Annotated in this window: 53 protein-coding genes and 1 other RNA gene (1 of these 54 running past the window's edge); 26 read left to right on the top strand and 28 right to left on the bottom strand. The window is 34.3% G+C overall.

Translation table 11 applies throughout. The annotated features are described in order from the left end of the window. A partial coding sequence (locus ACGLWY_RS05305; protein WP_396618637.1) for a PKD domain-containing protein occupies positions 1-1420 on the bottom strand: 1420 nt, incomplete at its 3' end. Positions 1421-1885: 465 nt separating this feature from the next. On the opposite strand from ACGLWY_RS05305, the gene ACGLWY_RS05310 reads away from it, so the two are divergent. The 4 genes from ACGLWY_RS05310 (at position 1886) to ACGLWY_RS05325 (ending at position 6428) form a co-directional block, all read left to right on the top strand. Beyond that, the gene (locus ACGLWY_RS05310) at positions 1886-2374 is read left to right on the top strand and encodes a SixA phosphatase family protein (RefSeq protein WP_396618638.1); all 489 of its coding nucleotides are present in this window, start codon (positions 1886-1888) and stop codon (positions 2372-2374) included. Between the two features lie 359 nt (positions 2375-2733). Next, positions 2734-4797, top strand: a complete 2064-nt coding sequence (gene ppk1 / locus ACGLWY_RS05315; protein ID WP_396618639.1) for a polyphosphate kinase 1 — start codon at positions 2734-2736, stop codon at positions 4795-4797. Between the two features lies 1 nt (position 4798). After that, positions 4799-5704 carry a Ppx/GppA phosphatase family protein gene (locus ACGLWY_RS05320; protein WP_396618640.1) on the top strand — a complete coding sequence of 302 codons (906 nt, stop codon included), beginning with the start codon at positions 4799-4801 and terminating at the stop codon, positions 5702-5704. A gap of 199 nt (positions 5705-5903) precedes the next feature. Continuing rightward, on the top strand, positions 5904-6428 hold the full coding sequence (locus ACGLWY_RS05325) for a porin family protein (RefSeq protein WP_396618641.1): 525 nt from the start codon (positions 5904-5906) through the stop codon (positions 6426-6428). On the opposite strand, the gene ACGLWY_RS05330 is transcribed toward ACGLWY_RS05325, so the two are convergent. From ACGLWY_RS05330 to dnaX, 4 genes are all read right to left on the bottom strand, one after another. Further along, positions 6425-7006, bottom strand: a complete 582-nt coding sequence (locus ACGLWY_RS05330) for a tRNA-(ms[2]io[6]A)-hydroxylase (RefSeq protein WP_396618642.1) — start codon at positions 7004-7006, stop codon at positions 6425-6427. The genes ACGLWY_RS05325 and ACGLWY_RS05330 overlap by 4 nt on opposite strands. Positions 7007-7012: 6 nt before the next feature. After that, entirely contained in the window at positions 7013-7585 is a 573-nt protein-coding gene (locus ACGLWY_RS05335) for a hypothetical protein (protein WP_396618643.1), read from the bottom strand. A gap of 70 nt (positions 7586-7655) precedes the next feature. Then, complete coding sequence (locus tag ACGLWY_RS05340) at positions 7656-7955, bottom strand: GIY-YIG nuclease family protein (protein ID WP_396618644.1); 300 nt, start codon at positions 7953-7955, stop codon at positions 7656-7658. Positions 7956-8004: 49 nt separating this feature from the next. Further along, positions 8005-9750, bottom strand: coding sequence for a DNA polymerase III subunit gamma/tau (gene dnaX, locus ACGLWY_RS05345; RefSeq protein ID WP_396618645.1), 1746 nt, complete (start codon positions 9748-9750; stop codon positions 8005-8007). 1152 nt (positions 9751-10902) lie between these two features. On the opposite strand from dnaX, the gene ACGLWY_RS05350 reads away from it, so the two are divergent. From ACGLWY_RS05350 to rnpB, 4 genes are all read left to right on the top strand, one after another. Further along, positions 10903-11313, top strand: a complete 411-nt coding sequence (locus ACGLWY_RS05350) for a carboxymuconolactone decarboxylase family protein (RefSeq protein ID WP_396618646.1) — start codon at positions 10903-10905, stop codon at positions 11311-11313. Beyond that, positions 11303-11503 (top strand): hypothetical protein, encoded by a 201-nt coding sequence (locus ACGLWY_RS05355; protein ID WP_396618647.1) that lies wholly within the window; start codon positions 11303-11305, stop codon positions 11501-11503. Before ACGLWY_RS05350 ends, ACGLWY_RS05355 begins: the two co-directional genes overlap by 11 nt. A 164-nt stretch (positions 11504-11667) precedes the next feature. Then, on the top strand, positions 11668-11859 hold the full coding sequence (locus ACGLWY_RS05360) for a hypothetical protein (protein ID WP_396618648.1): 192 nt from the start codon (positions 11668-11670) through the stop codon (positions 11857-11859). 361 nt (positions 11860-12220) lie between these two features. Then, an RNA gene (gene rnpB / locus ACGLWY_RS05365) (RNase P RNA component class A) lies at positions 12221-12562 on the top strand. 58 nt (positions 12563-12620) lie between these two features. Here the strand turns inward: rnpB and ACGLWY_RS05370 are convergent. From ACGLWY_RS05370 to ACGLWY_RS05390, 5 genes are all read right to left on the bottom strand, one after another. Next, on the bottom strand, positions 12621-13367 hold the full coding sequence (locus ACGLWY_RS05370) for a hypothetical protein (RefSeq protein ID WP_396618649.1): 747 nt from the start codon (positions 13365-13367) through the stop codon (positions 12621-12623). A gap of 29 nt (positions 13368-13396) precedes the next feature. Then, entirely contained in the window at positions 13397-13915 is a 519-nt protein-coding gene (locus ACGLWY_RS05375; protein WP_396618650.1) for a nuclear transport factor 2 family protein, read from the bottom strand. A 147-nt stretch (positions 13916-14062) separates the two neighbouring features. After that, entirely contained in the window at positions 14063-14611 is a 549-nt protein-coding gene (rsmD, locus tag ACGLWY_RS05380; RefSeq protein WP_396618651.1) for a 16S rRNA (guanine(966)-N(2))-methyltransferase RsmD, read from the bottom strand. Then, positions 14611-15468 carry a DUF3822 family protein gene (locus ACGLWY_RS05385; RefSeq protein ID WP_396618652.1) on the bottom strand — a complete coding sequence of 286 codons (858 nt, stop codon included), beginning with the start codon at positions 15466-15468 and terminating at the stop codon, positions 14611-14613. Before ACGLWY_RS05385 ends, rsmD begins: the two co-directional genes overlap by 1 nt. Continuing rightward, a complete protein-coding gene (locus tag ACGLWY_RS05390; protein WP_396618653.1) occupies positions 15416-16153 on the bottom strand; it encodes a hypothetical protein in 738 nt (245 codons plus the stop codon). The genes ACGLWY_RS05385 and ACGLWY_RS05390 overlap by 53 nt, the downstream gene beginning before the upstream one ends. A gap of 128 nt (positions 16154-16281) precedes the next feature. On the opposite strand from ACGLWY_RS05390, the gene ACGLWY_RS05395 reads away from it, so the two are divergent. From ACGLWY_RS05395 to ACGLWY_RS05410, 4 genes are all read left to right on the top strand, one after another. Next, positions 16282-17709: an ATP-dependent RecD-like DNA helicase gene (locus ACGLWY_RS05395; protein ID WP_396618654.1), complete on the top strand. Its 1428-nt coding sequence runs from the start codon at positions 16282-16284 to the stop codon at positions 17707-17709. 487 nt (positions 17710-18196) lie between these two features. Further along, a complete protein-coding gene (gene kdsB, locus ACGLWY_RS05400) occupies positions 18197-18925 on the top strand; it encodes a 3-deoxy-manno-octulosonate cytidylyltransferase (protein WP_396618655.1) in 729 nt (242 codons plus the stop codon). Next, a complete protein-coding gene (locus ACGLWY_RS05405; protein WP_396618656.1) occupies positions 18916-19620 on the top strand; it encodes an HAD family hydrolase in 705 nt (234 codons plus the stop codon). Before kdsB ends, ACGLWY_RS05405 begins: the two co-directional genes overlap by 10 nt. 57 nt (positions 19621-19677) lie before the next feature. Beyond that, entirely contained in the window at positions 19678-20760 is a 1083-nt protein-coding gene (locus tag ACGLWY_RS05410; protein ID WP_396618657.1) for an iron-containing alcohol dehydrogenase family protein, read from the top strand. A 266-nt stretch (positions 20761-21026) separates the two neighbouring features. Here the strand turns inward: ACGLWY_RS05410 and ACGLWY_RS05415 are convergent, their stop codons facing one another. The 10 genes from ACGLWY_RS05415 to thrA form a co-directional block, all read right to left on the bottom strand. After that, a complete protein-coding gene (locus ACGLWY_RS05415; RefSeq protein WP_396618658.1) occupies positions 21027-23621 on the bottom strand; it encodes a zinc-dependent metalloprotease in 2595 nt (864 codons plus the stop codon). A gap of 169 nt (positions 23622-23790) precedes the next feature. Further along, positions 23791-24774, bottom strand: a complete 984-nt coding sequence (locus ACGLWY_RS05420; protein WP_396618659.1) for a Gfo/Idh/MocA family protein — start codon at positions 24772-24774, stop codon at positions 23791-23793. Positions 24775-24832: 58 nt separating this feature from the next. After that, on the bottom strand, positions 24833-25552 hold the full coding sequence (locus ACGLWY_RS05425; RefSeq protein WP_117177639.1) for a YebC/PmpR family DNA-binding transcriptional regulator: 720 nt from the start codon (positions 25550-25552) through the stop codon (positions 24833-24835). Between the two features lie 186 nt (positions 25553-25738). Next, complete coding sequence (locus ACGLWY_RS05430) at positions 25739-26035, bottom strand: 4a-hydroxytetrahydrobiopterin dehydratase (RefSeq protein WP_396618660.1); 297 nt, start codon at positions 26033-26035, stop codon at positions 25739-25741. A gap of 208 nt (positions 26036-26243) precedes the next feature. Beyond that, complete coding sequence (locus ACGLWY_RS05435) at positions 26244-27080, bottom strand: sugar nucleotide-binding protein (RefSeq protein ID WP_396618661.1); 837 nt, start codon at positions 27078-27080, stop codon at positions 26244-26246. 9 nt (positions 27081-27089) lie between these two features. Beyond that, a complete protein-coding gene (gene gcvT, locus ACGLWY_RS05440; protein ID WP_396618662.1) occupies positions 27090-28178 on the bottom strand; it encodes a glycine cleavage system aminomethyltransferase GcvT in 1089 nt (362 codons plus the stop codon). Between the two features lie 302 nt (positions 28179-28480). Beyond that, the gene (gene thrC, locus ACGLWY_RS05445) at positions 28481-29773 is read right to left on the bottom strand and encodes a threonine synthase (RefSeq protein WP_396618663.1); all 1293 of its coding nucleotides are present in this window, start codon (positions 29771-29773) and stop codon (positions 28481-28483) included. Positions 29774-30181: 408 nt separating this feature from the next. Continuing rightward, on the bottom strand, positions 30182-30535 hold the full coding sequence (locus tag ACGLWY_RS05450) for a four helix bundle protein (RefSeq protein WP_396618664.1): 354 nt from the start codon (positions 30533-30535) through the stop codon (positions 30182-30184). A 91-nt stretch (positions 30536-30626) separates the two neighbouring features. Further along, on the bottom strand, positions 30627-31547 hold the full coding sequence (locus ACGLWY_RS05455) for a homoserine kinase (protein ID WP_396618665.1): 921 nt from the start codon (positions 31545-31547) through the stop codon (positions 30627-30629). Between the two features lie 37 nt (positions 31548-31584). Next, positions 31585-34029, bottom strand: coding sequence for a bifunctional aspartate kinase/homoserine dehydrogenase I (thrA, locus tag ACGLWY_RS05460; protein ID WP_396618666.1), 2445 nt, complete (start codon positions 34027-34029; stop codon positions 31585-31587). 905 nt (positions 34030-34934) lie between these two features. Between thrA and ACGLWY_RS05465 the strand changes: the two genes are divergently transcribed. Then, a complete protein-coding gene (locus tag ACGLWY_RS05465) occupies positions 34935-35594 on the top strand; it encodes a T9SS type A sorting domain-containing protein (protein WP_396618667.1) in 660 nt (219 codons plus the stop codon). Between the two features lie 432 nt (positions 35595-36026). Further along, positions 36027-37583: an NAD(P)H-hydrate dehydratase gene (locus ACGLWY_RS05470; protein ID WP_396618668.1), complete on the top strand. Its 1557-nt coding sequence runs from the start codon at positions 36027-36029 to the stop codon at positions 37581-37583. A 71-nt stretch (positions 37584-37654) separates the two neighbouring features. Here the strand turns inward: ACGLWY_RS05470 and ACGLWY_RS05475 are convergent, their stop codons facing one another. The 6 genes from ACGLWY_RS05475 to ACGLWY_RS05500 all read right to left on the bottom strand — a co-directional run bounded on the left by ACGLWY_RS05475 (position 37655) and on the right by ACGLWY_RS05500 (position 42775). Then, complete coding sequence (locus ACGLWY_RS05475; RefSeq protein ID WP_396618669.1) at positions 37655-38686, bottom strand: TlpA family protein disulfide reductase; 1032 nt, start codon at positions 38684-38686, stop codon at positions 37655-37657. Positions 38687-38767: 81 nt separating this feature from the next. Then, positions 38768-39622 carry a substrate-binding domain-containing protein gene (locus ACGLWY_RS05480; protein WP_396618670.1) on the bottom strand — a complete coding sequence of 285 codons (855 nt, stop codon included), beginning with the start codon at positions 39620-39622 and terminating at the stop codon, positions 38768-38770. A 15-nt stretch (positions 39623-39637) separates the two neighbouring features. After that, positions 39638-40504, bottom strand: a complete 867-nt coding sequence (locus ACGLWY_RS05485; protein WP_396618671.1) for a nucleoside phosphorylase — start codon at positions 40502-40504, stop codon at positions 39638-39640. Then, the gene (locus tag ACGLWY_RS05490; protein WP_396618672.1) at positions 40494-41438 is read right to left on the bottom strand and encodes a DUF1835 domain-containing protein; all 945 of its coding nucleotides are present in this window, start codon (positions 41436-41438) and stop codon (positions 40494-40496) included. The genes ACGLWY_RS05485 and ACGLWY_RS05490 overlap by 11 nt, the downstream gene beginning before the upstream one ends. A gap of 3 nt (positions 41439-41441) precedes the next feature. Beyond that, positions 41442-41771 carry a translation initiation factor gene (locus ACGLWY_RS05495; protein ID WP_396618673.1) on the bottom strand — a complete coding sequence of 110 codons (330 nt, stop codon included), beginning with the start codon at positions 41769-41771 and terminating at the stop codon, positions 41442-41444. A 53-nt stretch (positions 41772-41824) separates the two neighbouring features. Next, positions 41825-42775 (bottom strand): isopenicillin N synthase family dioxygenase, encoded by a 951-nt coding sequence (locus ACGLWY_RS05500; RefSeq protein ID WP_396618674.1) that lies wholly within the window; start codon positions 42773-42775, stop codon positions 41825-41827. A gap of 348 nt (positions 42776-43123) precedes the next feature. On the opposite strand from ACGLWY_RS05500, the gene ACGLWY_RS05505 reads away from it, so the two are divergent. The 3 genes from ACGLWY_RS05505 to ACGLWY_RS05515 all read left to right on the top strand — a co-directional run bounded on the left by ACGLWY_RS05505 (position 43124) and on the right by ACGLWY_RS05515 (position 46280). Continuing rightward, complete coding sequence (locus tag ACGLWY_RS05505; RefSeq protein WP_396619262.1) at positions 43124-45127, top strand: thiamine pyrophosphate-dependent enzyme; 2004 nt, start codon at positions 43124-43126, stop codon at positions 45125-45127. A 144-nt stretch (positions 45128-45271) separates the two neighbouring features. Next, positions 45272-45751, top strand: a complete 480-nt coding sequence (locus ACGLWY_RS05510) for an Hsp20/alpha crystallin family protein (RefSeq protein WP_396618675.1) — start codon at positions 45272-45274, stop codon at positions 45749-45751. An 85-nt stretch (positions 45752-45836) separates the two neighbouring features. Further along, the gene (locus tag ACGLWY_RS05515) at positions 45837-46280 is read left to right on the top strand and encodes a 3D domain-containing protein (RefSeq protein WP_396618676.1); all 444 of its coding nucleotides are present in this window, start codon (positions 45837-45839) and stop codon (positions 46278-46280) included. A gap of 331 nt (positions 46281-46611) precedes the next feature. On the opposite strand, the gene ACGLWY_RS05520 is transcribed toward ACGLWY_RS05515, so the two are convergent. Beyond that, positions 46612-47169 carry an ExbD/TolR family protein gene (locus ACGLWY_RS05520; protein WP_396618677.1) on the bottom strand — a complete coding sequence of 186 codons (558 nt, stop codon included), beginning with the start codon at positions 47167-47169 and terminating at the stop codon, positions 46612-46614. 357 nt (positions 47170-47526) lie between these two features. Here ACGLWY_RS05520 and ACGLWY_RS05525 point away from each other — a divergent pair, with 357 nt between their 5' ends. After that, complete coding sequence (locus ACGLWY_RS05525; RefSeq protein WP_396618678.1) at positions 47527-48201, top strand: hypothetical protein; 675 nt, start codon at positions 47527-47529, stop codon at positions 48199-48201. A 4-nt stretch (positions 48202-48205) separates the two neighbouring features. On the opposite strand, the gene mgrA is transcribed toward ACGLWY_RS05525, so the two are convergent. Further along, the gene (gene mgrA / locus ACGLWY_RS05530) at positions 48206-49219 is read right to left on the bottom strand and encodes an L-glyceraldehyde 3-phosphate reductase (protein WP_396618679.1); all 1014 of its coding nucleotides are present in this window, start codon (positions 49217-49219) and stop codon (positions 48206-48208) included. A 182-nt stretch (positions 49220-49401) separates the two neighbouring features. On the opposite strand from mgrA, the gene ACGLWY_RS05535 reads away from it, so the two are divergent. The 8 genes from ACGLWY_RS05535 to ACGLWY_RS05570 form a co-directional block, all read left to right on the top strand. Next, a complete protein-coding gene (locus ACGLWY_RS05535) occupies positions 49402-50955 on the top strand; it encodes a DEAD/DEAH box helicase (RefSeq protein WP_396618680.1) in 1554 nt (517 codons plus the stop codon). 499 nt (positions 50956-51454) lie between these two features. Continuing rightward, on the top strand, positions 51455-52573 hold the full coding sequence (locus ACGLWY_RS05540; RefSeq protein WP_396618681.1) for a DEAD/DEAH box helicase: 1119 nt from the start codon (positions 51455-51457) through the stop codon (positions 52571-52573). A gap of 26 nt (positions 52574-52599) precedes the next feature. Beyond that, entirely contained in the window at positions 52600-53052 is a 453-nt protein-coding gene (locus ACGLWY_RS05545; protein WP_117177581.1) for a cold-shock protein, read from the top strand. 36 nt (positions 53053-53088) lie between these two features. After that, positions 53089-54003: a DMT family transporter gene (locus tag ACGLWY_RS05550; RefSeq protein ID WP_396618682.1), complete on the top strand. Its 915-nt coding sequence runs from the start codon at positions 53089-53091 to the stop codon at positions 54001-54003. Then, entirely contained in the window at positions 53993-54838 is an 846-nt protein-coding gene (locus ACGLWY_RS05555) for a DMT family transporter (protein WP_396618683.1), read from the top strand. The genes ACGLWY_RS05550 and ACGLWY_RS05555 overlap by 11 nt, the downstream gene beginning before the upstream one ends. A gap of 432 nt (positions 54839-55270) precedes the next feature. Next, on the top strand, positions 55271-56275 hold the full coding sequence (locus ACGLWY_RS05560) for a glycosyltransferase family 9 protein (protein WP_396618684.1): 1005 nt from the start codon (positions 55271-55273) through the stop codon (positions 56273-56275). Between the two features lie 476 nt (positions 56276-56751). Beyond that, positions 56752-57297 carry a DUF4251 domain-containing protein gene (locus ACGLWY_RS05565; protein ID WP_396618685.1) on the top strand — a complete coding sequence of 182 codons (546 nt, stop codon included), beginning with the start codon at positions 56752-56754 and terminating at the stop codon, positions 57295-57297. 119 nt (positions 57298-57416) lie between these two features. Then, positions 57417-57671, top strand: the 5' portion of a protein-coding gene (locus tag ACGLWY_RS05570) for a hypothetical protein (RefSeq protein ID WP_396618686.1). Its footprint extends 375 nt past the window's final position; 255 of the gene's 630 nt are visible here — the first part of the coding sequence; its start codon is at positions 57417-57419; the stop codon falls past the right edge of the window.

A 57671-nucleotide genomic window follows, 5' to 3' on the forward strand; every position in this document is an offset into this window, starting at 1 on the left:
TAGGAGCAGTGGCAATTAAGTCTGGGGCAGTAATATTAATTATTTGCACTGCCGTTGCGGTATTCTCACAACCATCTGTAATAGTAAATGTTCTTGTCACTTGTGGACATCCATTAGCGGCAGATGTTAAAACATCAGTATAAGCAATACTGGTAATCGTTCCATCATCAGTGGCTGTATACCCAGTCGTTATATAAGAGTCTTTTATATCATTTGATCCGTCTGAATCATAAGGAAATCGTGCTGTATCCACTGTAATTGCAGACACATCACAACCTACTATATTTATGGGGGAAGGGGCTGTTATGGTTGGATTATTATCAGTAATAGTAACTTCTTTGTTTACAACTACGACATTACAAGGTGAAAGACCATCTGGGTCAGTAACCGTTAATGATACATTATATGTGCCACTTGAAGCATATGTATGGGATGGGTTTTGTAAAGAACTAGTAGCACTACCATCATCAAAGTCCCATTCATAAGATAGATTAGCACCTCCATTAGTTGTTGAAGCTGTGAAATCAACATTTAAATTACAGGTACTACCAGCTCCAGGGGTTATTACCATGGTAGTTGCACTTAAACCTTCTAAAAAAACAATCTCTATATCTGCATTAACAGTCACAAAAGTATCGGTACATTCATCACTTAATGACACTGTAACTTCAATGTTAAAAATGTAAGTGCCTGGTTCAGAAACAGTAACAGTTGGGTCTTCTACTGTATTATTTGGGTTAAAAGTAACTGTTGCCCCTGTTGGAGCCGATTTAACTGTCCATAAATATGTCGGGTTTCCTTCTACAAATCCATTTAATTGAACATCAATTAAAGTAGGTACAAAACAAACTTGATTATCGGTTCCAGAAATAACTGCAAAGTTTGGATCTATTTGAATGGTACCACCAGCAGCAATAACCTCACTAAAAATAATACAAACATTACCGCCACCTGTACAGGCTGAATATTCAATACCACCAATATTGATTCTTTTATTATTATTACAATTTGGTCCACCAGAGGTTAAAGCTCCAGTTCCAGATTGAGTGTCTGTGTCAGTAGTATTTTCAATTACTATAGCAGTGTTGGGAGCAAGGAATAATGTCCCATTATTAACCCATATAATTTGCCCGCCATCTTCAATAATTATTCTGTCAATTACTGATGGAATCGTTACATCTCCTGTAATGTTTATATCTACACCACTAGTAATAGTGATAGTACCAGTACAATTATTAGTATTTATATAGTCCACTAATTCTGCACCTGTCATTACATTGTCACCACCAGTTGCTGCGGTATCGATAGTACAGTCTGCATTGACTTGTAAAAGTCCTATAAATAGAAAAACAAAGGCAAACAAATAATGCTTTATTTGTAAACTTGTTTTTGATAACAGATTTGAGGTAATTGTTTTCATAGGCCAAAAAATTAAGTAGCAAATGTTACTTTAGTTTTAATTATTGAGATGATTATAGAATTACAGTATTACAAATTTTATTGCAATCTAATTTAATTCCTGTAAAGTAGTGAGGGAAGAGTATCTGGTTAATCGATACTAAAACTTAATAGAGAAATTAGATTTGGGGTCATAATTTTTATTATTTATAAACAAAAGAACGTACACATATTAGTCTTTTCAAAAAAAAATGTTAAAAACCTTAAAAAAACGACAAAGGGAATAGTGCAAACACTTAATCGGTTTTAAATGATTATTCAACGATGAACAAATTTTTTAAATTGGTTATTATTCATTAATTTAGGTTAATAGCTTTGTTAAAAATTAAGTTAACACCTATTTTTAATTATATTTAAGAGCAAATAAAATGAATTACACCGACAAAAACAACTTTTTATCGATAATATTTACATTTAATCGAATATTATGAAAAACTTAATTTTAGTTAGACATGCAAAATCTTCATGGGAACATCATGTTATTGACCATAAAAGACCTTTAAACGAAAAGGGCATTAATGATGCAAATAATATATCCATTTGTTTGAATTCTAATGATTTACATATTGATGCTGTTTTTTCTAGTGATTCAGTAAGAACTAAAACAACTGCCAATATTTTTTTTGAAAATCTTAAAATTGATAGGACAATACTGCAATTAAATCATAATTTATACGATTTTTCAGGAAGCAATCTTATTCGTGTCATTAAAGAGTGTCCTAATGATATACATACTTTAATGGTTTTTGGTCATAATCATGCCATAACTGCTTTTGTAAATACCTATGGTGATGTTTATATTGATAACGTTCCTACCTGTGGCGTGGTTCAAATAGAATTTGACATTACAAGTTGGAAAGATTTAAACAAAGGAAAAACTGTAAGTACTTTATTTCCAAGAGATTTAAGAAAGTGATTTTTTTATTAAATACTTTTTTGAATCGATGCATAGCAAATAGATATGTTATTAATGCGTAAATGTCTGCTTAATCATTAGCTTTAAAGCAAATTATTTAACCTAAATAGAATATATTTGTGAAAGCATTTTTTAGTACGTGACAAAATTCAGATATATTAAGATGTCAGCCTGAGCCTTTCGGCTTCGCTCAAGACAAACTAAAGTCGAAGACATTGGAAATATCGTTTTTAATAGCATTTCGCAAGCTTTGCTTTTATCTTCAAATAAGAATATATTTTTATTTTCGATAATGCTCAATGTGACACGCTTCATTTCTGTCATGTACTAAAGAAAGCATTACATCATTATTACCAAGCATGACAAAACCAGAAATCCATTCAAATAGTTATATAAATAGAGAAATAAGTTGGTTGCAATTTAATGCAAGGGTTTTGCAAGAAGCTTCAGATGAACGTGTACCATTAATTGAAAGATTACGGTTTTTGGGCATATTTTCTAATAATCTAGACGAATTTTTTAAGGTTAGGTATGCTACCGTAAAGCGAATCGTTGATGCAGGAAAAGGAGGGAAAAGTGAACTAGGAGGTATTAAAGCCAATGAATTACTTGAAATTATTACTCAAATAGTAATAAAGCAACAAAGCGAAAGCTTGGAAGTTTTAGATGCTATCCATAAACGCCTAGAGGATGAAAACATCTATATCATTGATGAGAACCAAATAGATAGCTCCCAACATGATTTCATAAAAAGATATTTTATAAGAAAAGTAAGTCCAGCATTGGTTACCATTATTTTAAATGACCTAGTAGTACTACCTAATTTAAAAGATAGTGCAGCATATTTGGCTGTAAGAATGGTAATGACGGACAATAAAAAGCAATTTGCTCTTATTGAAATACCAAAAACCATTAATCGTTTTGTTGAATTACCGAAGCAAGGTGATAAAAGTTTTATAATAATGATTGACGATTTATTGCGTCATTGTTTAGGGTATATATTCAATATTTTTGACTATAAAACAGTTTCTGCCCACATGATTAAAATTACACGTGATGGTGAGCTGGATTTTGAAAGTGATTTAAGTAAAAGTTTTATTGAAAAAATCTCCGATAGCGTAAAACACCGACAAATTGGTGACCCTGTTCGTTTTGTTTACGATAAAACCATCGATAAAGAAACTTTAGAATTTTTAATGTCTAAAATGGGCATTGATAATACCGATAGTATCATTCCAGGAGGTCGTTATCATAACAGACGTGATTATATGAATTTTCCAAGCTTGGGAAGAACAGATTTACTTTACACTAAAATAGAGGCATTGCCAATAAAGCATCTTAGTTTAGAATCCAGTATTTTTAAAGCCATAGAGCAGAAAGATTATTTGCTTCACGCACCTTACCAAACATTTTCATATATCGTTAAGTTTTTAAGAGAAGCTGCTTTAGATCCTAAAGTAAAAACGCTAAGAATCACTATCTACCGTTTAGCACAAATTTCGCATATTGCCAGTTCCCTTATTAATGCCGCTATTAATGGGAAATCTGTAACGGTGTCTATAGAGCTTCAAGCGCGGTTTGATGAGCAAGCCAACATAGATTATGCTCAACAAATGGAAGATGAAGGTATCAACTTGGTTTTTGGTGTAAAAGGATTGAAAGTGCATAGCAAAATGTGTGTTATTGAGCGAGAAGAAGGTAAAAAACTAAAACGTTATGGTTTTATAAGTACGGGGAACTTTAATGAGTCAACAGCAAAAATATATACAGATTATACCCTTTTTACTGCAGATCAGCGTATTTTGAAAGATGTTGTTAAAATTTTCAATTTTTTTGAAACCAACTATAAAATTTTCAGATATAAACACTTAATAACATCGCCCCATTATACCAAAAAAGCCATATTCAAATTGATTGATACAGAAATTCAGAATGTAAAAAATGGTGGGGAAGGCCTTATTAGATTAAAAATGAATAGTATTTCTAGCTATGATATGGTCGATAAGCTTTATGAAGCTAGCAATGCAGGAGTTAAAATTCAGATGATTGTTCGAGGTATTTGCTGTTTAATACCTGGCATTCCAGGCATGAGTGAAAATATTGAAGTGATCAGTGTTATAGATAAGTTCTTAGAACATTCCCGAATCTATTATTTTGAAAATGATGGACATCCTAAGGTTTATATTTCATCGGCGGATTGGATGACCAGAAATATTGATAATAGGGTAGAAGTAAGTTGCCCTATTTATGATGAAGAGATAAAACAGGAAATTATAGATACTTTTAATATTTGTTGGAGTGATAATGTAAAGGCACGTGTATTAAATGCTTCACAAGATAACGAGTATAAAATAGATAATAAAGAAGAAGTAAGATCTCAGTTTGCCACGTATGATTATTATTTAAAAAAATTAGAAAATTAATATGCTTTCAATAAAAAAATATGCAGCAATCGATATTGGTTCTAATGCCGTTAGGTTGCTTATTTCAAATATTATAGAACAAAAAGGAAAACCTGTTCAATTTAAAAAGAACTCATTGGTTCGTGTGCCTATTCGTTTGGGATCGGATGTTTTCATTCATAATAAAATTTCAAAGGAAAACACGCAGCGTATTTTAGATACCATGCTGGCATTTAAGTTATTAATGAAATCACATAAAGTGGTAAAATATAAAGCTTGTGCAACGTCTGCTATGCGAGAATCTACCAATGGTAAACAAGTCGTTGATTTGGTTTTAAAAAATTCAGATATAAGTATTGATATTATTGAAGGTGAAGAAGAAGCAGCCATCATTGCTGCCACCGATTTAAATTCTTATATAGATAAAAGCAAAACATATTTATATGTAGATGTTGGTGGTGGTAGTACTGAGTTTACCGTTATTCATGAAGGTATTCCAGCAGCATCAAGATCGTTTAAAATAGGCACGGTACGATTACTTAATGATATGGTTTCTAAAGAAGCATGGCAGGAATTGGAGCAATGGATAAAATCGCATACAAGCGATTATGATAAAATATCTGTTTTAGGCTCTGGAGGAAACATTAATAAAATATTCAAAATATCGGGAAAAGCTTTAGGTAAACCACTAACATATTTCTATTTAACATCCTATTATCAACTGCTTCAAAGCTATTCCTATGAAGAACGAATAACCGAACTGGACTTAAATCAAGATAGGGCGGACGTTATTATTCCCGCTATGCGTATTTACCTATCTTCCATGAAATGGAGTGGTGCTAAAAACATATATGTGCCAAAAATTGGATTGGCAGATGGGATTATAAAAAGTATCTATTATCAGACCGTTTCAAGCAATACACAGTAAAATTTTGCACTTTACCTTTTAAAATTGCAGCATTGTATTTTTATAACATATATTCGTACATGATAGATTACTGAAATTGAAGTCATTTATAACCCGAACCTATTAACTTATGAAATGAGTTTAACTAAGATTTAATTTTTCTATTGATTTTAGAATGCAAATTGCATATGACTTATTAAAAACAAATAATTATCTACTTATGAAAAAAACAGTATTAATAATACTCCTTGGTTTTTCATTTTATGGATTTTCTCAAGAGGTAAAGTATGGTGTAAGAGGTGGTTACACTATTTCGAATTTAGATTTTGAAGGGACACCTACCATGGATAACAAACATCGAAACAGTATTTATATTGGTTTTTTTGGAGATATCCGCTTTTCTAAAACAGTCTCTTTAGTACCTGAATTGCAGTTTTCTGCTGAAGGTGCCAAAGTAGAAGCCTATCATTTAGACTATATTCAGGCGCCTGTTTTATTTAAATTTAGATTAAGCGAAAAAATCCGTTTTGCACTTGGTCCGCAAGTTGGATTGAAAGTGAACAAAGTGGATGATGCCGCTAAAAACATGGGGTATTCGGGTGTTGCCGGCATCGAATATAAATTATCACACATGCTGTTTGCAGATTTAAGATACACGTACGGCATTACAAATGTGTTTGACGATTACTTGCCATTTGAAGCTAAAAACACGAATATACAAATTGGTATTGGTTATAAGTTTTAACCGTGTACCGTTTCCTTTTTTCCTAAATTAGACATTATTTTAGCTTCATATTCAAGAAGTTGTTGCCATTTGGCATCTACTTCTTTTTTTTCGCCATATTGTCTGGCAAAGCCTAAAAACATGGTGTAATGGTTGGCTTCACTTACCATAAGGTTTTTATAAAAAGTGGCTAATTCCTTATCTTTTAATGTTTCCGATAGTAATCTAAAGCGTTCACAACTGCGTGCTTCAATTAAGGCTGCGTATAATAATCTATGCACCAACTGTGTGGTTCTACTACCGCCTTTTGGGAAAAACTTAAGCAATTCTATAACATAATCATCGCGTCTGTCACGTCCTAATACCCAACCGCGTTCAATAATTTTATCGTGCACCATTTTAAAATGGCTGATTTCTTCTTTTACCAAAGCAGTCATCTCTTGTACCAATTCGGTATATTCAGGAAAGCTTACAATCAAAGAAATAGCTGTACTGGTTGCTTTTTGCTCACAAAACGCATGATCTGTTAATATTTCTTCTATGTTTTTTTCAACAATATTAACCCATCGTGGGTCTGTTGGTAATTTAAGACCTAACATAATTAATTATATTTTGTTATATTCAAATTCTTTGACTTGATAATTACCTTTCATATCAATAGTAATTTCAAACATTAGGCAATCATCACTTTCTGGTTTACAAATGCTAACTATAAAAACAACATGATCATATATTGTTGAATTAAGTTCTGAAAACCAAATAGAGTAAAAAGCTGATTCATTGTAGAATTCTTTATTAAATTCAAAAGCAGCATCATGTTCAATAATAAAATTTTTATCTACTAAGAGTTTAAGTATTTCGTTTCCATCTTTATTAATAGTAACTTGAGATGCAAGCTCTCGATAATAATGTTTATATACAATAGTATCTTGTTTAAATATATTTAAAACACTATGTTTCATATCAGTAAATGTTTTAACCTTCACCTTAAAGCCGTTGCTTAGTATCGTGTCTGTTACGGTTTCTGAATATGTTTCTGGAATATATTTTTCAATTTCAAGCGTTCCTAAGGAATCTTTAAATTTCTCAACGGAAGTTTTTAAAGTATCTTTTTTTGTTTTCCCATTGCAACTTACAAATGCTAAAACTATCACTAAAATGTAAATTAATTTATTCATATATCTAAATTTTGTCTCATTTCGACATGATAACGTTTTTCTTTTTTAGTCATTTCGACGAAAGGAGAAATCACATTATTTGAGTATTTAAATTTTCCCATTTTGGGTTGAAACTTGAAATAAGATTATTTTTCTTTTCCCTTCTCCATTTTTTAATAATCTTTTCACGTAAGATGGCTTCTTTTGGATATTCAAACCCTTCATAATACATTAGATAGATACAGTTATATTTGCCTGCAAAAGACTTCTTCATATTCACACTGTCAAAATAATGCTGAGATATACGTTTTTGAATATTATTTGTTACTCCTATATAAAGAGTGGTTCTATACTGATTGGCCATTATGTAAACAAAGTAATTATAAAACATGGGTTCTAGATTATGTGATTTCTCCTAGCGTCGAAATGACACAAACTCATTATATATCTAAATCGAAAGTTTTTCTTAAAATATCTATGTTGGGATTTTTTGCTTTAAGCTTTTCAAACTTTTCAAAAGGGGTATAGGCATATTGCTTTTCCATTTCTTCATTGACACTAATGGATAAATTAATATCAAAGTTGTTTAAAGCCTTTCTTACATACATTAGAAGTTCGTATTGATTACGTTCTAATTCTACTTTATTGGTGGCGTTGGGAAACTCTAAATAAACAATTGTATCTTTTACTTTTGGTGTGTCTATAGATAAAATAGACGCTAGATTGTGTTTGCCATCATTTTGAAGTAACGCAACATAATCTTTCCAGGTTTGTATTAAAGCCGCTTCGGTAAATGGTTCTTTTGGTAGGTTTTCTTCGTCTACTACAACATCCATTTGTTTAATGAGATGCTCCTTTTTAACCTTTAAACTTTTTAAAGACAATCCGGAAGCGCGCTTTAAATCTTGCTTTAATTCAATTTTTTCAGGTTGGTTCACCTGAAATTTATTTACAGCATTAGATGTAGTATTTAAAGGTGTTTCCTCATTCTTGGTTTCAGTCGTTTTTTGTTCAACTGGTATTGGGTCACTTTTTTCTTTATTTGGAATGGTAACCGAAATGGGTTTGATACCTTTTTTCTCGAAGAATGAAGGTGGAATTATGAAATGTCTAGAATTTTTTTTTTCTCCATCAAAAGTGATAGAGGCAAGCTGCATAAGGCATAACTCGATGAGTAGACGTTGGTTTTTACTGCTTTTGTATTTGAGGTCGCAATCGTTAGCGAGATTGATACCTTGAAGCAAAAACGCTTGTGAAGCTTTTTGTGATTGTTCTAAATATTTCTTTTTGGTTTCATCGCCAACTTCGAGAAGTTCTATGGTTTGCGGCGTTTTACTCACCAGTAAATCTCTAAAATGTGACGCTAAACCAGCAATGTAATGATGTCCATCGAAGCCTTTGGAAAGTGTATTGTTAAATTGAAGTAATAACTCAGGAATTTTGTTTTCTAAAATAAGGTCTGTACTTTCAAAATAGGTTTCGTAATCAAGTACATTTAAGTTTTCGGTAACGGCTTGTCTGGTTAAATTTTTCCCAGAAAAGCTAACCACACGGTCGAAAATAGACAAAGCATCACGCATGGCGCCATCTGCTTTTTGAGCGATGATATGCAACGCATCGTCTTCTGCTTTGATGTCTTGTTCTTCGGCTATATATTTTAAATACTCTTTGGCGTCTTTTACCGTAATACGTTTAAAATCGAATATTTGACAACGCGATAAAATAGTTGGGATTATTTTATGCTTTTCGGTTGTTGCAAGAATAAAAATACAGTGTTTTGGCGGTTCTTCCAATGTTTTTAAAAAAGCATTAAAAGCGGCTTGCGACAGCATGTGAACCTCATCAATAATATACACTTTATACTTACCAACCTGAGGAGGGATTCGCACTTGGTCGGTTAAACTTCTTATATCATCAACCGAGTTGTTTGAAGCCGCATCGAGCTCGAAAATATTGAATGCAAAATCTTCATCACCAGTTTCAGTGCCGTCACTGTTAATCATTTTAGCCAAAATACGTGCGCAAGTTGTTTTACCAACGCCACGTGGCCCCGTAAATAACAGGGCTTGTGCTAGATGATTGTTTTCAATGGCATTTAATAGCGTATTAGTAATGGCCTGCTGACCCACAACGTCTTTAAACGTTTGGGGTCTGTATTTCCTAGCCGATACTATAAAGTGCTCCATCGAAATTCTTAAAGTAACAAAGTTAAAAATTCAATTCAGAATTATGAATTATGAATTGAGAATTTAAAATGAGTTATTAACAAAAAGCAAACTTTATAAAATGATAGGCTTTGATGATTTTGTATAAAAAATCGATCTGATAATTAGAAAAATATTATGAATAAATGTTTGGTACATGACAAAAAAACAAAACTGTGTGTAAAGTGTTAGGATGGGACTTCGACAGGCTACCATTGACGTATTTTATAAACATCTGTTTTACAGATAATTAAATTTTAAAAAAACCACGTCATCGCATTCGCTAGTTAAAAACTTTAACAAAGGTCTCAGTCTGACATCGGGAATGGTATTAAATATGCCTGTTAAGCTGAGCTTGTCGAAGCTATATGAAGGGAAAAATGATGAAAAGACTTCGACAAGCTCCATGTGACACGCTTTCATTTTTGTCATGTACTAGTTATTTGCTAATTTGCCAAGTTGTAGAATAACCACAATATGTATAAATAATAGCTAGGGAAGTGGTGGTTCAAGTGGTTTTAGCCAGATTAGAGAAGTACCTATCGGACGGCTACGATATATACATACAATTACCCAACGTTTGAAAATTTGAACCAGAATTCAATAGCTTAACGCAACAAATCAATACTTTAGATTTGTTGTATAAACTCAAAAAAATATAAGCGATTAACACTCAAAGAAGAAGTCGTTTTATTTACTGATTAAAAAATTTACAAATACAATGGCTTATCGCTTGATATGGACATTCAAATAGCTATTCATTTGTTAATAAAATGAATAGCTATTTTTTGTGTTACTCGCTAATTTTCATTAACTTATGTCCACTTTTTAAGTAAAAATCAATACCAAAATACTATTCTATATATTTTGACTTTTACATCCTATTTTTAAAATGCATAGAACATTTTTTGGTGTTATAACTCTGTAAATAAAGTTCGATTTTACTTCGACACTTATAAAACAATTAGTATCGATAAATAAGTGATATGGCGTTTTTAGTTTAGAGATTCTTATCGATTATTAGAAATAGAATTCTTAAAGAATATTTTTGAAAAATAATTTACCTCAGTAAGATAACGTCCTCTCTTTCTGTGGTTAATATAAATAAGCAGGACTAATTTAATACCACTTACAATGATTACTACAAGAAAACGTAACCAAGTAGAGACTGAAATTAAAGAAACATTGGGTTTAGTGCCTAGTTTCTTTAAAAGCATTCCAGAACAATATCTCGATTACGAATGGCAATTATTCAAGTTGCTTGAATTGGGAGAAACATTAATTCCAAACAAGTATAAAGAATTAATGGGTGTTGCGCTGCATTCTGAAACTAAATGTCGATACTGCTTGTTGTTTCATGCAGAAGCTGCAAAATTATTTGGAGCAACTGAAGAAGAGGTACAAGAAGCTGTTCACTATGCTAAAATGAGTGTGGGATGGAGTGTTTACATTAACGGCATGAGAACTGATTATGACCAATTTGAGCAAGAATTTTCTAAAATTGGCGCTCATCTTAAAACTAAACAATTGTCACATGCAAATTGAAAAAAAGCAAAGAAGTATTTTCCAAATTACTTTAACGGGATATGAATTAGCAACATTAATCTCGTCCGCTAGATGGATTGTTGATGGAGCAAAAGGCGAATTGACTTCAGAAGCTATGGAAAATTTAAAAGAATTACTGATAAACTATGACATAGCAACTGAAAAATTGCATAGCAAACCTCCTTCGTAGAAGAAATGAATTTAAAAGTGGCGTACATTTTTTAACAACTCGTTCAGCGGCTAAAAGTAGAAGAGAAAATTTCAAGGCTCAAAACTTAAGAAGGTGTCAATAATATTTTTGGCACCTTATTTTTTAAATGAGTTCTATTCCAAAATGTTTACTGAAGTAAATATATGACTTTACAATCAATGAGATGTGAATTTGGTTTAGATGATAACTCTTTTTCTGACCAAAATACAGAACACATTATTCACGCAGCAATGCTTGGGATTTTGTTTTGCTTTACTGCAAAAACAGAAAGGTCAACACTAGGAGGAATTTTAATGTTAGCAGGGATGGTTTATTTCTATCAAAAAAGAAAATAAAAACGTTGCCTAATAACTAACGGTTATTTGGTATGTAAGGCTAAACAAGAACGTCGTGTTGACTGAACCGGATCATAAAACAAGATTTTATATCGTTAAATCACAGATTTTTTTTTATATTATAGCATTCCATTTAGATTATTAGACTGATCTGATTTTGAACTTAAACGTTGTTTTTAGACATAGCTATGCCAATAGATGCTTAGAGACTGTTTTTAAGTTTTATCCACCTAAATAGCGTCCAACTATTATTTATTTTTTATTAATTGGAAATTGCCTATTAAGTGTTGTACTTTTGCAGTAAGTAAATCGCCTTATCGCTAAATACCTAATTTGATTGGGGTCTTCAGTTGTAAATCGAAAGGTTTATAAACGAGATTCCCGTTTTTACGAGGATTTAGAGGAAAGTCCGAACACCGTAGTGCAATATAGTGGTTAATGGCCACCAGCCGTGAGGCTAGGACAAGTGCAACAGAAAGTATGTACAGGTTATGCTGTAGTGAAACCAGGTAAACTCTATATGGTGCAATGCTATGTAAACCAGCGTTTGAAGGCTGCACGCTTGATGCTGGAGGGTAAGCAGCTAAAGTGTATTGGTAACAATGCACTCAGATAAATGATAAGGGTGTTTTGAATTTTGTTTAGAGTTTACTGTAAATGAGTTTAAGACATACAGAATTCGGCTTATAGATTTACTTGAATACACATAGGCCCTTCTTTATAATTTAAAGAAGGGCCTATTCTTTATAAAATAAATTGGTTTATTTAGGAGCATACGCTAAATCTGGTCTCATTTCTCCTGAATATTCTTCAAATCTGCTGGCATAATTCATAACCTTGCTAAAGGTATCCCAACGGTCTGGACCTAAAACAGCTTCATTTTCTTTAGATCTGGTGGCACCATCTATTTCATCTTTTGCAGAAACTGCCACCAAATAAAAATCTTCTGACGTACCAAAACCGTTTCTGTAAATACGATAAAATTCTTTAGAGCCCTTGGCTGTATAAAGATCTTTTACTGCTTTCATGCCTTCACGCACTTTGGCTGCATTTGAAGGTGTGAAATAAATATAGAACCATTTACGGTAATTTTGTCCGTCTTGGGTCATGGATATACCCTCTGGCATATAAGTTAAATCTTCAACTAAATGTATTATATAGCTTTTGTGCGAATCATAGCACTTATCAAAATCTTCAAATATTTTAGTCCATTTATCACCCATTTTTTTAGCCATGTCGGCAAAAGGACGTTTGTCTAAATCTGCCATGTTTTCAATAGGCGATATGTATAAATATTTCATATCGTTAGTAGTTGCCGCAACCCAACTTGTTTGTGGCTTATACTCATTACATGCATCGTTAAACTCTTTAGCTACTTTCTCATATTGCATCACCATAGAAGGATTTACATTGTCTTGGTGTATTTGATACGATTTTTGTGCTTGTGAAAAATTAATGGTCAAACATAAAGTAAACCCCAGTAAAAAAGTTGATTTAATTGTTTTCATAATGGACTGTATTTTGGTTAGTATATAGTTTATTCTTGTTCAGAAGCCATTTCTTCAGTCATTTTTGCAGCTTCTATTTCTGCAATAGTGGCACTTATACCAGATGTGTCATAATAAGCGTACTCCTTGACAATTTTGCCATTGACATATTGTAATGTTAAATGCACAGGAACAATTAGTTCTTTATCTGTTACTTTTGCTTTGCCTTTCCAAGTATTCCAATAGTTTACCCAAGTATCTCCATCTTTATCAATTATCATTTCGTATTCTGCTCCTTTATCATTGAAGCCGTATGACGAAAAGTTTGATATCATTTGTTTCATGCTAGTCATTATTTCGTCTGGTGTAGATGCTTTGTTTGTATTGTGGTAAATTTTTGCCGTATCAGCAAAGTTGGCTTTCCATGCGTCCCAATCTTGGGCTTCATAAGCTTTAATACCTGCTTTTGTAGTTTCAATTTCGGCAGATTCTTCAAAATAACGTTGTGGTTTGTTGTTGCAGGCTATAAATAGAATTAAAGCCAGTACAAGTAAAAAAAGTTTTTTCATTGGTTTATGTTTTAAAGGTTAGTAATTCACATTAAACCATAAAAAAGAGACAAGAAAAGAAATACTTTTTTGCTGCGAGTAGTAAAGCATACATAGAGCCTGGGACTCTTAAGGGGTATCTAATTTACTGAAAAAAAAGCAATTACGTTATATTTTTTTTAAAATTTCAAAAAAACTAAACATATTGCCTCCATAGCTTTTAGAATAACTATAATTAATTAAGTTTGATAAATCAGTATGTTTTGAATGCTCTATAATAAGTAAACCATCTTCAAGTAACAAGTTGTTTTTAAATACTAATTCTGGAATTTTAGCAAATACGTCGTCTGTGAAATTGTAGGGTGGGTCAGCAAAAATAATATTTGCCTGTATTGTTGTTTTCTCTAAAAATGTAAATACATCGCTTTTAATGGTCTGTATCGGCATTTTAAAAGCAGCTGCGGTTTCATTAATAAATTTTATGCATCCAAAATTCTGATCGACACAAGTAATTTGTTCGGTGCCTCTTGAGGCAAATTCGTAGCTTATGTTACCAGTTCCAGCAAAAAGATCTAACACGACCAGTTCATCAAAATAAAATGTGTTATTTATAATATTAAATAGCGATTCTTTTGCCATATCGGTAGTTGGTCTCACCGGTAGGTTTTTAGGGGCTACAATTTTTCTGCTTTTGTAAATTCCTGAAATAATACGCATTAAAAACTTTTTATTAAAGTGAAATTGGAATGGTTATATTTTGGTGCTTCCACATATTTATAAGCGTCATTTCTATTGCCAAAACTTACGTTTCTAATGTATTTGTATGCTATTGTATATAGGGCATCTTCTTTAGAAACATCACCTATAAAAACTAAATTAAATGTTTCGGGATTAAGATTTAGCTGCTCAGTAGCAAATAAAATGTAATAGATAAAATCTTCAGGGGTATTATACTCGAAGGTATTGTATAATATAAGTTTAGCATTGTCAACTATAACCGTTTCAAAATGGTTTTTACTAATATTTACATATACTTTTGGTTTGCTGGTATTTTTTTCAATATGTAAAATTTCTTCAATTAAAACGGTAGATACGTGCTTGAATGTAAATGCTCCAAACTGATCATAAATAAAGTTGTTAATATTTATGTAGGGCACATACACGTTCATACTGTCATTTACAACTACTTCATCGTAAGCTATAAAATCGGATACCAGAATTTTAGAATTGAATTTTAAGTAATCGGCCATGCAATCTTCATTAAATAGCGGTTTTGGCACTAATGTAGAAAGGTCGTTATCATGTATAATGGTTATGGCACTATATGTATTTTGGGTAATGTTTTCGGTATTAAAAAGGTGCTTTAAATGATCTAGAACTTCTAAAGGGTTTAACTTTTTTTGAAAATTAACTTCTTTTAAGCTACTAATGGTATTCGTATCCCTTTGCAAGATACAAAAAGAAAGTCCACTCAAACTTATTTGAATGGACAGTTCTAGATTAGTTAGTTTGTTTGAAGTTTTATTCGTTTGCGCCATAAGTCTTTGGCCAGTTTCCAATGGTTTTAACTTCATTCATTGAGCCTACTTTTAAAGCATCACCATTTACACCATCTACCGAAACCACTTGATTTTCTTGAACAACCATATCACGATCTTGGTCAAATAAGATAACATCTTTCTTTACAGAAGCTTCAAACACAGGGATATTTATATCGTTCTGTCTTAAAAAGCCAGCTTGTAATTGAAACTTTTCCCCAGGTTTTCCAACAGGTACGTTCATCATGGTTTTGTATCGTGTTGAATTTTTAAATAAGGAGTCTTTTACAGGAACAAACCCTAATGTATCTATAATAACTATATCTTTTGTAGTGTCTACCCCATAACGCTTAGTTAATTCTTGGTCAATAACAACAGAGTCACGACGTTGTGTAATAGTAAATTCAGCTGTTTCAACAAATTTAACTAATTCATCAAAGCTATCTGTAAACTTACCGTTTACTTGTTTGAAAGCTAACTCAGAATCCCTAATGTCAATTAAATTCTTAATGACTTTTGCGTAACGCTTATTCTTTTCTTTGTTAAATAAAATAGGTGTATAAACAGACACGTATGTCTGGTAGCCTAAAAATGCTATTAAAATCCAAAGTGCTATATTTAATACAGGCTTGAATTTAGAAGGAATGTATTTATCAACTAACTTAACCAAGCCAATTGTAAGCAGAATAGCTGCAACAGCAATAAGAATAAATCTTAACATAATCGTTTTTTAATTTAAATAGTTTATCAAAGGTCTTTCGCAAATCTACAATTTTTTTTTAATCGTAAAAACCTATTATCGGTAAAAATCATTTCTATCTTTGAATAATTTATAATTTGTAGGCATTAATGACTTCATCCGAATTTTATTCCCTTATAAAACAGCAGTTTCCATTTCAACCCACTTTAAAACAAAATATTGTTTTACAGCAATTATCAGAATTTATTTTTAGCAAGGCCCCAAATACACTTTATGTGCTAAAAGGGTATGCCGGTACCGGTAAAACCACCATTGTAGGTACCATAGTTAACAATTTATGGAAAGCAAAAAAATCTTCGGTACTAATGGCTCCAACGGGTAGAGCTGCTAAAGTAATTTCTAACTACTCAGGAAAAGAAGCATTTACTATCCACAAAAAAATATATTTTCCTAAAAAAGAAAAGGGTGGTGGCGTTTCTTTTGTGTTGCAGCCTAACAAACACAAGAATACCATCTTTATTGTAGATGAGGCCTCTATGATACCTGATACGCCCGGAGATTCTAAATTATTTGAAAATGGTTCGCTTTTAGATGATTTAATGCAGTATGTGTATTCGGGTCATCAATGTAAACTCCTTTTAATAGGGGATACGGCACAATTACCACCCGTAAAGTTGGATTTAAGTCCGGCTTTAAACGAAAATACGTTGGCTTTAAATTATAATAAAGAAGTCACCAAAATGGAATTGGATGAAGTCGTTAGGCAAGAACAAGATTCTGGAATTCTAGCAAATGCCACCGTACTACGTGAAGCGCTATCAAATGGTGTGGATGATGCATTTAAATTTGATTTAGCGGGTTATAAAGACATCGTTAGGCTTATTGATGGTCACGACATTATGGATGCTATAAATGACGCATATAGCAGTTTAGGAAATGAAGAAACCGCCATTATTGTTAGAAGTAACAAACGGGCTAATTTATACAACCAGCAAATAAGGAATCGCATCTTATTTAATGAAAGTGAGTTGTCTTCGGGCGATTATTTGATGGTCGTTAAGAATAATTATTTTTGGATTAAACCAACCACCGAAGCAGGATTTATAGCCAATGGTGATATTATTGAAGTTTTAGAAATTTTCAGTATTACAGAGCTTTATGGTTTTCACTTTGCAGAAGTTAAAGTGAGAATGGTTGATTATCCAAAAATGCCGCCTTTTGAAACGGTTTTATTATTAGATACCATTGAATCTGAAACACCTTCCTTGTCTTATGAAGATTCGAATAGACTGTACCAAGAAGTGATGAAAGATTTTGAAAACGAAACGAGCAATTACCGAAAGTTTTTAAAAGTAAAAGCAAGTAAACATTTTAATGCCTTGCAGGTTAAATTCTCGTATGCAATAACGTGTCATAAATCGCAAGGGGGACAATGGCATACCGTTTTTGTAGAACAGCCTTATTTACCAAACGGCATCGATAAAGAGTATTTACGATGGCTTTACACAGCCGTAACAAGAGCTAAAGAGAAACTGTATCTTATTGGGTTTAAAGATGATTTTTTTGAAGAAGCTTAGTCTCAGTCTCAGTCTCAGTCTCAGTCGCAGTTTTGGTCGTAGTTTTTTTGAATTCAATAAATTCAAGATGAGTTCAGTAAAATGCTTAGCAAGAAAATAATAATTATCTTTGAGATTATATTTCTTAAAAGCGTGAGTTTGATTTAAACACAATTGATGGTTTTGCATATTTCATATAGCTATATTCGACAAGTTCCGACTGATAAGCGCTTTATGTTTTAATCTTGTCAGACTAGTTTGTCGAAGACCTAATAAACAATAGTCATTAGTCATTAGTCATTAGTCATTAGTTAGTAGTGAACAGCCAAATCAACGAATAAACAAATCAACAAATAAACAATATAGTAACTAACCAATAATATATAGTCAATTCAACAATTCAACAATTCAACGATTCAACATAAAATAAGTTATATAAAAAGTTTGCATCCAGTAACATTAAAAACCATTAAATTTTATTCTATTTTTGACACAGAATTTAAAGAAGATGAAAATAATTTCAATGATTCCGGCACGTTATAGCGCATCGCGCTTTCCTGGAAAACTCATGCAAGATTTGGGTGGTAAAACGGTTATTTTGCGTACTTACGAAGCTACTGTTAACACCAATTTGTTTGATGATGTTTTAGTAGTTACCGATAGCGATATTATTTATAATGAAATTGTGAATAATGGCGGTAAAGCCATGATGAGCAAAAAGGAACACGAATGTGGTAGTGATAGAATAGCCGAAGCTGTTGAGTTTTTAGATATTGATATTGTTATAAATGTGCAAGGTGATGAACCTTTTACGGATAGGGAATCTTTAGAAAAGCTCATAGCAGTATTTAAAGACGACCATAATAAAAGCATCGATTTAGCCTCGTTAATGGTGCATATTAGTAATGAGGAGGAAATAAATAACCCCAATACGGTAAAAGTAATTGTTGACCAATCAAACTTTGCGTTGTATTTCTCTAGAAGCCCAATACCATATCCAAGAGATAAAAACGTAGGCGTTAAATATTATAAACACAAAGGCGTTTATGCTTTCAGAAAAGAAGCTATTTTAGATTTTTATAGATTACCTATGTTGCCTTTAGAAGCTTCAGAAAAAATTGAATGCATCCGTTATTTAGAATATGGTAAACGTATTAAAATGGTAGAAACTTCCACTGAAGGTGTGGAAATTGATACACCAGAAGATTTAGAACGCGCCAAAAAAGCATGGAAATAGATTATAAAAATATAAAAGTTATTGGTTTTGATGCCGATGATACACTTTGGGTCAACGAAACCTATTTTCGTGATGCCGAAGTTGAATTTGGCAAATTATTATCGGAATACGAAACTTTAAACAAAATAGACCAAGAACTATTTAAAAAAGAAATTGATAATTTACCACTGTATGGTTATGGTATTAAGGCTTTTGTATTATCAATGGTTGAAAGTGCTTTGATACAATCAAACTATAATATTTCAACAAAAAGCATTGAAGCTATTTTAAATATAGGAAAAGATATGCTTAACAAACCTGTTGAATTACTTGATGGGGTTGAAGATGTCTTGAAATATTTATCAAAAAAATACCGAATCATATTAGCTACTAAAGGCGATTTGTTAGACCAAGAGCGTAAACTTGAAAAATCGGGGCTAACAAAGTATTTTCATCACATAGAAGTTTTAAGCGATAAGCAAGAAGCCAATTACTCAAAATTATTAAATCATCTTGATATAAAACCATCAGAGTTTTTAATGATTGGTAATTCGCTAAAATCGGATGTGTTACCTTTGGTAAACATAAAAGCACATGCCATTCATGTTCCATTTCATACTACTTGGGCACATGAACAAGTTTCGGAGTTGGAAACCAATGGTAAAGCCTATAAAACCATTAATAGTTTAAGAGATTTACTGAAATTATTAAATTAATAACCAAGTAAAATCAAAATAGTACTATTTTTACTTTTGAAAAAGAAAACATATTAAATGAGTTATAAAAACTTTCCAATGGTGTCAAAAGTTATTTTTGGCAGAGGTAGTTTCAATCAATTAAGTGAAATTTTAGCCCCAAAGCGCTTAAGCATGAACGCCCCATTTATTTATTTAATAGACGATGTGTTTAAAAACAATTCATGGTTAACATCACGAATTCCGCTAGCCTATGACGATAAAATACTGTTTGTTTCTACTAAAGAAGAACCAAAAACATCGCAAGTAGATGATTTGGTAGATGGTATAATTTTAACCACGAAAGAATTACCATCAGGTATTATAGGTATTGGTGGCGGCTCTGTTTTAGACTTAGCAAAAGCCGTATCTATAATGCTTACCAACGAAGGTGAAGCTAAAGATTATCAAGGCTGGGATTTAGTAAAGCATGCCGCTTTATACCATGTTGGAATTCCAACCATATCGGGTACTGGTGCAGAAGTTTCTAGAACAACGGTTCTTATTGGTCCCGAAAAAAAATTAGGCATCAATTCGGATTTCACACCTTTTGATCAAGTTATTTTAGATTCCGAACTTACTAAGGACGTGCCAACAGACCAATGGTTTTACACAGGTATGGATTGTTACATTCATTGCATAGAATCTTTAAAAGGTACGTACTTAAATACTTTTAGCGAAACCTATGGTACAATGGCCTTAGAGCTATGTAAAGAAGTATTTTTAGATAATAATTTAACAGCTATTGAATCCCAGGAAAAGCTCATGATGGCTTCATGGCATGGTGGTATGAGTATTGCCTATTCCCAAGTGGGTGTTGCACATGCCATGAGTTATCCATTAGCTTATTTATTAGGCATTAAACATGGAGTTGGAAATTGTATTGTTTTTGACCACTTAGAAGCGTTTTACCCAGAAGGAGTTGAACTTTTTAAAACCATGAAGAAAAAACATAATATTATCTTACCACAAAATATTTGTGCCGATTTAAGCGATGAAGATTTTGATAAAATGATCAACATTGCTTTAAATTTAGTGCCACTTTGGGAAAACGCTTTGGGCAAAAACTGGAAACAAATTATAACACCTAAAAAGCTAAAAGAACTTTATAAAAAAATGTAAATGACATGGTTATCTAAACATTTATTTTAAAGTAATGCAATAAAAGCAGGTTTTGAATTAATGAATCTATTTTTTGAAGGTGTAAAAGGAAAAACACCTAAATAATATTAGTATGGCATGAAAGTTGAATTATATCTACTGTGTTAGAAAATGAAACATAAAGTAAACAAGTCTTTTGTTCCTAAAAAGAAACATCACTAGCTCACAAAAAACAAAAGCTACTTCCATTTGAAAGTAGCTTTTTTCTTTTTATATATTTAACCTTATTATTTAATTTCTTTTAAAGCATTATCTATAAGTGTTCTTAAATGCTGTTTATGAGCTATTGAAGCCACATCACCAGATACACTAGCCATGGCCTTTATTTTCTTTAAATTATACAAAGCCATAGACTTAGCATTGTTAGTATAATTGCCACTTTGTTTTTTTGTTACCATAGCTATAAGCATATAAGTATATTCCAACTGCAAGTTTTGTCTAAATGAGTTCACATTGCCATAAATATCCGCTTTAAAAATTGCATTATTTAAATCGGTCATAAAAGAAGCTAATTTGTATTCATTTCCATATAGTTCAGAATCTGAAATACGTTGTAATGTATTATAATGCAAAAGATGATTCAACACATTTTTTTGATAAGTTAAAATTTGCTTGTGAATTTTTGGGTCTTCAGGGGTTTTAAAGTTAAAACCACGGCGTTGTATTGCTAAATAATTGTATAAATCATTTGGTGCATCGAAAGCATTTGGTGCAAAAACATACTTGCTTAAAGCAGCCATAGCACGCTTTTGATCTTTTAAACTTACAGGCGTGTATGTCTGTGTGCCACCTTCTTGTCCCGCCATAGCCCTGTCAACATAAACACCACCAATAAATCTTGATATGGTGTTTCCAGCGGTTGCTTTTTGTGAACTTAATAAATAATAAACACGTCTTAATTCCTCATACGATTCACCAGATTTTGTAAACTTTGTTTTTACATCTTTCATTAGGTTGTTAGACAATTCTATTCTGTCTATAGACCATGTAATTTGATCATTTGATTGATCGGACACATTCACTCTTGGGTCAATTGCTTTTCCCGGTGCACGCATGTCATCAGCATCATTTCCAAAAATATGTTCTGGTTTTGTAGATTCATTTAATAATGCTTGGTGCTCAGCTTCAGATGAAAATGGTTGATAACCTAGCTGTATAGCCCAAATATCGTAAGGACCAACAGCAACGTCATCATATTGTCCTTGTTTGCTTCGGTCTTTGGTAATGTTTAAGGCAGCATAGTCCATAACTGAAGCCGTTAAACATTTTCCTTCAATAAATTCGGCATCATTTAACTGTTCTGGAGAAAATAACTGACTCGCTTTCATGTTATGATTTAAACCTAAAGTATGCCCAATTTCATGCATAATTAAAGCCATCATGGATTCTTTTTTAATACGATCCATTTCTAAATCAGAATTTGTATAAGTAGATACGGCGGCACTTGCAAACATAACTTCTTCTTGTAGTTGATGCCCTAATGTGCAATACATGTGATTTGGTTCGTTATGTTCAGGTGCTTCAAAAGGCGTGTCTAAAGTTGCTAAACTATACACTTTATCATAAAAAACCCTGTTGGTAAAATGTGAAAATTCCAGCATAATATCGGCACCTAATATTTGTCCTGTTTTTGGGTTTACAAAACTTGGACCGTATCCACCAAAAGGAGGTTTGGGTGATGATGTCCAACGCAAGACATTGTATTTAATATCTCCAGCATCCCAAGTGGCATCGTCAGGTTGTACTTTTACAGCCATGGCATTTTTAAATCCTGCTTTTTCAAAAGCTACATTCCATTGCAAAACAGCATTGGTAATGGTTTCTCGCCATTCTAAAGGCGTAGAGTTTTCTATCCACCAAGTAATAGGCTCAACAGGTTCGGAAATAGCGGCATTTGGGTCTTTCTTTTCTAAATGCCATCTATGAATTAAATCTCTATACGCTATGCTCTTGGTAGTCGTTTTGTCATCAACTTGAGTAATGAAATAACCAACTCTTGGATCGTCGTATCTAACTTCATAATTGTTTTCCGGCATGGCCATTAAACTTTGAAACACTTTTATACTCACGTTTCTGCCGTCAGCAACAGCATTAGAACCATTATTTAATACAGCAGGTGAGGAATACACATATTCTACTTCTATGTTTGTGTTTTCAGAATAGTTCTTTATAGAATTAATCTTAGTTTTAGATTTGTTTAAACCACCGAGTTTAAAAGTTGTAGGTGATTTTCCAGGAGAACTAGGCCTTTTAACTTGAGTAAATGTTTCATTTAAAAAAAGTTCATCGGCTTTAATTAAATAGAGTCCATTCTTTTTATCGTGTGCTTCAATATGTAAACTAGCCAAATTAGCATTGGTTATATTGGCTTCTTTAGATTTAGACAGTGGATTTTTTGGATCAAAATAAAACGATGTATTTTGAGCTACAAATTCTATTTTATTAAAATATTTTTCAATTTTAATAACTTTGGAGCCCATATATGAACCTCTGATTGTTCTGCCAGCATCTACAACTCCATCGGCTATTTGACTGAAAAAAATAAATTCCTTATCTATTTGTTTGTCTGATATAATCATTTGTAATGATCCCGTAATGGTATCCTGATAGATAGGAAATAACCCTTCAATTTTTTTGCTGGATTTTACTAGTTCTGCAATTGTTTTTTCTTTTTTAGCAGGTCGAGCAGGTGCTTCTGTTGTGTTTTCTTTTTTATTTTTCTTTTTTTTGTTTTGTGACTCTATATTTTGAAAAGATAAGAGTGTAAAGAGGGCCAATGCGATATAGGCATAACGGGCTGCATGTAATTTGGTATGTCTCATAGTACATTTAGTGGTGCTAACAGGAAGTTAACTTTTAGTTATTTTTTGAATTAGTCGAGCTAAAAATACTACATAATAAATTATTTTTTCTAATAATAATGTTAAAACACACTATAAATGTGTGGATTAACTAAAATTGTTTAGAAAAATCAAGTAAATAGACAAATAATTATAGTGCACCGAGAATTTTATCCATAACCCAATTGGCATGAAGTGCTGAAAGCCCTGTAGATGGGTGTGTGAAATTTTTATGTATTAACATGTTTCGCATACCTTCCACGTGATATAGCTGAATATGTTTTGGATTATCAATAAAAAGCGACTCTTTTTTGTTTTTGCTTTCTAATACAATAGCGTTTTCATGAAATATAGAAAACTCTATGTTTCCGTCACTCCCATAAATAGTCACTTTATCTAAAGAGTCATGACAATCAAAATTCCAGGTACCAGACCCTGTCACATTGTTTTGATGTAACCAACATGCTGTAATAGCATCTTTTGCGGTATAGTTTTTTTGCTGATTTAAACTAATACCATGCGCTTCTTTAATATCGCCTAAAAGGAAATTAAACAAATCCAGCCCATGACTTGCTAAATCATCAAAATAGCCAGCAGGAGCTATTCTTGCATCGGTGCGCCAGTTGTAAGTGCTAGATTGATCTAAATCGCTTGCTGGTTTACTAAAATGCCAGTTAATGTGTCTCACCTCACCAATATATTGGTGTTTTAGCCATTCATTAATTTTAGTGAATCGGGGTAAAGAACGTCTATAATAGGCAACAAATAAAGGCAGTTGTTTTTCTTTAAACACATTATAAACTGCTAAACTTTCAGTATAACTGGGTGTCATTGGCTTTTCAATACAACATATTTTACCTGCTTCGGCAACCTTTAAAGCGTAAAGTTTATGTGTGTCTGGTGGCGTTGCAATATAAATAGCGTCTACTTCATCATCATTAATTAAGTCATCAGCATTGGTATAACATTTTTTAATACCATGTCGTTTGGCATAATCTTGTGCTTTTTCAGTATCTCGTCTCATGACTGCTATAAGCTCAAAACCTTCGGTGTTTTTATATGCAGGACCACTTTTAACTTCGGTAACGTTGCCACAGCCAATGATACCCCATTTGATTATTTTTTTGTCTTCCATGTGCTATTTAAAAATAAAAAGAGAGCTTCTAGACTCTCTTTAATAAACTTTACAAATATTAATCCTCACTTTCTTCCATCGTGTGATACACATTTTGCACGTCATCATCGTCGTCTAACTTTTCTAAAAGCTTTTCAACATCGGCTGCTTGCTCTGGAGTCAATTTTTTTGTTACCTGTGGAATACGTTCAAAACCAGACGATAATATTTCAATGCCTTTTTCTTCTAAAGCTGCTTGAATAGCACCAAAACTTTCAAAAGGCGCGTAAATTAAAATACCGTCTTCATCGGCAAAAACTTCTTCGGCGCCGTAATCTATAAATTCCAACTCAATTTCTTCGGCGTCCAAACCTTCGGCATTGATTCTAAAATTACAGGTGTGGTCGAACATAAATACTACCGAACCCGAAGTACCTAAACTACCATCACATTTATTAAAATAACTACGCACGTTCGCTACGGTCCTGGTATTGTTATCGGTTGCGGTTTCAACTAAAACAGCAATTCCATGGGGTGCGTAGCCTTCAAAAATGACTTCTTTATAATCTCCTTGACCTTTTTCGCTTGCTTTTTTTATAGCGCGTTCTACATTGTCTTTAGGCATGTTTACAGCCTTGGCATTTTGCATCACAGCTCTTAGCCTAGCGTTACTTGCTGGATCTGGACCGCCTTCTTTTACGGCCATTACAATGTCTTTTCCAATGCGTGTAAAAGCCTTACTCATAGCAGACCAACGCTTCATTTTACGTGCTTTTCTAAATTCAAAAGCTCTTCCCATACCAAAGTTTAAAGTTTAAAGGTTTAAAGTCAAAAGTTTTTTTCAACCGATGCAAATTTAAAAAAATCTGCGAATTGAAATAACGGATATTAATTTTTATAGTGTGATATACAGAAAACAGCTATTGTAAACTGATTACTGATTACTGAAAACTGTTACTGAACACTGAACACTGATTACTTGGTTTTAATCTTCATCATCCGGTTCTACAATAGCTTCAATAGCTTTTGCTAGTTTGAAATCTTTTTCGGTGACACCGTTTTCAGAGTGTGTTGATAATGAAATGGTTAGTATATTATATGTATTAGACCAATCGGGATGATGGTTTAATGCTTCGCACTCGAAAGCGATTCTACTCATGGCACTAAAACAGTCTTTAAAATTTTCGAATTCAAATTCGGCATGAATGGCATCATCATAATAATCCCATTCTGGTAAATTTAATAATCTTTTTTCTATGTCTTCGGCTGAAAGTTTGCTCATAATAATGGAGGTGTTTATTGATTTTAAATTTTTACTAATTTACTAATTTCAAATGAATAATGTTTTGTTATTCTAGGTTAAACTATGCAGGATTGTTGTTGTAAGGCTGGGACACCCGCGTTAGGGGTTGTACTGGAAAGCCCACAGCGACGGTGGAGCGAGGACTTGTAAGGAAAAACCCGACCCGATAGGGGAACGCCCTAATGCCTTATACTTCTAGTTCGGTAATGATCTCTTGGCTTATTATTTGAAGGTCTTTTGGTAGTAGATTGTACTTTGGTAATACGGCCAAATACCGGTCGTCGTTAGTGGTGTACACTTGTTTGTATATGGCGTTTTTAAGGCCTAAGGATTTTGTAAGCTCCTTTATAAATTCGTCGTGATGTACTAAATCGGTACTGCCTAAATGAAAAATGCCCGATTTATTTCGATTAATAATGTAGTGAATTTGCAGGATTACCTTGCTATCTGTAGTGACATTCATTATTAAATTGGGAAACACTTCAACGGGTATATTTTCACTTATATTTCGAGCAATTTCTTGAACTCTAGGAGATTGTTTGCCAAAAACCATGGGAAGCCTTAAAATGGCGACTTGGTTTTTTGGTAGGCGTAGCAGCATGTTTTCAATTTTAATTTTGAAATGTCCGTACACGCTGTTGCTTAATGTTTTGTCTTCTTCGTAGCTTGGGTACTTGCTATAGGCGTCAAAAACATTGGACGATGATAAAAAGATGATTTTTATTTTTTTTGAAAACACATATTCCGCAATGTGTTTATGAGCTATAAATTGGGATGCAAAATCGCCACGAAGTGCCGAAATAACAATGGTTGGTTTTACAATATCGAGTATTTCGTAAACATCGTCTTCTTCAAAATTGTATTGAAAAAAATGCTTGTTTTTTTCTAATTGAATATTTGATGTGTTGTAGGTTCCGAAAGTTTTAAAATAGGAGCAGAGTTCTCTATAAATGGCATTGCCTAAAAACCCACTGGCACCTAAAATTAATATACGATGTTTACTTTCTTTCCCCTGCGTTTTCATTAACTTAATTTAGGTTTGCTCCTTATAAAACGGTAATTTAACAACCGTTGCTGGGATGGCATTTTTACGTATTTGGATGTAGATTTTACTTCCAATTTGAGAAAAACCAGTTGGGACATAACCCAAACCAATACCCTTGCCCAAACATGGAGACATGGTCCCCGAGGTTACCAGGCCTATTTTGTTGCCGTCACTGTCTACAATATCATAGTCGTGACGCGGAATACCACGTTCGTCTAGCTCGAAAGCAACTAATTTGCGTTCTGGTCCTTGTTCTTTTTCTTTTTTCAAAGCTTCGGAATTTGTAAAGTCTTTGGTAAATTTTGTTATCCAGCCCAAACCAGCTTCAATGGGTGAGGTGCTGTCGTTAATATCGTTTCCGTAAAGACAATAACCCATTTCCAGACGTAGGGTATCGCGAGCCGCCAACCCAATAGGTTTGATGCCAAAATCTTTTCCTGCGTCTAATACTTTATCCCATATTTGTTTGACCTCGCTGTTCTTACAGTAAATTTCAAAACCACCACTACCTGTGTAACCTGTTGCCGAAATAATAACATGCTCAATACCTGCAAAATCACCTACTATGAAGTTGTAAAAATTAATAGCTGATAAATCGTGACTGGTTAAGCTTTGCATCGCTTCAACCGCTTTGGGGCCTTGAATGGCAAGTAAAGAATAATCGTCACTTAAATCGCGCATGGTAGCTCCCATACTATTTTGAGACTGAATCCAATCCCAATCTTTTTCAATGTTGCTGGCATTCACCACCAACAAATAGGTTTGTTCTTTGATTTGGTATATAATTAAATCGTCTACAATGCCCCCCGTTTCGTTAGGCATGCAGCTGTACTGTGCTTTGCCAATACTTAGTTTTGAAGCATCGTTACTTGATACTTTCTGTATAAGTGCTAAAGCATGTTCACCTTCAATTAAAAACTCACCCATGTGTGATACATCAAAAACGCCAACGGCTTTTCTAACGGTTTCGTGTTCTATAGTAACACCTTCATATTGTACGGGCATATTAAAACCTGCAAATGGCACTAATTTAGCGCCTAGGGACTCATGGGTTTTTGTTAAGGCTGTATTTTTCATTGATAGACTTTTTTTTTCATTCCTGCAAAAGCAGAAATCTCATTAATTTTACCGAATGCAAATGTATTGAAATTTTATAGATAGACGTTTTTATTAAAAGTTAAAACCTAGATAGGTTAGGAAAAAAAGAAATCTGTCTTTTTGTAAACGTTACTATTTTTATGGAGTTAAATAGGTTATAATGGTAGGGCTATGATTTTGGCATCGTTAACACTAAGCAGGAGCTTAGAGATAGCAGATAAATAAAAAAGGTTTAGATGTAATAAATACACCTAAACCATATATAAATTCCTTGTTAAAAATTAGTTCAACAAAAATGCTTTCAAATCTTCATAGGTTGAAATAACTACCGATTCTTTTTCTTTCCCCATAACCGATTGAATTTGTTCTGGCAAAGGCTGTTCTTCTTTAATGACGGCTTCAACAACATCTAAAAACTTAGTAGGGTGTGCCGTTTCTAAAAAGACACAGTGTGCATTAGCGTTTTCTTTTAAATAAGCCTTGCAACCTAAATAGCCAACGGCACCATGTGGATCGGCTACGTAGTTGTAATTATCAAATATTTCTAACATGGCAGCTTTGGTTTCTTCATCTGAAAAACTATAAGACGATAAATTTTCTTTTAAATTGCTGAAATTATTCTTGTAGATTTCTTGAATGCGGATGAAGTTACTTGGCGCACCAACATCCATGGCATTACTAATGGTTTGTACCGATGGTTTTGGCTCGTATAATTGAGATATTAAATAACGTGTTACTACATTATTTGCATTGTTTGATGCTACAAAATGACTAATAGGCAGTCCTAATTGTTGTGCCATCATACCTGCGCATATATTTCCAAAATTGCCACTTGGTACCGAAAAAACGATGTCTTTATATTCTTTATGCAATTGTTTGTAAGCAAACATAAAATAAAACAACTGAGGCAACCAACGTGCTACGTTTATGGAGTTTGCAGAGGTTAACTGCATGTTGTTGGTTATAGACTCATCTAAAAATGCGGTTTTTACCATGGCTTGACAATCGTCGAATGTGCCATTAACTTCCAAGGCTTTAATATTTTGCCCAAGTGTTGTGAGTTGCATTTCTTGAATATCACTCACTTTTCCACTAGGGTATAGTATCACCACATTAACACCTTTAACACCTAAAAATCCATTGGCTACAGCACCACCAGTATCGCCAGAAGTAGCCACCAAAACAGTAACTTCCTTGTCATTATCTTGGTTAAAATACCCTAAGCAACGTGCCATAAAACGCGCACCGACATCTTTAAAAGCCATGGTTGGTCCGTGAAATAGCTCTAAGGTAGATATGCTGTCATTAAGCTTTACCACAGGAAAATCAAACGATAAGGTTTCATCAACAATCGTTTTTAAAATGGCTTCAGGAATTTCTGGAGACACAAATTGTTTAATAGCTTCAAAAGCAATTTCTGAATACGACATGTTATCAATAGTATCAAAAAATGCTTTAGGAAGTGGCGTAATGCTTTCTGGAAAATACAATCCCTTATCGGGCGCAATACCTTTAATAACGGCGTTTTTAAAAGTCGAATTTGCTGCTTTATGGTTTAGTGAGTAATAGTTCATTTTGTTTTGAAAATTGACCGAAGACGGAAGACAGATGACTGAAAGCCGAAAGCGGATGTTTTATTTAATGTTCTTGTGAAAAGCGTGTATCGTATTTATAAGATGAAATAGTTTATGTTTTTGAAAATTGACCGAAGACGGGAGACAGATGACTGAAAGCCGAATACGGGTGGTTTATATTATGTTCTTGCTAAAAGCGCGTATTGTATTTATAAGATGAATAGTTCATTTTGTTTTGAAAATTGACCGAAGACGGAAGACAGATGACTGAAAGCCGAATACGGGTGGTTTATATTATGTTCTTGCTAAAAGCGCGTATTGTATTTATAAGATGAATAGTTCATTTTGTTTTGAAAATTGACCGAAGACGGGAGACAGATGACTGAAAGCCGAAAGCGGATATTTTATTTAATGTTCTTGCGAAAAGCACTCATCATGTTTATAAGGATGATATGCTTCTTCATATAATTTTATAAATTCATTTTCGGCAATGTAGTTCCTTCTTTTTGCTTTAAATAAACAGGTTACAACTTCAGCTAAAGAACGAATGGAATAGCCAATGAATCTTTTTTGTTCAGGATTTGATTGACCGATAGAACCTTCAGTAATATTTAAAGCTATGGAATCTGCTGCTCTACAAATTTGAGAAGCTAGATTAAATTTTTCTCTATCGGGAAAGTTTAATGCTATTTGGTCAATAACTTCTCCGAAGTCCATTGCTTTTTGCCAAATAATTAGTTTTTCAAACTTAAACTTATTCATTTTTTAATTTAAAATATTAAAATTCATTTCTCCCGTCTCCCGTCTCCCGTCTCCCGTCTTCGGTCTTTGGTCATCGGTCATCGGTCATCGATTAAATAATCTTAACCCCTTCCACATTAATCTTCGATACATGAATATCAAAATCCATTCCTGTTTTAGAATAAACGGATCTCATGCTATCTGCTACTTTATTAGCTGTTTCAACTCCCTTATTTAAAGTAAAAATTGAAGGACCAGAACCTGAAATACCTGCACCCAAAGCACCTGCTTTTAAAGCTTCGGCTTTAACGTCGTTGTAATGTGGAATCAACTGACTTCTATATGGTTCTACAATAACATCGTGTAGTGATCTTTGAATTAGATCATAATCACTTGTATGTAGCCCATGAATTAAACTTCCAAAATTAGCCCACTGCGTTATGGCATTGCTTAACGAAACTTCTTTAGGAAGGATGGCTCTAGCCTCAGATGTTTTTATTTCAATTTGTGGGTGAATTATAGCGGCGTACAAATCGTTTGGTGACGGAATCTCTAGAATTTCTAAAGGCGACATACTTTTTACCAAGGTAAAACCACCAAATAGGGCAGGGGCAAGGTTATCGGCATGTTCACATTTACTAGCCAACGCTTCTCCTTTTATGGCAAATTCTGTTAACTGGGTTTTGTTATAGGGTCTTCCCAAAAGTTCATTCATACCAAAAACACTGCCCACAGCACTGGCGGCACTGCTTCCAATACCACTACCTGGTTTTATGTTTTTGTAGATTTCAATTTCAAATCCGCAATCAGGTTTAGCAGCGTCATACATCGCCAATGCCGAAACACCAGCTACATTCAGTTCAGCTTCATAAGGCAAATCGAAGCCTTCAATTTTTGTAATATAAATTCCTTTTTTAGCGATTTTTCTAATCACCATTTCATCACCAACACTGTCTAAGCAAAACCCTAATACATCAAAACCACAAGCTACATTGGCTACGGTCGCAGGTGCAAATATTTTTATTTCGTTCATTTCTTTAGTCAATAGTCATTAGCCAATAGGCAATTTGTTAATCATTTCCAATTCTAATAATATCGGCGAATAAACCGGAAGCGGTCACTTCAGCACCAGCACCAGCACCCTTAATAATCATAGGCTGTTCTGGGTAACGTTGTGTGTAAAACATCACGATATTATCTTTTCCTTGTAGGTTGTAAAAAGGGTGATCACTTGGTATTTCCTGTAAACCAACACTTGCTTTGCCATTATTAAATTGCGCTACATATTTTAACTGACAGTTTTTCGCTTTCGCAGAAGCATATAAGGCTTGATAATGTGCTTCGTCTGTAATTAATGTTTGATAAAAATCATCAACAGAATCACTTTTCACACCCAAATCGGATAAAAATGAGGTATTGTCAATATCTTCTAAATTCATTTCAACACCACTTTCCCTAGCAAGAATTAATATTTTTCTAGCGACGTCTACACCGCTTAAATCGATTCTTGGGTCTGGTTCAGTGTAACCTTCAGCAGCAGCCTGTTTTACCACATCGTAGAACTTAGTGGTATCGTTAAAATTGTTGAATACAAAATTCAAACTCCCAGACAACACTGCATGAATGGAAGTTATTTTGTCTCCCGAAGCTATTAAGTTGTTTAACGTATCGATAATAGGTAAACCTGCGCCCACATTGGTTTCAAATAAATAGGGTGCATTGTATTTTAATGATAAACGCTTTAATAATTTGTAGTTTTCATAATCACTGGAACATGCAATTTTATTACACGCTACCACACCAATACTTTGGCGTAAATATTTTTCATATAAACCTGCGACATCTTTATTTGCAGTTACATCTACAAAAATACTGTTGCGAAGATTCAATGACTTTGTATTTTCAAAAAAGCCATCTAATGTTGCGGTTTCGCCAGTTTCCAGTTGCTCTTTCCAATGGCTCAAATCGATGCCATCTTCACTAAAAATCATTTTTCTGGAATTGGATAATCCAGTAATACGTAAGTTGATTTTCAGGTTTTCTTTCAGATATTTTCGTTGTTGCTTTATTTGTTCTATTAATTTTTCGCCAACATTTCCAACGCCTGTAACAAACACATTAAGCTGTTTGGTTTTGCTTTCAAAAAACTGTTCGTGTAACGTGTTAAGTGCTTTTTTAACATCGCTTTGCAAAATAACTGCAGAAATGTTTTTCTCTGAAGCACCTTGTGCAATGGCTCTAATATTGATATTGTTTTTACCCAATGCACTAAACATTTTACCACTAATACCTTGATGGTTTTTCATGTTATCGCCTACTAAGGCTATAATTGATAAGTCTTTTTCAACAATAATCGGATCAATTTTATGTAAAGCGATTTCGTTTTCGAATGTTGCATCAATAGTTGTTTTGGCTAATTCCGCATCATTTTCATCAATACCTAAGCAAATAGAATGCTCAGAAGATGCCTGTGTGATTAAAATGACATTAATCTTTTCTTGTGACAGTGTTTCAAACAAACGCTTAGAAAACCCAGGAATGCCAATCATACCACTTCCTTGAAGTGTTAGTAAAGCAATGTTTCCAATATTACTAATGCCTTTTACAGGTGATGTAGAAATAGTTTCTTCGTTGGAAATAACAGTACCGGCAGCTTCTGGTTCTAAAGTGTTTTTAATATGAATAGGGATATTCAGATCCAAAACCGGTTGTACTGTTGGCGGAAATAATACTTTAGCACCAAAATGAGACAATTCCATAGCCTCTTGGTACGATATTTTTTCGATAGGGTAGGCTTGTTTTACAAGTTTTGGGTTGGTAGTGAACATACCACTAACATCGGTCCAAATCTCTAACTGTTCCACCTTTAAAGCGGCAGCAACAATAGCAGCAGTAAAATCGGAGCCACCACGACCCAAAGTAGTTTGCTCGCCTATTTTGGATTTTGATATAAACCCAGGAAGTATCGTGATTTGTTGTGATGCCGTATTGAAATAGGCTTGAATATTTTTGTTGGTTATAGTATAATCGACTTCAGCTTTAGTGAAGTTGGAATTTGTAATGATTAGTTCTTGCGAATTTTTGCTTTCGGCAGATAAACCACGATTTTTCATGGTTTCAGCAATAATGAAAGACGAGAGCATTTCTCCATAACTCACCAATTTATCGGATGTTTTTGGAGATAATTCATTTATTAAAAAGATACCGTCTAACAGACTCTTAAGTGCATTTAGTTTTTCATCAATAAAAGCTATTATAGGAGAACTTTTTTCAAGATTAAGCTCATTAACAATATTAAAATGAATGTCTTTTATCAAATTAAACGTATCAATATATGCCGTGTCTTTATTTTGCGCTTGCTTACCCGCTAAAAGTAATTTGTCTGTAATACCGCCTACTGCCGACACTACACATATTACTTTATCTTTTTTAGCATAATTCTCTAAAATGCTAATAACGTTATTTATGTTTTTTGGTGAACCTACAGAAGTTCCTCCGAATTTTAAAACTTTCATGTGTGTGTATTTATTGTTTTTCAATGGTCACATGCAACTTCTACATATACATTTCTTTATGCTAGCAAGAACAAGTTTTTGAAGTTTCATGTTTTAATGAATTGATGATTTAAAAAAAATATTAAAGATGTTGTAATTGTAAAAATCACAAGGATAACCTGAAGAATATATAATTAGCAACCCCAAGGGGTTGTAATAATGGTAGTTGTTCCAAAAGTAAAAGCGTTCCTTCTTGTTGAAAAAGGAAGCGTTATGCTCGTATTTTGGTTTGAATGATTCATTATATCTAATAATAGAACCCAAAAATATCACATTTAACCTTATAAAAAAATTAAAAATTCTTTTTTGCAGTATTCTTATATTCAAACAACTTTCATTTAAGAAAAACAACTATTTAAAAATAGAATTGAAAAATCTATAATAATTGTTTGCTACCCTTTAAGGGCTATGGTGTACCCACATCTTTAAAACGCCACTGATTCACGAATTGTTTTTTGATGAATTATGCGGTCGGCGTGATAAATTCGTGAAATTTTTAAAAATATTTTAAAAGCACACACACATCAAAATGAATATGCCTTACTGTCAAAAGTCAAAAAAGCACTAAAGATTACACGAATTCCAAGCCTTTGCAGGCTTGGAGACTTTGGTAAAAGCAGAAATTTGTGTATTCGTGGCAAATATTTGTAACTAAATTTCTAGAAAATATTGTGGGTACACCGTAGCCTTTAAAGGTCATGAACCCCATTGCTTATTTCATTAATCAAAATATGGTAAAAATTATGGATGACTTTCAACAATATTTTTTAAATAATATCGTTTAAATACTAAAATATTCGATAAAATGTTTTTTGTATAGAAATTTTCGTATATTTGTAACGTTAATTCATAAAAAAACCTTCAAAATGAAACTCCAAACACTCTCAAAAGGAATTTTAATAGTTCCATGTTTATTGTTCGCGTTATTTACGCAGGCTCAAGGAACTTCAAAACTTGCCCAGGAAAAATCTACTATTGTAAAAACCGACGCACCAGATGTTATTGGTAGTGCTGGTTTAAATAACACTGCCAAAGCAATAGATATGACCGGGGAAGTTATAGGTGATAAAGATGCTATTGTTATAGAAAAAGGTTTTGTTTACAGTACTTCTGAAAAGCTTCCAACGGTTTTAGATACCAAGATAGTTGTAGAAAGTGGAGAAGGAACATTTAGTAATAAATTGTCAGAGGTATCAATAAATACTATTTATTATATTAGACCTTATGTGACAACCGAAAAAGGGGTCTATTATGGAAGTTTAAGCATTATAGATACCAGTACACAATCCAATATTGATGTTAATTCAAAAGTGAAACTTAAAACCTATCCCAATCCATCAACCAATTATATTAGTCTTTCGGGCTTAATGGAAACCAAAAATTATATTATTTATAATATGACGGGAAAAGAATTAGCAAGAGGTAGCGTTTCTTACAATAACAAAATAGATGTTAGGTTTTTAGCCAATGGATTATATCTTTTAAAATTAGATGACTTTGAAATAATTAGGTTTGTAAAGGAGTAAATCCCTGCAATTTAACCGCCAACAAATCCTTGACTAATTTTAGTTGAGGATTTTTTTTTATTATAAAGGCACTACTCGTTTAACCTTTTTTGATTGAAGCGAAAATTTAATCTAGCGCCAGCTGGGCCCTTTCGCTAAAATAATGACATCCAACTAGACTTTTTAGACAGCCTCTAGTAAAATCGAAGATTCAGCGTAGCCAATGGGACGGAAGGCGTATGGACAAAAAAGGACGATTATTTAGCCCATTAAGAAAAATTTAAATGAGTTAATAAAGCTACGGCTTGATTTAAAATATAAAAATGTGTAATATTAATGTTGATTAGAGGCACATTTATGACATGAAACACCCATGAGAAGAACATTCACACACACGAGGATGATTATTCAGGGTGTTCCATCTGAACAACTTAAAACAATAAATATAAACAGATGAAAATATTCTCTAAAGAACAAATCTATCAAGGTGATGCACGAACCATAGAGCGTCAAAATATATCATCTGCAGACTTAATGGAACGTGCTGGTTTAAAGGTTTTTAACTGGATGCATGTGCGTTTACAAGGCGCTCAAGTGCCAATTCACATATTTTGTGGTATTGGTAATAACGGTGGCGATGGTTTGGTTTTAGCAAGACATTTAATTTTAGATGGCTATAATGTTAAAATATATGTTGTTAACTGTAGTGATAAGCGGTCTAAAGATTTTTTAATTAATTATGACAAAATTAAAACTGTTACTAAAAATTGGCCAACTCTTTTAAGTTGTAAGGAAGATTTTCCTGAAATACATACAGAAGACATTATTGTCGATGCTATTTTTGGTATAGGTTTAAACAGGCCTGTCGATAATTGGATTAAGGATTTATTTGTTTATTTTAAGAAAACGAAGGCGTTTACATTATCTATTGATATTCCATCAGGATTAAGTACCGATAGTGTACCTAAAGATGAAAATGCTGTTGTTTGGGCAGGTTTTACCTTAAGTTTTGTAACGCCCAAATTAGTGTTCTTTTTACCCGAAACAGCAAAATATACGATGCAGTGGGAAGTTTTGGATATTGATTTGGATGTCAAATTTTTATATGAAACCGTTACTGAAGCCGAATTAATAGGAAAGCATGACGTATTGCCTTTCTATATACCAAGAGACAAATTTTCTCATAAAGGCCAATTTGGGCACAGTTTAATTATTGGGGGGAGTTATGGTAAAATCGGTGCTGTTATTTTAGCCAGTAGGGCAGTATTATCTTCTGGAGCAGGTTTGGTGTCTGCTTATGTGCCGAAATGTGGTTGTGTACCCTTGCAATCCGCTTTTCCAGAGGCGATGGTTATTACGGATATAGATGAAGAAAAAATAACCAAAATCGATTTCAATATAACACCTACGGCCATTGGATTTGGAGTAGGCGTAGGAACCGATGCTAAAACAATACAAGCCTTTGAGGGTTTTTTAAAAAAGAATACGACACCACTTATTATCGATGCCGATGGCATTAACATGTTAGCACAAAAGAAATCACTATTAAAATTATTGCCAGAACAAACGATTCTAACACCACATCCCAAAGAATTAAAACGTTTAATAGGAATGTGGACAGACGATTTTGATAAATTAGCTAAGGTAAAAGCCTTTTCGAAAAAATACAACCTAATAATTGTGATTAAAGGTGCCAATACCATTACAGTATTTCAAGAGAAGTTATATGTGAATTCGACAGGAAACCCCGGTCTTGCAACCGCAGGAAGCGGTGATGTATTAACAGGGATTATTACGGGCTTAATATCACAAGGATACCAACCATTAAGCGCAAGTATTTTTGGGGTTTATTTACATGGAAAATCGGCAGATATCGCTGTTGAAGATTATGGTTATCAAAGCTTAATAGCAAGTCATGTCATAGATTATTTAGGTGAAGCTTACAAAGATTTGTTTAAACTACCCGAACAACCAGAAGCTAGGGAAGCGAGAGATGCAGGCGAAAAGTAGCAGGCTTTAAATCTAAAAACCACAAATACAAAACGATTCATGTATTTGTGGCTGGATTCTAATTTAGTATTTTAAATATTCAATGATGTAAACAGTTCCGTTAATTCAGGACTAGAAGGTCTGGGAGCATCGGGAGTTACTATATTACCATTGGGGTCTATTAAAATAAACCTAGGAATCCCTTTGATTTTATAATCCATAACAAATTGTGATAGCCACCCGTTTGGTGCAAATAACTGTACACCGCTTAATTCTTTATCAGCTATCATGGCTTTCCAATCTTCACGGGCCTTATCCCACGAACCGCCGTGACTTCTATCGTCATCAATAGATAAACTAACAAATTGAATGTTCTTATCGTGATATTGTTTTTCTAAAGCTTTTAAGGAAGGAACCTCAGCCTTACAAGGACCACACCAAGTTGCCCAAACATCTATATAAACATATTTTCCCTTTAAATCGGACAATGAGGTCGTGCCACCATTGTAGTTTTCATACTTATCAAAAGCAGGGGATGGCGTGCCTTTTGATAATTCTGTTTTTAGTGCTATAGACTCTGCTAAATATCCCTTGTAATAATTTAACATAGGGTCTAGGTTTTTTGACAAATTATTGATTATAGAGGTGTCTATGTCTTTGTTAGCCTCATAAAATTCGGTTAGTTTGGTTTTTATTTCGCCAAATCTTGATTCTAACCCAGTCATATCCAAATGGCCTAATGCGTCTAAATCTAAAAGCTCGTCTTGCATTAAATTATTTTTAGCCAAAAAGTTACTGTGTTCTGCACCAGTTCCTGAGTATTTTACAGTTTCATCAAATTCTTTCGTATCTAAAGTCACAGTAATGTCGAAACCATTTTTTAAAAACATATATGTAGTTTCGGTGCCATCATAAAAGTTATAAACACCAGTTTCAACTTTTAGGGTATCACTAAAAGTACCATCGGTATTTACTTTTATGGTTTTGGAAAATGTACGTGATCTTACTACAACCGAATCACTGTTTTTATCAATGATTTTACCCGATAATGTAACGTAATCTTTAGGTTCTTGTTTACATGCTATTATGGCAATGGCAGTAGTTAGTAAAAGTAATTTTTTCATGTATCTGTCTTAAGTATTTAATCCCAAAAATAAATATTTAATAATTTTTTAAACTAAGTTTTGTTAAACATTAACATTTCCCTAAAGTTTATAAGTCAGTTTTTCATAAGAAACAATTTCAGGAATAATATTTAATACATGTAATTCCTTTTGAATAGTGGCAACAGTTGTTTTGTCGATTAAACTTTGGGACCATTCGGTAATACCTAACCATTCTTGCACATCTTGTAATTGTTGTCCGTAACGATTTGCAATGGTTCGGTCTATGCTCGGTATGTCCTTAAATTCTAAAGTGGTATTATTTATAATTCTTAAAATGGTTTTTAAATCTTCTTTGTTAGATTCAATAAAATCTTCCCTAACAGCTATTACAAAACAAGGCCACGGTGTTGGGCAGTTGCCTATACTTCTAAACGTGCCATTATCGACCAGTGGTTTGGTGGTGTATTTCTCCCACATAAAATAATCGGCAGTACCGTTGGTTAAGCCTTTAATAGCACCGTTTAAATCGTTAACGACTTCAAAATCCAAGTGTTTTTTTAAATCCCAACCATTATTTTCAGCATTAATATAGGCCATTAAATGCGACCCCGAACCATATCTGCTTATGGCCGCTTTTGTTCCTTTTAAATCTTCAATGGTCTTATATGGTGCATTTTTACCAACATGAATCCCCCAATTTAAAGGTGTTTGCACAAAAGTTTGTACTATTTTGCTAGGGTTTCCGTCTATAATGTCTTTAATAATTCCTTCAGTAAGTATTACAGCAATATCGATGTCTTTATTACGGAGAGCTTTACACATAGCACCCGTGCCTTCTGGACAATCTTGCCAACGTAAATGGATCCCCTCGTCTTTATATTCACCGTTTTTTAAAGTTAAATACCAAGCCAAATTAAAATGTTCAGGTACGCCACCAATAGTTACTTGCTTCATGAAATGAATGGTTTATTAAAAGATTTTATTCAGGGTATAAGTTATGAGATTTTCTACGGATTTTAATGGATTCTCACTAAAAGTACCATGGGCTCTATTAGCAATAATGGCATTTAACGATAGGGCATGATGCCCTAAAAGTTTTGATAGCCCATAAATAGCAGAAGTTTCCATTTCTAGGTTTGTAATGCGAATGCCTTTAAAATTGAAGCTATCCATCTTGTTATTTAAATCGGCATCCTGTAAAGGCAATCGTAATACCCGTCCTTGAGGGCCATAAAAACCACCTGCTGTTGCTGTTAGACCTTTAAAAACTGTATCGCTTTCTAATTTACGCTCTAACAGTTTGCTATTATTAATAACAATGGGGCGTGATTTGTTTTTATGCCAATGGCAGTGCTTAATAAAAGCGTCTTCAATATCAGGATTGCTTATGCCGTTTATTTGATACGCATGCAGCATGCCGTTAAGATCTAGAGCATGCGTACTTAAAAGAAAAGAATCAACAGGGATGTCTTTTTGCAAAGAGCCCGACGTACCAATTCTAATAATATTAAGACTGGTAAGAATTTCTTTTTGGGTTCTTGTTTTAAGGTCGATATTGAAAAGGGCGTCTAATTCGTTTAAAACAATATCAATATTATCTGGTCCGATACCCGTTGATATCACCGAAATACGGTTGCCTTTAAAAGTTCCTGTATGGGTTTTAAACTCGCGTTTTTGTATTTTGAACTCTATGTTGTCAAAGTGTTTTGAAACTTGCTCAACCCTGTTTTGGTCGCCCACAAAAATGATGGTTTTGGCAATATGTTCAGGCTTTAAGTTTAAATGGTAAACACTACCATTTGGATTTAATATAAGTTCTGAAGCTTTAACTGACATTATAAACGGTTTTTATTAATTTGTTTTCTTTCTTATTGAATTGAAAATCGAACTTACTAATGCCGCCAAACACCATATTGTTATTAATTTCTTTAGCAAAATTATGTTGTCCAAGCAATGCTTCATGTCCCTTTCTGTTTAATTTGATACGGTTTTCTTCTTCTTCTGTAAAAAAGATGCTTAGTTTTTCTATAATTCTAGAAACCTGTAAATCACCATAGCCGTAATATCCTTGGTAATTAAGCGCATAGCCCAATAGATGGTGTTTGGATTTTATGGCAGTGTTTTTAACGATTTCCAAAATATTGCGTTCCATAACATTGAGCCCGTCCTTGGTTTCGGGAAATCGCTCCAAATGCGCTTTTAGGCAATTACTTAAATACTTGAAAGACGACTTTTTTACAATAAAAGGCTTAAGCAAATTATGGTCTTTACCGCAGTAAATACTCCACGCTGTAGTCGCTATATCAATATCTTCTGGCAGCAATTTGACTTTATCCATATAATGCTTTAATAACTCACCAGCATTAAGTTCTGCTAAACCTTTTAAATTTTTGTTTCTTTCTACTTTACCGCTGCAAACCAAATAGAGTGGTAGTTTGATCTTTTTTTGTTGAATCAGGCTTATAACAGCGATCATGTTGATGTGGCAAAACAAATCGTATTCAAACCACAGGATTATTTCTGAATAATTTTCTGAATGGTTCAGCTTATCTAACTCCTGTTTGATTTCAGATGTTACTAAATCAATATCATAAAAAGTACTGAAAAAGTCTTTTCTAAGCTTTAAAAATTCATCTGAATACACCTGTTCTACAGTGGGACCTTCACAAAGCATTTCTTGCCAAGTAAGTATCTCCCCTTCAACATTTAGCTCATTGAGGCGGTTGGTTAAAACGGAACCATTGGAAATATGAAGCGGGAGCTTGTTCATAAATTAGCCGCCAACACGTTTTACGTTAAATCCTTTGTCTTTTAGCATTTTCATGATTTTATCACGATAGTCGCCTTGAATAATAATTTTATCGTCTTTAAAACTACCACCAACACTTAGTTTGGTTTTTATTTCTTTTGCTAAAATTTTAAAGTCTTCGGTAGCGCCGGTGTAACCCTCTAAAATAGTAATGGGTTTGCCTTTGCGTTTTTCGTATTTACAAATAATAGGATCATCTTGCATCCATATTTTTGATGTGCTTTCAGAATCCTCTATAGATTCTTCCTGGATGTGATCTGGGAACAGGTTTTTTAATTGATCTTGTAAATCCATCGTAATTAGTTAACAGTTTTCAGTTTTAGTCGGCAGAAAATTTGTTAGAGGTTTTATTTTTTAATTAACCCCAGTTCTATCAAACGCTCATTCAAAAATTCACCCGCTGTAATATCATCAAAAGCTTTCGGATGAGTCTCATCTATACAACCTTCTAAAACATCCAATTTCATAGCGCTTATGGGGTGCATGAAAAATGGAATGGAGTAACGCGACGTACCCCAAAGTTCGCGAGGCGGATTGATAACACGGTGTATGGTAGATTTCAGTTTGTTGTTCGTGTGCCTCGATAGCATATCGCCAACGTTGATCATCAATTCATCGGGTTCTGCAATGGCATCAATCCATTCCCCTTTATGGTTTTGCACCTGCAAGCCACGACCTTGCGCCCCCATGAGTAAGGTAATTAAATTGATATCACCATGGGCTGCTGCACGAACCGCTTCTTTAGGCTCTTCGGTGATTGGAGGGTAATGTATGGGTCTTAATATCGAATTGCCATTATGTATGTAATCATCAAAATAGGTTTCTTCCAAACCTAGATGTAAAGCCAATGCACGTAAAACATATTTGGCTGTTTTCTCAAGCATTTTATAAGCTTCCTTGCCTACTTTATTAAATTCAGGGAGTTCCTCAACGATGACGTTTGCAGGATAGTCTGCTTCTAGTTTAGGGTTGTCCTCAACATACTGCCCAAAGTGCCAGAACTCCTTTAAATCGCCTTCTTTTTTGCCCTTTGCACTCTCTTTTCCAAACGACACATAGCCACGTTGGCCACCAATACCTGGGATTTCATATTTCTGTTTGGTTTCAATAGGTAAATTGAAAAAATTCTTTACTTCACTATATAAGGTATCGACTAAGGCATCATTTAAAAAATGGCCTTTTAGTGCTACAAACCCAATGTCTTCATAGGCTTTCCCTATGGCATCTACAAATTTTTGTTTTCTAACAGCGTCTCCCGATATAAAATCACTTAAATCGACACTTGGTATCACATTCATGAGGAATTGTTTAATTTGTTCTATAACAAATGTACAAAAACATTGTAAAGATTTACGCAATATCATTCAGATTACTTTATAAATCAATTGGTCTTTTTATGGTATATTTGGTTCTATTAAACGAACCCGTTCTGACTTTTTTTGATTGAAGCGAAAATGCCCTCTGCGCAAGCTGGCTCGTTCGCTAAAATAACCCACAGGGTTATTTTATACGCTCCGTCCTTTTCCAGATTTTAGCTTTTTAGCACTTCATAGCTGCGCTACGGAGTAAAAAAGGTGAAATATGGGGTAAAAAGATCCTTTTGCGGTCAATTAAAAAAAGTCAAGATGAGTTCAATATCTAAATTTATGAGTCATACATCTGCTTCAAATAATATCATTTTCAATACGGATCATCTTGATACCAATATATTATTGGATTTGTACAAAGCTATTTTAAAACCCAGATTGATAGAGGAAAAGATGCTCGTTTTATTACGCCAAGGAAAAATAAGCAAATGGTTTTCTGGGATTGGACAAGAAGCTATTGCTGTTGGTGTCACCTTAGCTTTAAACAGTGAGGAATATATCCTACCCATGCACAGGAATTTAGGAGTGTTTACTGCTCGAAACATACCATTATATAGGTTGTTTGCACAATGGCAAGGTAAAGCTTCGGGCTTTACAAAAGGTAGGGACAGGTCGTTTCATTTTGGAACCCAGGCATATAAAATTGTGGGGATGATTTCCCATTTAGGTCCCCAATTAGGCGTTGCCGATGGGATTGCTTTAGCTTCAAAATTAAAGAATACCAATCAAGTTACGGCTGTTTTTACAGGTGAAGGTGGCACGAGTGAGGGCGATTTTCATGAAGCCTTAAACGTCGCTTCGGTATGGCAATTACCGGTTTTGTTTTGTGTAGAGAATAATGGCTACGGACTCTCAACACCCACAAATGAACAGTATAACTGCCAACACATTGCTGACAAAGGCATTGGTTATGGCATGGAATCACATATTATTGATGGTAACAATATTGTAGAAGTTTATACAAAAGTTAGCGATATTGCCAACAGCGTCCGCAACAACCCCAGACCCGTTTTGCTGGAATTCAAAACTTTTAGAATGCGTGGGCACGAAGAGGCGAGCGGCACTAAGTACGTACCACAGGAGTTGATGGATGCTTGGGCTTTAAAAGACCCTGTTGCAAATTTTGAAACATTTTTGAAGGCAAAAGGTATTTTAACCGAAATCGATGAAGCAGCAATAAAGAACGCTTTTTTAAATGAAATTAATGAACATTTAAATAGCGCTTTTGCGGAAGAAGTCATTGTTCCTGATGAAACTATTGAATTAAATGATGTATATCAAAAATTTGAATATCAAGAAATTACAAACAATTCAGAAGCCAAAGAGATTCGATTTATTGATGCCATTTCCGAAAGTTTAAAACAAAGCATGGCACGTCATCAAGACTTAATTCTTATGGGTCAAGATATTGCCGAATACGGTGGTGCTTTTAAAATAACCGAAGGTTTTGTAGAACAATTTGGAAAAGAACGGGTGCGAAATACACCTATTTGTGAATCGGCAATTATTGAAGCCGCTATGGGGCTATCCATTGCAGGAATGAAAAGCGTGGTTGAAATGCAATTTGCCGATTTTGTTTCTTCTGGTTTCAATCCTGTGGTGAATTATTTGTCTAAATCACATTACCGTTGGGGGCAAAATGCCCATGTGGTTTTAAGAATGCCCTGTGGCGGTGGCGTTGCAGCAGGTCCGTTTCACTCACAAACAAATGAAGCTTGGTTTACCAAAACACCTGGTTTAAAGGTGGTATATCCAGCGTTTCCCTATGACGCAAAGGGCTTATTAAACACCGCTATTAACGATCCCAATCCCGTATTGTTTTTTGAGCATAAAGCTTTGTACAGAAGCATTCGTCAAGAAGTGCCAACCGATTATTATACTTTGCCTTTTGGAAAAGCATCGTTAATTCGAGAAGGCAACGATGTTAGCATTATAAGCTATGGCGCCGCGGTACATTGGGTTTTGGAAACGCTGGACACGAATGCCCATATTCAAGCAGATGTTATCGATTTACGCACGCTTCAACCCTTAGATACCGAAACTATTTATGCGTCAGTCAAGAAAACAGGAAAAGCCATTATTTTACACGAAGACACTTTGTTTGGTGGCATTGCAAGCGATATTTCCGCTTTAATAATGGAACACTGTTTTGAGTATTTGGATGCCCCCGTAAAACGTGTTGGAAGTATAGAAACACCTGTTCCTTTTGCGGCACAATTAGAAGCCCAATATTTACCTAAGAATAGATTTGACATGGCATTAAACGAACTCATTAAATATTAAACGCTTTATTGATTAAATGACTGATTAAATGCGTTTTAATATGAAAAAGTGTCAGTTTTTCTGAAATTTTTTCAGTTTATTTCGATTGGCATTTTATTTGTTTTTAGGGTTGTAAAATTATTGTTTAACTTAAAATATTTAATTATGAGTACTTTAATTCCAACAGTAAAAAAAGACGGTAGAAAGTCAGCAGAATCTAATTTTAATTTACTACCAAGTTTGCCATCTTGGTTTGATGATATACTTGGTAAAGGGTTAGGAACCGAATTTATGTCTAACTTTAATACAGGCATCACTTTGCCAGCAGTAAATGTTATTAATTCAGACAATGAATTTGTAATAGACATGGCGGTTCCCGGGCTTAAAAAATCTGATTTTGAAATCAATATCGATAACAATGTGTTATCCATAGGTGTGGAATCAAAAACAGAAAACAACGAAAACAATGAAAACTACACCCGTAGAGAATTTGGATATTCTTCATTTAAAAGAACATTTACCATTCCAGATTCTGTAAACGCAGATAAGATTTCAGCAGATTATACAGATGGTATTTTAAAAATCCATCTCCCAAAAAGAGAAGAAGCCAAGAGAAAACCTGTGAAACAAATTAAAATTTCTTAAAAAAAAGAGAGCTTCAGTCTCTCTTTTTTTATTGCTATACTCGGATTCGCAGCTAATTTGTATCTTTAAAATCTAAAATGGCCGTATGTACAAAAAGATATCCATAATCTTTTTTTTGCTTTTTTTGCTAAGTTGTAAAAAAGCAAAAATACCTTTTGAAGAAAATTACACTTGGCATGAACTTAAAGTTACGGCATCGGCATATAATTCATTGAAAAACCAAACCGATTCCAATCCTCATATTACCGCATTTGGCGATAGTTTAAAACCTGGACTGAATTATATAGCCGTTTCCAGGGATTTGTACCGAAAAGGCTTAAAACACAATACGCCCGTAAAAATAAAAGGATTTGACAGTATCTTTTTTGTAAAAGACCGTATGCACCCACGTTGGAAAAACAAAATTGATATTTATATGGGGGTCGATGTCAAAGCAGCAAAACAATGGGGCAGAAAAAAGGTCTCCATTTCCTATGGCGTATTGAAACCTATTGATAGTATTAATAAGGCAGTAAACAGTAAACAGTAGACAGTAAACAGTAGACAGTAAACAGTAGACAGTAAACAGTAGACAGTAGACAGTAAACAGTAGACAGTAAACAGTAGACGTAAACAGTAAGCAGTAAACAGTAAGCAGTAGGCAGTAGACAGTAGACAGTAGGCAGTGGGTAAACCAAATATCACTATTTTTAATAATGAAAACTAATTTAAAAACGGTCAACTTTATTTAGGGATTGACAAGTAGAGGATAAGCTGCTATGAAGTTTGTAATTTTGCATTATATCATAACACAAGAAAAAAGCTATAATTAATTTTACTTAAATATAGCTTCTGTTATTTATTGCTTTTATTATGGCGTATTATTTCGTTTCAGCTTCTATAAGCGTAAAAGGATAGGCTTCCCTAACTTTTTTTATTTCTTCATTCGATAAGTTACCTGAAGGCTTTTTGAGTATGTTTTCAGAATATGTGTTTCTTAGTTCGTAATAGGCTTTTGTCAGCTCGTTTTGCACAGCAACGAATTGCTTGTAAGAGGTCTGTGGGCCGTTTTGTAAAGAAACAACAGCTGCTTTCGGATTGTTTGATGCATCCAAGGATTGCTCGCCCGCACAATAGCTACAACTACCATCGCCATTATTGTCTATAAAGTTTTTGGTCAGGTCTTTTAAGGCTTCAATAGAAACGATGTTGTCTTCAACCATGATCTCATCATCATTATTAATGACAATCCGCAAAATATTCCGTTCGTTAACAGGGTTTGTACAATCGATTCCTGGAGGACAGGCTTCGGGCATCACCCGACTAATTCCTTCGTCTGAAGAAATGGTCGCAGTAACCAAAAAGAAGATGAGTAATAAAAATGCAATGTCTGCCATAGAACCTGCATTTACTTCGGGCATTAATTTTGAATGTCTCATGTGTATGGATTTAGATGTTAATGTCATGAATGCCTCACAAAAACAATACCATAAGTATTATACTACTAGGATTTTAAGAGTGATAGAGGATAGAGGATAGACAATAGACAATAGAGGATAGACAATAGAAAATTGTACGCTTACTCTTGCCGTCATTAAGCCGAGCTTAGCAGTAGCCATACGTTAACAGGACAATAAACAATAACCAATAAGAAATAAACAATAGAGAACGGAACGGTTTTTGTTAAATGATTGTAAAATATAGTGGCTTATAAAGGTGTTTTTAAGATAAAAAAATATCTTTGATAATAATTGAGCCATTAATTAGTATAAACCCAAAACTATTTTATAAAACTGATGAAGTTATTTTTATCATTTTTTATGTTATTCACGGTAACGTTTTTTGCTAACTCCCAAATAGATAGTAACAATAAATCTACAGCTATTCCTGCGGTTGAAAGTAAAAAGGAAACCGATGATACCCCTAAGATAACACCTTCACAACCCAATAACACAAACAATACTACTTTTGGAAGTTTAAATGTACCCAATTTATCAACGGGCGTAGAAACACCTAAAAAAAAGTTTTCATTGTTTAGTGAAAAATTCGGGAATCCGGGCGAACTTTACCAAAAGCAACTGGATAAAATAGAGGAAGAATTGAAACCAGAAGGAAATGGAGAATATGCTGGTTTAAAAGAAGATGCATACTGGGGGGATTACAGAACAAAATCAGAATACATAGACATTTCATATAGAGACTACGGACAAGTTGATGGAGATTTTTTAAGAATTTTAGTGGATGATGACATCATAAGATCTCAAGAAGGTTTGACTCAAAATTTTAATGGTTTTAGGTTAAAGTTAAAAGAAGGACTTAACAAAATTGAATTTTATGCAATTAATGAAGGTGCAGTACTTCCAAATACTGCTGAATATAGAATTATAGATAAGTGGAAAAATATTATTACTGGAAAAATATGGGCGTTATCTGCAAATGTAAAAGTCACTATTATTATCGTGAAAGAATAGCTTCTCAATAAACTATCTTATCAATCAACCGCAATTCATCCTCAGTAAAAACCAAGTTATCCAACGCTTTTACATTTTCCTTTAATTGATTGGCAGAACTGGCGCCGATTAAAACCGATGCAACCTGTGGCTGTCTTAAAATCCAAGCAATGGCCATTTGTGATAGTTTTTGACCACGCTCTTGTGCGATAGCGTCCAATAATTGCACTTTCTCCAAGTTACTGGTTACGGTATCGACATTCAAATAGGTTAAATCCCTAGCGGCCCTGGAATCTGTAGGGATGCCTTTTAAGTATTTATCAGTCAGCATACCTTGCGCCAATGGTGAAAAGGCGATGCATCCCACGCCATTTTGCTCTAAAGTATTTAAAAGACCATCTTCAACCCATCTATCAAACATTGAATAACGTGCTTGGTGCAGTATAAATGGTACATTTAAACGCTTTAAAATAGCGGCAGCTTCTTGGGTGTCTTTAGGTTGGTAATTGGAAATACCCACATACAAGGCTTTTCCTTGACGTACCATATCTGCCAATGCGCCCATAGTTTCCTCTAAAGGTGTATCGGGGTCTGGTCTGTGGTGGTAAAAAATATCCACATAGTCTAAGCCCATGCGTTTCAGACTTTGGTCCAAACTCGATATTAAATATTTTCTGGAACCCCAATTGCCATAAGGGCCGGGCCACATATCGTAACCTGCTTTACTGGCTATAAACAATTCATCTCTATAATTTTTGAAATCCTTTTTGAAGATGGTTCCAAAGTTTTCTTCCGCAGAACCATACGGAGGGCCATAATTATTCGCTAAATCAAAATGGGTAATCCCCAAATCGAAAGCGCATCTTAAGACCGCTCTGCCGTTTTGGATGTTATCAACAAATCCGAAATTATGCCATAAACCAAGTGATAGGGCAGGTAGAAGCGCACCGCTTTTTCCGGCTCTATTGTAGCTCATGGTTTCATAGCGTCGTGAATCGGCTAAATATTCTTTTGCTTCAGATTTATCGTTGATTTGCATATTCAAAAAAATTAAGCCCAAATATATAAATTACTTTTTTAGAAAAAGTCTTGTAGGCTATTTGACACTGTTTTTTTATAAGAATCTGTTTAAAATTAAAATTCATGTGAAATTTTATAGCAATCATTCGTCATAAACCCTTTAAAGGTGTTATTTTTGCACGCCTTATATTAAGAGATACGATGTCTATATCAAAAACAGAATTAGAAGAAAGAAAAGCGGGTAAGGATTTATACAGCTACCAAAAGGGAGCTATCAATAAAATTTTTAAAGCTTTTGAGGAATCTCCTGATGATTACCATTTGCTGTACCAATTACCAACAGGTGGGGGTAAAACGGTTATATTTTCAGAAATTGTAAGACAGTACCTTAAACACCACAAAAAGAAGGTATTGGTCATGACGCACCGTATCGAGTTGTGCAAGCAGACTTCGAACATGCTTACCGAGTTTGAAGTTGTAAACAAGGTCATTGATAGTAAAGCCGATTTAAGCGATCAAGGCAATTACAGTTGCTTTGTTGCTATGGTTGAAACCTTAAATAACAGGCTAAACGACGATAAACTGGATATTTCCGATATCGGTTTGGTTATCATTGATGAGGCACATTACAATTCATTTACCAAATTATTTAAGTTTTTCAGTCAGTCGTTCATTTTAGGGGTTACCGCAACACCACTAAGTTCGAGTATCGAATTACCTATGACCGATAATTACGATGAGTTGATTGTTGGGGAAAGCATCGAATCGCTTATTGCAAACGGGTTTTTGGCACGCGCCGAAATGTTTACCTATAACGTAGGTTTAACCTCGTTGGTGGTTGGTGCGAACGGTGATTACACAGTTAAATCATCGGAAGACCTGTATACGGATAACGATATGCTTACCAAGCTATTACATGCTTACGAAGAACGTTCTAAAGGCAAAAAAACCCTGATTTTCAATAATGGTATCAATACGTCTTTACACGTTTACGATACCTTTAGAAGGGCTGGGTATCCTGTAGCGCATCTTGACAATACCAACAGCAAAAAAGAGCGTGCCATGATTCTTAAATGGTTTAAGAAAACACCAGATGCCATATTAACATCGGTGAGTATTTTAACCACTGGCTTCGATGAGCCAACCGTAGACAGTATTATTTTAAACCGTGCGACCAAATCGTTAACCCTTTATTACCAAATGATTGGTCGTGGTTCCCGTATCTTAAAAAACAAAAAGACTTTTAGCGTTATCGATTTAGGAAACAACTTTCACCGTTTCGGACCTTGGGGCGATAATCTAGATTGGCAACGCATCTTTAGATCACCCAATTATTATTTGGATTCCATTTTAAGTGATGAAGACCTTGAAAGCAACTTTAGGTATGAAATGCCCGATGAATTGCGTGCTGAGTTTTCAAAATCAAAAGAAGTGTATTTCGATATTCAAAAAACCTATGTGGATTCCATTAGAAATGGCGAAACTTCAAAAGTGGTTTTAGAGCGTTCCATCGAGCAGCATGCCAAAATCTGTATAGAGAATAGCGAAGATGTGTACGATGCTTTAGGCTTGGCTAAAATGCTGGGTGATGATATTGATTTTAGAATTCAGCGTTATACCAAATGCATCAGCAAGAGCACTTTTAATTTTGTTGAATGGCTAAAGGATGATTACAGAAAAAAACTAAACTCTTATTTACGTGCCAATTTCGACGCTGTTTTTGAGAGTATTCATGGGTATCTGCCAGAGGATTAGTGGAGGAGTGAAGTAGTGAAGTAGTTAAGGAGTTAAGTAGTTGAGTAGTTGAGGAGTCCACCTTGAACAACTCATGACTTTAACAACTTTAGGCGCTTTAGATACTGTTAGACACTCTAGGTACTTTATACAAGATATTTTTGAAAGCATTCATGGATATTCCTTAGAAGATTAGATGGTTGTTGAGTTATGAATTATGAGTTTATTGAAATGGAAGTGAAAAAATAATAGCTCAATTACCCACCTCTTAAACCCCTCAACTCCTAACTACTTCACTACTTAACTCCTCAAAAAGGAAGTGTGTATTGCTAAAAGTGCTTTCGATTCTTTCATTATTTTACATATACAGTATCTTTTTAAACGCAACTCCTAAACTCCTAAACCCCTACACTCCTCCACTACTAAACTCCTCCACTACTAAACAACAACAATAATAACCACCATATAATTACCCCATCCTTAAAATAAGGCGTATCTTTGCAAAATCGTAAAAATAAGTATGCCAACATTTTCAGATTTAGGGGTTCACAAGGACTTTATAAAAGCTCTTAAGGAATTAGATATAAAAACCCCAACCGATATACAGGAACAAACCATCCCTGTACTATTAGAAGCTCCAACCGATTTTATAGGATTAGCTCAAACTGGCACTGGTAAAACGGCTGCGTATGGCTTACCGATCCTGCATCACATAGACACGTCCGTTAACCATGTGCAAGCGTTGATATTAGCGCCGACACGCGAATTGGTTCAGCAAATAAAGAAGCAGCTTTTCAAGTTCACCAAATATTCCGAAGACAACATATTTGCAGAGGGTGTTTACGGAGGTGAAAAGATAGACAAACAAATTTCAGCCTTAAGAAGAACTACCCATATTGTTATTGCAACCCCGGGACGTTTATTGGATTTAATAGAGCGCGACCACGTTAACATTAAACATGTTAAAACCCTCGTGTTGGATGAAGCTGACGAAATGCTGAGTATGGGTTTTAAAGAAGATTTAAATAAAATACTCAAATATAACACAGGCCAACGCCAAACATGGTTATTTTCTGCAACCATGCCTGAGGAAATTCAGCGGATTATTAAAACCTATATGTCACCAAAAGCGGTTAGGGTAGAAGTAAATAAAGCGGATTTGGTAAACGCCAACATCACCCATCAGTATATTTCAACAAATATTAAAGAAAAATTCAATATCTTAGTAACATTGTTAGGTAGAAGAAAGGACGAACGTGGTATTATTTTTTGCAGAACAAAGGCTGGCACTAAAGATTTAACCGAAAAATTGCAAGACGAAGGCTTTTCAGTAGGTGCATTGGAAGGCGATATGCAACAAAAGGAACGCGATAAGGCCATGCGTGCTTTTAAAAATGGTTCGTTACAGATTCTAATTTCTACCGATGTATCTGCAAGAGGTATTGATGTCGATAATTTATCATTTGTTATTCACCACCAACTTCCAGAACAATTAGAATATTACACACACCGCAGTGGCAGAACGGCACGCGCAGGAAAGAAAGGGCATTCCATAGCATTGATAATCCCTGGGGAATTACATAAAATACACGATATTCAAAAGGCTTTGAATATTCAAATAAAAGAAATAATCATATAATTAATTTAAACCTGTTAACATAAACAATGGCAAAATCACAAGTAACTTTTAACAAGATTGAAAAAGAAAAGAAGCGCTTAAAAAAACGAGAAGATAAGCAAAAGAAAAAAGAGGCTCGTAAAGCAGAGGCAAAAGATAACCCACAGGGTATTCAGTTTGCTTATGTAGATTATAATGGTAATTTAACCGATACGCCACCAGACCCTAATTTAAAAGTTAAGGTAGATGCTGAAAGTATTGAACTGGGGATTCCAAAGAAAGAAGATAGAGGCGAAGAGGAACCAACAGGAAAAGAAGGTAAAGTATCATTTTTTGACACCTCAAAAGGCTTCGGATTTATTCTTGACAGTATCAATCAAGAAAAATATTTCGTGCACGTAAGTGGTCTGTTAGAACCTATTAAGGAAAACGATCGGGTATCTTACGAACTGGAACGCGGCCAAAAAGGTATGAATGCGGTTCGGGTAAAAAAGATTTAACAGATTTCATCATCATATAGTATATTTTAAGAATTTATGAGTGTACCTCGTAAAACTATACTCATTCTATTGGCTTTTATTGCCATTTATGTTATTTGGGGTTCTACCTATTTGCTTAATAAAATTGTGGTTACGGAAGTAGCACCATTATATTTGGCGTCCATTCGTTTTACTGTAGCATCTATTCTTATGTTCAGTATTGCCAAAGCCATGAAGCTTCAATTAGCCATTAGCAAGCAGCAATTTTTAAACAATGTATTTGCGGGTTTTTTATTCCTTGTGTATGGCAATGGGATGTTTGTATGGGCTCTTAAATATGTGGATAGCGGATTTGGTGCGTTGGAAGCCTCCATTCAACCATTAATGGTTTTAGTGATGATGCGTATGGTCGATGGGAAGAAAATCCAAAGAAAGTCCATAATAGGTATTGCACTAGGTGTTATTGGGATGTACCTATTGGTAAGCCAAGACCAAATCGTCTTTCAAGAGCATAGTTTAATAGGGATCATCATGATATTTACCTGCGTGATTAGTTGGAGTTGGGGCAGCTTGTTTGTAGCAAGAGCCGAATTAGCTCCCAATTACTTCGTAAATACGGCTTACCAAATGCTGAGTTCCGGCATACTGCTTTCTATAATTAGTTTGTCGCTTGGCGAAGTGTGGTTGTCTCCTGTACATTGGAGTCCTTCTGCACAAGGGTCTATGGTGCTTCTTATCATATTTGGAAGTGTTATCGCGTTTACCGCCTTTAATTACTTGCTTAAGGAAGTTTCTACTGAAAAAGTCTCTACATCGGCATATGTGAATCCCGTCATTGCTCTAATTTTAGGCTGGTATATTTTAGACGAACAGATCACAGAACAATCCATAGTTGCTGCTATTATTTTGTTAACAGGGGTGTATTTTATAAACTCAAAACGTATCATCAGACCGCGGTTATATGGACGTTAAGCAGGCTATAAAATTCATGATTTTAAGTACCATGGCGTTTGCGTGTATGAATGCCGTAGTGAAGTACCTAGGCAATGTGAACACCTTTCAAATCGTGTTTTTCAGGTCGTTGGGCTCACTCTTTTTCACCTTCGGATACCTTATAAAAAACAAAATACCATTTATTGGCAATAAAAATAAACTCTTAATATTAAGGTCGTTAACAGGCGCTACTTCTATGATATTATTCTTCATGTCCGTGAAGTATTTATCGGTTGGTACCGCCGTGTCATTACGTTATACAGCGCCTATTTTTGCTGCCATTTTCGCCATTTTTATTCTTAAGGAACGGGTTAAACTTGTACAATGGGTGTTTTTTATCGTCTCCTTTATAGGGGTTTTGGTTTTAAAAGGCCTTGATAGTCAGATCGACTCCTTTGGTTTATTGTTGGTTTTAACTGCAGCCATATTGAGTGGTTTGGTTTATATCATAATTAACAAAATAGGGCAGAGCGAGCACCCCGTGGTGGTGGTTAACTATTTTATGTTTACCGCCATGGTTTTGGGTGGCGTGCTTTCCATAGGGCATTGGGTCACACCAACGGGTGTGGAATGGCCTTTGCTGCTTAGCCTTGGGGTCTTTGGTTATTTTGGGCAGATTTACATGACGAAAGCCTTCCAAACGGCATCAACCACTATTATTGCGCCTTTAAAGTATGTAGAAGTTGTTTTTTCATTATTGCTAGGCGTCGCTTTATTTAATGAGGTCTATACCTTCTGGAGTTTGTTTGGTATGGTTTTAATTATAAGTGGCTTGGTTTTAAATGTGTGGTATAAAGGCCGATTAAAGCAGTGAAAGTGATTAGTGATTAGTGATTAGTGATTAGTGATTAATAAAATTAAGCAATATAAGGAGCCGTCAATAGTAAATAGTCATAGCCAATAATGCCCGCCTATGTCAGTCTGAGCTTGTAGTAGCCATTAGCCATTAGTCATTAGCCATTAGTCATTAGTTGATGGTTGTTAACGATTCAACAATTAAACGGTTCAACAATAAACAACTATGTCGGTAATAGGACTTCAACAAGTTCAGTCTGACAAACTAAACGTCATTTTACATTGCTTTTTTTAGAATAAAAATGACACCTCAATGTGACACACTTCATTTTTATCATGTACCCATAAATTAAGCATTAAAATTTGTAATTTGCGAGCCTTAAAAAACCAGTTAAATTCAAAGTGAACTATGGGGTTTAAACAAAGCATCAATCGAGTAAGAAGACGATTCATGCATCGAATAACCAAAAGTGTTGGCAGTTCTTATGCAGAGCCAACCATCAAACCAGGACAAGTAATAGACATTAAAAAAGTATTGATAATCCGCCCTAATCACAGGTTAGGCAATCAATTACTGCTAACGCCATTGGTACAGGAGGTCATAAACACCTTTCCCGATTGCAAAATCGACTTGTTCGTAAAAGGCGGTGTTGCGTACCCAGTGTTTGAAAACTACAAGCATATTAACAAGATCATTCAATTACCCAGAAAACCTTTCAGTAATTTATTAAAGTATGCTGGTGTGTGGGTATCCATTAAAAGCAAAAAGTACGATTTAGTCATTAACGGTGATAAAAACTCATCTTCAGGACGTTTGTTGACTTTAATTGCCAACGCACCATTTAAAGTTTTTGGTGATGTTAATGAAGCCATCCAAAAGCAGTACCCCGATCATAAGCATATTTCAAAATCCCCCATTTATAATTTACGCCACTATCTAACAAAACTGGGGGTTCCCAACAACGAGCGTCCGGTGCCTGTGTTGGACATAAAACTGAGTGCCGCTGAATTAGCCAAGGGCAAGGACATTTTAGATGGTATTGTTAAAAACGACAAAAAAACCATTTGTATTTACACCAATGCCACGGGCGATAAATGCTATTCCGAAACATGGTGGGAGGCCTTTTATGCCCGTTTACAAGAGGCCTTTCCTATTTATAATATAATAGAAATGTTGCCTATTGAGAACATTTCAAAAATCAACTTTAAAGCGCCTCATTTTTACAGTAAAGATATCCGCGAAATGGGGGCTATTATAAAAAATACGTCGGTGTTTATTGCTGCCGATAATGGTGTTATGCATTTAGCTAGTGCGTCGCTAACACCAACAGTGGGGTTCTTTTCGGTGACAAGACCAGAGGTTTACGAACCTTATGGCAATGGGAGTTTTGCTTTAAACACCAATGAAACTGCTTTGGAAGATTGGATAAAGGCAATTGATGCTTTGTTGAAATAGATTCGTGATTCGTGATTCGTGATTAGTGATTAACAAAATATTCAGCAGTCAATTCAACGAATAAATAACAAAAAATATATAGTTATCAAATTGGTTTTATGGAACAAGTTTGTCAAGCTGAGCCTGTCGAAGCTATATGAAGGAAGTTCTCGGCAATAGGACTTCGACTGCGCTCAGTCTGACAGGGGAACTGCTAATTGATTAATGATTAGTGATTAATGATTAATGATAAACAAAATAGGCAGTAGTCAATTCAACGATTAAACAATTCAACGATTCAACAAATAAACGAATCAACAATTCAACGATTCAACAAATAAACAACAATCAATATCAGGATAATCAAAACTTTTTAACGTTTTGTTATTAGCCAGATTTATAAGTATTTAGTATCTTAGAGCATGATGGTTAGTGATTAACGATTAATAAAATAGGTCGTAGTCAATTCAACGATTCAACAATTCAACGATTCAACAATGAAATCCATTTATTTACTTATAGGGTTGTTCATCATAGCGACCACATCTTGTAAGTCGTCCAAATCTACTGCAAGTCAGACAGAGATAGATGCTTTGCATTCGATGGTAACAAACAAACAATTCCGCATTGAGTCCGATTGGGCATATCCACAGGTCACTAACGCCATGCAACAAGTGTTAAGTTCAGGCTTGTTACAACCTGGTAGTGCCGCAGGTGGTATTAATTTAATAGGGAATTCTAACTTTTTACGTATTTCTGGAGACAGTATCACGTCCTATTTGCCTTATTATGGCGAACGCCAAATGCAGGTAGCCTATGGTGGTGGCGATAGTGCCATAGAGTTTAAAGGTTTGGTTGAAAACTATAAGGCGGTACAAAACGACGATCATAGCTATACGATAAGCTTTGAAGCTAAAAGCAACTCCGAAAACTTTAATGTTTTTATCCGGCTAAATCCTAAATTAAATAGCGATATGTCAGTGAATGGGATGTCTCGAAATATCATTAGATATTCTGGTGTAGTCATGCCGATTAAGGAGTAAGCACTAAGCAGTTCGTCGATATTTTGACATTTTAACGAGAATTTTTATAGTTCACATGATTTTTTAGGTGGCACTTGTATAATTATTTAGTTTTGAACCGATTAAATGATACCACACCCATGAAAAATCTAATAACCTGTTTTTGTTTTATTATTCTAGTAAGCGCGTTTCAAACACTTAATGCACAGGAATTTGCGAGTATTTTAGACGATGTTCCTCAAAACCATAAGAAACAAAACCCCATTTATAATTTTTCTGAAAAGGAATTAACAAATACGGCAACAGTTCCGGATTTCGATACCAAGCCCAATAAACTTAAAATATCGGGGACTATTTTTCATGCTGATGGCAAAACACCTGCTAAGGATGTGGTG

The sequence above is a fragment of the Mariniflexile sp. HMF6888 genome (assembly GCF_044335535.1).
In the GTDB taxonomy this organism is placed as follows: Bacteria; Bacteroidota; Bacteroidia; order Flavobacteriales; family Flavobacteriaceae; genus Mariniflexile.

Excerpts from the sequence above, each read along its gene's own strand:
- ACGLWY_RS05310 (WP_396618638.1), top strand. The coding sequence starts at position 1,886 with ATGAAAAACTTAATTTTAGTTAGACATGCAAAATCTTCATGGGAACAT.
- ppk1 (WP_396618639.1), top strand. The coding sequence starts at position 2,734 with ATGACAAAACCAGAAATCCATTCAAATAGTTATATAAATAGAGAAATA.
- ACGLWY_RS05320 (WP_396618640.1), top strand. The coding sequence starts at position 4,799 with ATGCTTTCAATAAAAAAATATGCAGCAATCGATATTGGTTCTAATGCC.
- ACGLWY_RS05325 (WP_396618641.1), top strand. The coding sequence starts at position 5,904 with ATGAAAAAAACAGTATTAATAATACTCCTTGGTTTTTCATTTTATGGA.
- ACGLWY_RS05330 (WP_396618642.1), bottom strand. The coding sequence starts at position 7,006 with ATGTTAGGTCTTAAATTACCAACAGACCCACGATGGGTTAATATTGTT.
- ACGLWY_RS05335 (WP_396618643.1), bottom strand. The coding sequence starts at position 7,585 with ATGAATAAATTAATTTACATTTTAGTGATAGTTTTAGCATTTGTAAGT.
- ACGLWY_RS05340 (WP_396618644.1), bottom strand. The coding sequence starts at position 7,955 with ATGTTTTATAATTACTTTGTTTACATAATGGCCAATCAGTATAGAACC.
- dnaX (WP_396618645.1), bottom strand. The coding sequence starts at position 9,750 with ATGGAGCACTTTATAGTATCGGCTAGGAAATACAGACCCCAAACGTTT.
- ACGLWY_RS05350 (WP_396618646.1), top strand. The coding sequence starts at position 10,903 with ATGATTACTACAAGAAAACGTAACCAAGTAGAGACTGAAATTAAAGAA.
- ACGLWY_RS05355 (WP_396618647.1), top strand. The coding sequence starts at position 11,303 with ATGCAAATTGAAAAAAAGCAAAGAAGTATTTTCCAAATTACTTTAACG.
- ACGLWY_RS05360 (WP_396618648.1), top strand. The coding sequence starts at position 11,668 with ATGACTTTACAATCAATGAGATGTGAATTTGGTTTAGATGATAACTCT.
- ACGLWY_RS05370 (WP_396618649.1), bottom strand. The coding sequence starts at position 13,367 with ATGAAAACAATTAAATCAACTTTTTTACTGGGGTTTACTTTATGTTTG.
- ACGLWY_RS05375 (WP_396618650.1), bottom strand. The coding sequence starts at position 13,915 with ATGAAAAAACTTTTTTTACTTGTACTGGCTTTAATTCTATTTATAGCC.
- rsmD (WP_396618651.1), bottom strand. The coding sequence starts at position 14,611 with ATGCGTATTATTTCAGGAATTTACAAAAGCAGAAAAATTGTAGCCCCT.
- ACGLWY_RS05385 (WP_396618652.1), bottom strand. The coding sequence starts at position 15,468 with ATGAAGTTAAAACCATTGGAAACTGGCCAAAGACTTATGGCGCAAACG.
- ACGLWY_RS05390 (WP_396618653.1), bottom strand. The coding sequence starts at position 16,153 with ATGTTAAGATTTATTCTTATTGCTGTTGCAGCTATTCTGCTTACAATT.
- ACGLWY_RS05395 (WP_396618654.1), top strand. The coding sequence starts at position 16,282 with ATGACTTCATCCGAATTTTATTCCCTTATAAAACAGCAGTTTCCATTT.
- kdsB (WP_396618655.1), top strand. The coding sequence starts at position 18,197 with ATGAAAATAATTTCAATGATTCCGGCACGTTATAGCGCATCGCGCTTT.
- ACGLWY_RS05405 (WP_396618656.1), top strand. The coding sequence starts at position 18,916 with ATGGAAATAGATTATAAAAATATAAAAGTTATTGGTTTTGATGCCGAT.
- ACGLWY_RS05410 (WP_396618657.1), top strand. The coding sequence starts at position 19,678 with ATGAGTTATAAAAACTTTCCAATGGTGTCAAAAGTTATTTTTGGCAGA.
- ACGLWY_RS05415 (WP_396618658.1), bottom strand. The coding sequence starts at position 23,621 with ATGAGACATACCAAATTACATGCAGCCCGTTATGCCTATATCGCATTG.
- ACGLWY_RS05420 (WP_396618659.1), bottom strand. The coding sequence starts at position 24,774 with ATGGAAGACAAAAAAATAATCAAATGGGGTATCATTGGCTGTGGCAAC.
- ACGLWY_RS05425 (WP_117177639.1), bottom strand. The coding sequence starts at position 25,552 with ATGGGAAGAGCTTTTGAATTTAGAAAAGCACGTAAAATGAAGCGTTGG.
- ACGLWY_RS05430 (WP_396618660.1), bottom strand. The coding sequence starts at position 26,035 with ATGAGCAAACTTTCAGCCGAAGACATAGAAAAAAGATTATTAAATTTA.
- ACGLWY_RS05435 (WP_396618661.1), bottom strand. The coding sequence starts at position 27,080 with ATGAAAACGCAGGGGAAAGAAAGTAAACATCGTATATTAATTTTAGGT.
- gcvT (WP_396618662.1), bottom strand. The coding sequence starts at position 28,178 with ATGAAAAATACAGCCTTAACAAAAACCCATGAGTCCCTAGGCGCTAAA.
- thrC (WP_396618663.1), bottom strand. The coding sequence starts at position 29,773 with ATGAACTATTACTCACTAAACCATAAAGCAGCAAATTCGACTTTTAAA.
- ACGLWY_RS05450 (WP_396618664.1), bottom strand. The coding sequence starts at position 30,535 with ATGAATAAGTTTAAGTTTGAAAAACTAATTATTTGGCAAAAAGCAATG.
- ACGLWY_RS05455 (WP_396618665.1), bottom strand. The coding sequence starts at position 31,547 with ATGAACGAAATAAAAATATTTGCACCTGCGACCGTAGCCAATGTAGCT.
- thrA (WP_396618666.1), bottom strand. The coding sequence starts at position 34,029 with ATGAAAGTTTTAAAATTCGGAGGAACTTCTGTAGGTTCACCAAAAAAC.
- ACGLWY_RS05465 (WP_396618667.1), top strand. The coding sequence starts at position 34,935 with ATGAAACTCCAAACACTCTCAAAAGGAATTTTAATAGTTCCATGTTTA.
- ACGLWY_RS05470 (WP_396618668.1), top strand. The coding sequence starts at position 36,027 with ATGAAAATATTCTCTAAAGAACAAATCTATCAAGGTGATGCACGAACC.
- ACGLWY_RS05475 (WP_396618669.1), bottom strand. The coding sequence starts at position 38,686 with ATGAAAAAATTACTTTTACTAACTACTGCCATTGCCATAATAGCATGT.
- ACGLWY_RS05480 (WP_396618670.1), bottom strand. The coding sequence starts at position 39,622 with ATGAAGCAAGTAACTATTGGTGGCGTACCTGAACATTTTAATTTGGCT.
- ACGLWY_RS05485 (WP_396618671.1), bottom strand. The coding sequence starts at position 40,504 with ATGTCAGTTAAAGCTTCAGAACTTATATTAAATCCAAATGGTAGTGTT.
- ACGLWY_RS05490 (WP_396618672.1), bottom strand. The coding sequence starts at position 41,438 with ATGAACAAGCTCCCGCTTCATATTTCCAATGGTTCCGTTTTAACCAAC.
- ACGLWY_RS05495 (WP_396618673.1), bottom strand. The coding sequence starts at position 41,771 with ATGGATTTACAAGATCAATTAAAAAACCTGTTCCCAGATCACATCCAG.
- ACGLWY_RS05500 (WP_396618674.1), bottom strand. The coding sequence starts at position 42,775 with ATGAATGTGATACCAAGTGTCGATTTAAGTGATTTTATATCGGGAGAC.
- ACGLWY_RS05505 (WP_396619262.1), top strand. The coding sequence starts at position 43,124 with ATGAGTCATACATCTGCTTCAAATAATATCATTTTCAATACGGATCAT.
- ACGLWY_RS05510 (WP_396618675.1), top strand. The coding sequence starts at position 45,272 with ATGAGTACTTTAATTCCAACAGTAAAAAAAGACGGTAGAAAGTCAGCA.
- ACGLWY_RS05515 (WP_396618676.1), top strand. The coding sequence starts at position 45,837 with ATGTACAAAAAGATATCCATAATCTTTTTTTTGCTTTTTTTGCTAAGT.
- ACGLWY_RS05520 (WP_396618677.1), bottom strand. The coding sequence starts at position 47,169 with ATGAGACATTCAAAATTAATGCCCGAAGTAAATGCAGGTTCTATGGCA.
- ACGLWY_RS05525 (WP_396618678.1), top strand. The coding sequence starts at position 47,527 with ATGAAGTTATTTTTATCATTTTTTATGTTATTCACGGTAACGTTTTTT.
- mgrA (WP_396618679.1), bottom strand. The coding sequence starts at position 49,219 with ATGCAAATCAACGATAAATCTGAAGCAAAAGAATATTTAGCCGATTCA.
- ACGLWY_RS05535 (WP_396618680.1), top strand. The coding sequence starts at position 49,402 with ATGTCTATATCAAAAACAGAATTAGAAGAAAGAAAAGCGGGTAAGGAT.
- ACGLWY_RS05540 (WP_396618681.1), top strand. The coding sequence starts at position 51,455 with ATGCCAACATTTTCAGATTTAGGGGTTCACAAGGACTTTATAAAAGCT.
- ACGLWY_RS05545 (WP_117177581.1), top strand. The coding sequence starts at position 52,600 with ATGGCAAAATCACAAGTAACTTTTAACAAGATTGAAAAAGAAAAGAAG.
- ACGLWY_RS05550 (WP_396618682.1), top strand. The coding sequence starts at position 53,089 with ATGAGTGTACCTCGTAAAACTATACTCATTCTATTGGCTTTTATTGCC.
- ACGLWY_RS05555 (WP_396618683.1), top strand. The coding sequence starts at position 53,993 with ATGGACGTTAAGCAGGCTATAAAATTCATGATTTTAAGTACCATGGCG.
- ACGLWY_RS05560 (WP_396618684.1), top strand. The coding sequence starts at position 55,271 with ATGCATCGAATAACCAAAAGTGTTGGCAGTTCTTATGCAGAGCCAACC.
- ACGLWY_RS05565 (WP_396618685.1), top strand. The coding sequence starts at position 56,752 with ATGAAATCCATTTATTTACTTATAGGGTTGTTCATCATAGCGACCACA.